The organism is Dyella sp. C11 (assembly GCF_003121485.1).
Lineage (GTDB): Bacteria > Pseudomonadota > Gammaproteobacteria > Xanthomonadales > Rhodanobacteraceae > Dyella.
Genome location: NZ_QAVX01000003.1, coordinates 57,672 through 108,298, shown reverse-complemented (window position 1 = coordinate 108,298; position 50,627 = coordinate 57,672). Strand labels below are relative to the sequence as shown.

Below are 50,627 nucleotides of genomic sequence, written 5' to 3'. Positions count from 1 at the left end.
CGCGCCGGCCTCTTTTTTGGGCTCGGCCCCCTGGGTGCGCTAGGCCCCAATCAACACCCCTGTCTCCCCCCGGTCGCGCACAGGGTGCGCTCCCACAAAAAGCGGGCCATTTCACGCAAAGAGAAAGGGCGGCATTCGCAGCCCATCCCGACACCTTGCGAGGCTTGCTGCGCGATAGACGGGACCCTTCAACCCGCACCTCGCGCTTTTTTTGTAGGAGCGCACTTGTGCGCGACAAGCCACCACCGCGGAGCGCCAACATGTGACGGTCGCCCACAAGTGGGTTCCTACAAAAGGACGGGTGTGCCTGATAGTCACGCAGTGCTCTTCTGTGGGAGCGCACCCTGTGCGCGACGGCCGAAGCGAACACCCGGCGATCCCGCCGTCGCGCACAGGGTGCGCTCCCACAAAAGCGGGCCATTTTTCGCAAAAGAAAGGGGGCATTCGCAGCCCACCCCCGACACCTTGCGAGGCTTGCCACGCGGTCGATATGTCCCTTCAACCCGCACCTGGCGTTTCTTTGTAGGAGCGCACTTGTGCGCGACAAGCCACCACCACGCAGCGCCGGCATGTGGCGGTCGCCCACCAGTGGGCTCCTACAGGGGGATTGTGCGCTTGATGGTTGCGCAAAAAGAAAGGGCGGCTTTCGCCGCCCTTCCCTGCATCTTGCGATGCTTACCGCGATCAGGCGGTGACCGTGTTGGCCACGTCCTGGTAGTCGGCGATCTGATCGAAGTTCAGGTACTTGTAGATCTTCTCGCCATTGGCGTCGATCACGCCGATGTCGGTCATGTACTCGGTCTTGGTCGGGATACGACCCAGGCGCGAGCAGATGGCGGCCAGTTCGGCCGAACCCAGGTACACGTTGGAGTTCTTGCCGAGGCGGTTGGGGAAGTTGCGGGTGGAGGTGGAGAACACCGTCGCGCCTTCGCGTACCTGCGCCTGGTTGCCCATGCACAGCGAGCAACCCGGCATTTCCATGCGGGCGCCAGCGGTGCCGAGCACGCCGTAGTGACCTTCCTCGGTCAGCTGCTGCTGGTCCATCTTGGTTGGCGGAGCCACCCACAGCTTGGTCGGGATGTCGCGCTTGCCTTCCAGCAGCTTCGACGCTGCCCGGAAATGACCAATATTCGTCATGCACGAACCGATGAACACTTCGTCGATGGTGGCACCGGCCACGTCGCTGAGGGTCTTCACGTCGTCCGGATCGTTCGGGCAGGCCACGATGGGCTCATGCACGTCGGCCAGGTCGATCTCGATGACGGCGGCGTATTCGGCGTCGGCATCACGCTCCAGCAGCTGCGGGTTGGCGAGCCATGCTTCCATCGCCTTGATGCGGCGCTGCAGGCTGCGCGGGTCCTTGTAGCCCTGCGCGATCATGTACTTCAGCAGCGTGATGTTGCTGTTGATGTATTCGATGATCGGCGCCTTGTCGAGGTGCACGGTGCAGCCAGCCGCCGAACGCTCGGCCGATGCGTCGGACAGCTCGAACGCCTGCTCCACCTTCAGGTTCGGCAGACCTTCGATTTCCAGGATGCGGCCGGAGAAGATGTTCTTCTTGCCCTGCTTGGCCACCGTGAGCAGGCCTTGCTTGATGGCGTAGAGCGGAATCGCGTTGACGAGGTCACGCAGGGTGACGCCCGGCTGCAGTTCGCCCTTGAAGCGCACGAGCACGGATTCGGGCATGTCCAGCGGCATCACGCCGGTGGCGGCAGCGAAGGCCACCAGGCCCGAGCCGGCCGGGAACGAAATGCCGATCGGGAAACGCGTGTGGCTGTCGCCACCGGTGCCGACGGTGTCGGGCAGCAGCATGCGGTTGAGCCAGCTGTGGATCACGCCGTCGCCCGGACGCAGCGAGATGCCGCCACGCGTGCTGATGAATTCCGGCAGCGTGTGGTGGGTCTTCACGTCCACCGGCTTCGGGTAAGCCGCGGTGTGGCAGAACGACTGCATGACCAGGTCAGCCGAGAAGCCCAGGCAGGCCAGGTCCTTCAGCTCGTCGCGGGTCATCGGGCCGGTGGTGTCCTGCGAACCCACCGAGGTCATCTTCGGCTCGCAGTACGTGCCCGGGCGCACACCCTGGCCTTCCGGCAGGCCGACGGCGCGGCCAACCATCTTCTGCGCCAGCGTGTAGCCCTTGCCGGTATCGGCCGGCTGCTGCGGCAGGCGGAACAGCGTGGAGACCGGCAGGCCCAGCGCTTCACGCGCCTTGGCGGTGAGGCCACGACCGACGATGAGCGGGATGCGGCCACCGGCGCGCACTTCGTCGAACAGCACGTCGGACTTCACCTGGAACTCGGCGATGACTTCGCCGTTCTTCAGTGCCTTGCCTTCGTACGGACGCAGCTCGACCACGTCGCCCATGTTCATGTTGGACACGTCGAGTTCGATCGGCAGCGCGCCGGCGTCTTCCATGGTGTTGTAGAAGATCGGGGCGATCTTGCTGCCCAGGCACACGCCGCCGAAGCGCTTGTTCGGGATGAAGGGGATGTCTTCGCCCGTGAACCACAGCACCGAGTTGGTGGCGGACTTGCGGCTGGAACCGGTGCCGACCACGTCACCCACGTAGGCAACCAGGTGGCCCTTTTCCTTCAGCGATTCGATGAAGGCGATGGGACCGCGCTTGCCGTCTTCTTCCGGCTGGAACGGGGCACCGTCGCGCTTGTTCTTCAGCATGGCCAGCGCGTGCAGCGGGATGTCCGGGCGCGTGGTGGCGTCCGGGGCCGGCGACAGGTCGTCGGTGTTGGTTTCGCCCGGTACCTTGAACACGGTGATGGTCAGGCTTTCCGGCACTTCCGGCTTGCTGGTGAACCACTCGGCGTCGGCCCAGCTCTGCAGCACGGCCTTGGCGTTGGCGTTGCCCTTGTCGGCCTTTTCCTTGACGTCGTGGAAGGCGTCGAACATCAGCAGCGTGTGCTTGAGCGCGTTAGCGGCGACGGTGCCGATCTGCGCGTCGTCGAGCAGCTCGATCAGCGGATGGATGTTGTAGCCGCCCAGCATGGTGCCGAGGAGTTCCGTGGCCTTCTCGCGCGAAATCAGCGCGCAGGTTTCGGTGCCGAATGCCACGGCCGCCAGGTACGAAGCCTTGACCTTGGCCGCATCGTCCACGCCAGCCGGCACGCGGTTGGTGATCAGGTCGACGAGGAACGCCTCTTCACCCGCCGGCGGGTTCTTGAGGAGTTCGATCAGGTCAGCGGTCTGCTGGGCCGACAGCGGCAGCGCGGGGATTCCCAGCGCGGCGCGCTCGGCGACATGTTGGCGGTAGGCGTTAAGCATGTGGTCTCGTCCGGTGAACTTGGATCAAAGAGGCAGCGGGCGATGGCTTGCGCCATCGCTGCGGAGAATCGCCCAGGGGGAGAGGTTCCGCGTGGCCGCTGCCGGCGTTCGACAAGGCGCAAGGCCTTGTCGCCATGCCGTTTTTGGCGGCATCACAGCACGCTATTTTGCCAGCCGGAGCCGTTGTGCCGCAACGCAAGACAACGCTTCCGGCAGCGTTCGAAATCTTGCAATGCAGATGTGCGGCAATCCCCATTCGGGTCTCTTGCGGACCCTGGCTTTTGGCCCAAACTGAATGGTGTGCATGGAAATGGAGAGGAAGCTTGCCCCGGTCTCCCAGCTCGTCATCCCGGCGCAGGCCGGGATCCAGTGACTTTGATTGGCGGCTTTCGCGACACCCCATCGCGGTCGCTGCTGGATGACCGGACCTTCGTCCGTTGAAAAGCGCCTCCGGCCTTCGCCGGAATGACGGGAATGAAAGCCGGGGCCAGTCAACGGACTTTGCAATTCCCCTCACGTTTCCTGCCCTAGGATCCCCGAGTTACGCGTTCGCGCGTTCGCAGACTCACGCAACAGGAGTTAGTCCCATGCTGGATTCATTCGCCACCCGCGACACCCTCACTGTCAACGGCAGCCAGTACAACATCGCCAGCCTGACCAAGCTTGGCCAGCGCTTCGACCTCAAGACCCTGCCCTACTCCCTGAAGATCCTCCTGGAGAACCTGTTGCGCCACGAGGATGGCGTCAACGTGACCTCGAAGGAAATCGAGGCCGTCGCCAACTGGACCGCCAAGGCCGAACCCGATACTGAAATCGCTTTCATGCCGGCCCGCGTGGTGCTGCAGGATTTCACCGGCGTGCCCTGCGTGGTGGACCTGGCCGCCATGCGCGACGCCGTAGTGAAGCTGGGCGGCGACGCCAAGCAGATCAACCCGCTGGCGCCGGCCGAGCTGGTGATCGACCACTCGGTGCAGGTGGATGTGTACGGTTCGGAATCCGCGCTGGAGAAAAACGTCGAAATCGAATTCCAGCGCAACCAGGAACGCTATGCCTTCCTGCGCTGGGGCCAGAAGGCGTTCGACAACTTCAAGGTGGTGCCGCCGCGCACCGGCATCGTGCATCAGGTGAACCTGGAGCATCTTGCCCGCGTGGTGTTCACCGCGAAGAAGGACGGCGCCGACTGGGCTTATCCGGACACCGTGTTCGGCACCGACTCGCACACCACCATGATCAATGGCATCGGCGTGCTCGGCTGGGGCGTGGGCGGCATCGAAGCCGAGGCCGCCATGCTGGGCCAGCCGTCGTCCATGCTGATTCCGCAGGTGGTCGGCTTCAAGCTGACGGGCAAGCTCTCCGAAGGCGTCACCGCCACCGACCTGGTGCTCACCGTGACGCAGATGCTGCGCAAGCTCGGCGTGGTGGGCAAGTTCGTTGAATTCTTCGGCAGCGGCCTGAAGCATCTTGCGCTGGCCGACCGCGCCACCATCGGCAACATGGCGCCGGAATACGGTGCAACCTGCGGCATCTTCCCGATCGACCAGGAAGCGCTGAACTACCTGCACCTGTCTGGCCGCAGCGACGAGCAGATCAAGCTGGTCGAAGCGTACGCGAAGGCACAGGGCCTGTGGCACGACGAAAACGCCATCGAGCCGCGCTTCACCACCACGCTGGAATTGAACCTTGCCGACGTGAAGCCCTCGCTCGCCGGCCCCAAGCGTCCGCAGGATCGCGTGCTGCTGGAAGGCGTAAAGAAGAGCTTCGAAGACGCCGTGGGTCCGCTCACTGCCAACCGCAAGCCGCGCAACGACGAGACCTCGGCGTTCATCGCAGAAGGTGGCTCGTCGGCTATCGGCAATCCGGCGAACGACCTGACCAACGGCGGCGTGCGCGTCACCAAGGATGGCGAATCGTTCAAGCTCGATGACGGTTCCGTGGTCATCGCCGCCATCACCTCGTGCACCAACACGTCCAACCCGAGCGTGATGCTGGGCGCGGGCCTGGTGGCGAAGAAGGCAGCAGCCAAGGGCCTGAAGGCACAGCCGTGGGTGAAGACATCCATCGGCCCGGGCTCCAAGGTCGTCACCGACTACCTTGAAAAGACCGGCTTGCTGAAGGAACTGGAAAAGGTCGGCTTCTACGTCGTCGGCTACGGCTGCACCACGTGCATCGGCAACTCCGGCCCGCTGCCGCAGGAAATCAGCCAGGGCATCGCCGAGGGTGATCTCGCGGTGGCATCGGTGTTGTCGGGCAACCGCAACTTCGAAGGCCGCGTGCATCCGGAAGTGAAGATGAACTACCTGGCCTCGCCGCCGCTGGTGGTCGCCTATGCGCTGGCCGGCACGCTCAACGTGGACCTGACCAAGGACCCGCTGGGCACGGGCAGCGATGGCAAGCCGGTGTACCTGAAGGACATCTGGCCGACCAACCAGGAGATCTCGGACATCGTGGGCAGCGCCCTCAACCCGGAGATGTTCGAGAAGAGCTATTCGGACGTGTTCAAGGGCGACACGCGCTGGAACCACATCGCCTCGCCGGATGGCGACGTGTACAAGTGGGACGCCTCCACCTACATCAAGAACCCGCCGTACTTCGAAGGCATGAGCAAGGAGCCGGGCACCATCGACGATGTGCACGGCGCTCGCGTGCTCGGCCTGTTCGGCGATTCCATCACCACCGACCACATCTCACCGGCCGGCTCGATCAAGAAGGACAGCCCGGCGGGCCGCTTCCTGATCAGCAAGGGCGTGGAACCGAAGGATTTCAACTCCTACGGCTCGCGTCGCGGCAACGACGACGTGATGGTGCGCGGCACCTTCGCCAACATCCGCATCAAGAACCTGATGCTCGATGGCGTGGAAGGTGGTTACACGCTTTATGTGCCGAAGAACGAACAGCTGGCCATCTACGACGCCGCCATGAAGTACAAAGCGGACAAGACGCCACTGGTGGTGCTGGCCGGCAAGGAATACGGCACCGGCTCGTCGCGCGACTGGGCAGCCAAGGGCACGCTGCTGTTGGGCGTGAAGGCCGTGATCGCCGAAAGCTTCGAGCGCATCCACCGTTCGAACCTGGTGGGCATGGGCGTGCTGCCGTTGCAGTTCGAAGACGGCCAGAACGCGCAGTCGCTGGGCCTGACCGGCAAGGAAACCTTCGACATCACCGGCCTCAACGGCGGCGAGTCGAAGACCGCCAAGGTCACCGCCCCCACCGACGATGGCAAGCAGAAGGAGTTCACCGTGAAGGTGTTGCTGCTCACGCCGAAGGAGCGCGAGTTCTTCCGTCACGGCGGCATTTTGCAGTACGTGCTGCGCCAGCTGGCGGGGAAGAAGGCGGCGTAAACCGTCAGCGGGTCGCCTGATGAAAACGCCGCCCTCGGGCGGCGTTTTTTTTGCGCACCCTGTGCGCGACAACCCAACGGAGCGGTGCCCTTTCGCGGGACGGTCGCGCACAGGGTGCGCTCCCACATTGCTCTGATCTACGACGACATTCCGCTCTCATGTAGGAGCGCACTTGTGCGCGACCACCGGACGACTCAGTGCCGGCCACGCAGCGGTCGCCCGCAAGCGGGCTCCTACAAAAAGATGGCGTACTGAAACCGTTAGCGGAACACCTGTTGAAAAACGCCGCCCCCGGGCGGCTTTTTTTTCGCCCCATCTTCCGGAAACCTCAACGGTGGGAGCGCACCCTGTGCGCGACAACCCAACGGAGCGATGCATGTCAGGGGGACAGTCGCGCACAGGGTGCGCTCCCACATTGCTTCGCTCTACGACGACATTCCGCTCTCATGTAGGAGCGCACTTGTGCGCGACCACCGGACGGCTCAGTGCCGGCCAGGCGCCGGTCGCCCGCAAGCGGGCTCCTACAAGAAGATGGCGTACTGAAACCGTTGGCAGAACGGAAAAAAAGCTGCCCTCAGGCGGCTTTTTTTCGCCCCACCTTCCGGAAAACTCAACTGTGGGAGCGCACCCTGTGCGCGACAACCCAACGGAGCGATGCATGTCAGCGGGAAAGTCGCGCACAGGGTCCGCTCCCACATTGCTCCGCTCTGCGCCGATGCTTTGCTCTCATGTAGGAGCGCACTTGTGCGCGACCACCGGACGGCTCAGCGCCAGCCAGGCGCCGGTCGCCCGCGAGCGGGCTCCTACAGGGAGATGGCGGTTATCAGGTGCCCTGCCCGTCGGCAGTCCAGGTCGCCGAATAACAGCGCCATTCGCTCCCCTCTTTACGCCACGCCGTCTCGACCTGATACACGCCGATATGCGCGGGCAGCATCTTGCCTCCGCTGGTCAGCGTGACGGTGAAACGCGCAACGTAGCGGTCGCCGTTCTGCTCCACGGCAATCGGGCCACTCAAGGCATGGATGGACTCGCCCCGCAGCGCCGCCACATGCAGCAGGTCGATCAGCTGGCTGCGCTCCATGGCGCCGTTGTTGCCGTTGAAGTCGTCGCTCAACACGCCGGACAGTGCCGACGCATCGGCATGCTCGGCGGCGCGCTCCGCCATTTCTACGCCTTGCCGCACCCGACTTTCGTCGGGCGTGCGATGGCAGGCGGTCATCCCCATCATCAGGAGCAGGCAAACCAGCAGATTTGCAAGCAATTTATGGCTTGGCGGCATCAAGAATCCTCGTTGCGGCGCGGCTTGCCGCTATACGCGGGCGTATGCTCCAATGCCGCGTCATCATCTTGCCCTACGTTAACGCCGGGCCGATACATACAGGAGCGTTGAATCCAACATGAGCATTGAGCGTCCGTGGCTGGCCCATTACCCGGAAGGCGTTCCCGCGCAGATCGATGTCAATCAGTACGCGTCGGTAGCCGCGGTCGTGGAAGAGGCCTTCGAGCGCTTCCGCCATCGCCCTGCATTCGCCAGCTTCGGCAAGACGCTTACCTATGGTCAGATCGATGAATTGAGCCGCCAGTTCGCGGGCTACCTCACCGGCACCCTCAAGCTCGTGAAGGGCGATCGCGTCGCGATCATGATGCCCAACGTCCTGCAGTACCCCATCGCCCTGTTCGGCGCGCTGCGCGCGGGACTGGTGGTGGTCAACACCAACCCGATGTACACCGCGCGCGAGCTCAAGCATCAGCTGGAAGACGCTGGCGCCAAGGCCATCGTGGTACTGGACAACTTTGCTGCCACGCTGCAGCAGGTGGTCGCTGAAACCCACGTGCAGCACATCGTGACCACGGGCGTGGGCGACATGCTCGGCGCCAAGGGCGCGGTGATGAACTTCGTGGTCAAGCACGTCAAGAAGATGGTGCCGGCTTTCGAAATCCCGCACGCCGTGCGTTTCAACGACGCGCTCTCGCAGGGCGCGGCCCACCCGCTGCCCAGCGTGCAGCTGGGCCACGACGACATCGCTTTCCTGCAATACACCGGTGGCACCACGGGTGTGGCCAAGGGCGCCATGCTCACGCACGGCAACATGGTGTCCAACATGCTGCAGGCTGGTGCGTGGATCGGCGCCAATGCCAAGCCAGGCGAGGAAGTGATCATCACGGCGCTGCCGCTGTATCACATCTTCTCGCTGACGGCGAACGGCCTGGTCTTCATGCGCCTGGGCGGCCTGAACTGGCTGATCACCAACCCGCGTGACATGCCCGGCTTCGTCAAGGAATTGAAGAAGTCCAACTTCACCGCGCTCACCGGCGTCAACACGCTGTTCAACGGCTTGCTCAACACGCCCGGTTTCGCCGAGCTGGATTTCTCCCGCCTGCACCTTTCGCTTGGCGGCGGCATGGCGGTGCAGCGCGCAGTCGCCGAGCGCTGGAAGAAAGTCACCGGCGTGACCTTGGTGGAAGCTTATGGCCTCACCGAGACCTCGCCCGCGGCGTGCATGAATCCGCTGGATCTCACGGACTACAACGGTTCCATCGGCTTGCCGATTCCTTCCACCGACGTGCAGATCTGGTCCGAAGAAAACCAGCCGCTGCCGATTGGCGAAGTGGGCGAACTGATGGTGCATGGCCCGCAGGTGATGAAGGGTTACTGGCAGCGCCCGGACGAAACCGCCAAGGTGCTCGGCCCCGACGGCTGGCTGCATACCGGCGACATCGCCCGCATGGATGCCAACGGCTACGTCTACATCGTGGATCGCAAGAAGGACATGATCCTGGTGTCCGGCTTCAACGTGTATCCGAATGAAGTGGAAGACGTGGTGATGCAGCACCCGGGTGTGGCCGAAGTGGCCGCGGTGGGTGTGCCCGACGAGCATTCCGGCGAAGTGGTGAAGCTGTTCGTGGTACGCAAGGACCCCAAGCTCACCGTGGAGGAACTCAAGAAGTTCTGCCACGACAATCTCACCGGCTACAAGCGCCCGAAGCTCATCGAGTTCCGCGACGCGCTGCCCAAGAGCAACGTGGGCAAGATTCTTCGCCGCGAGTTGCGGGATGAGAAGAAGTCGGCAGCCTGAGGGTAACTCGCGAGGAAAATCCAGCGCCTGATTTTTAGCTCGTCATTCCCGCGAAGGCGGGAATGACAGCTCTGAAGAGTTCTCGAAGTGACGGCCCTGAAGGGTTCTCGAATAGCAAAACGCCCGCGAAAGCGGGCGTTTTTGCATCCGGCAAGGCAGCCGACGATCAGTCGTGCCACATCTCCAGGATATCCGCGTAACCGCCCAGCAGGTTCCACAGCGGCACCTGCTTGTCTTCCGGGATGCGCGTGTAGGCAAAGCCGAGATGGCGCTCGGAAATGCGTGCCACCTGCGCTTCCAGGTGGATATGCAGGTCGTGCCCGAAAATCATGTCGAGAATCCAGCTCTCGCCCGGCTCGCCGTTCCAACCCAGCGGGCGGCGCAGCAACACGCCGGTCGCGGAAATGTCCACCAGCTCCGTGGGATGCGATTCGTCGCCCCGGCTCATGAGCACGGTGGTTTCGATCCGCATGCGCGCAGGACGCAGCTGCTCCGGATCGGAGCCGTTCCTGGCATTGTCTCCCGCTCTGCTCATCCTTCCCTTTCTCCCCGCGTCAGGCGCACCAGTGCGCCGACTGCCTCATCCTGAAGAACATCTCCTCCATCGACCGATGTGGAGCGCCTCCGTTCAACTTCAATCCTGCCGCTGCGTCTTCAGAACCCCTGCGCGAATCAGACTCCCCGAGCCGAATCGCGAATTGATCCTGTCCTGCACCTCGTCCGCCGCACGCCGTTCCTGCCCGACATCGAACAGATCCGCCTGCTTTTCGACGGCAAACCCCGAAAGGCTTACCCCCAGCAATCGCAGGCGAGGCCGGCGCTGCAGCCTCCACCAGCCATTAAGCAAGCCTCGTGCCAGCTCGTAGAGCTCACTTGCCGAGGCGCTGGGGGCTCTCAGCTGTGCCTGACGGGTATGCGTAATGAACGGTGGTTCCCGCAATTTCACCGTGATCGTGCGCCCTTCCAGCCCGCGTTGGCGCGCCCTGGCGGAAATTCGCTCGCAATGCCGCAGCAGCCAGCCCTCGGCCAACGCCAGATCGGCCACGTCGACATCAAAGGTGTGCTCCGCGCCGATGGATTGTTCAGCTTGCTCGGGTTCGACGCAACGGTCATCTTCACCGCGCGCCAGCGCCTGCAGCGCTTCCACCTGACGCCCTAGCGCACTCGCCAGACGCGCCGTGTCACTTGCTGCCAATTCGCCCACGGTGCGGATGCCCAGCCGATGCAAAGCCTGCTCGGTCACCTTGCCCACGGTCCACAATCGCCCGACCGGCAACGGCGCCAGTTCGGCGGCGGCGCCTTCCGCGGTAATGCGATGAAAACCATCGGGCTTGGACATTTCGCTGGCCAGCTTCGCCAGCAGCTTGTTGGGCCCCATGCCCACGGAAGCGTTGAGCTGCGTGCGCTCGCGGATCGCTTCCTTCACGCGGCGGCCAATGGCTTCCACCGAACCCAGCAGGCGCTGGCTGGCGGTGACATCCAGGAAGGCCTCATCCAGTGAAAGCCCCTCGACCAGCGGCGTCGCCTCGTGGAATACCGCGAATACCTGGTCGGACACCTCTTCATACCGTGCAATGTCCGGCCACAGGTATACCGCGTCGGGGCACAGTCGCCGCGCCTGCGCCGTGGGCATGGCTGAGCGGATGCCGAAGCGCCTCGCCTCGTAACTGCACGTGGACACCACGCCACGCGGCCCCAGCCCGGCCACCACCACCGGCAAGCCCCTGAGCTCGGGCCGGTCGCGCTGCTCCACGGACGCGTAGAACGCGTCCATGTCGACATGGATGATGGATCGTTGGCCGGATGTCATTAACCTGTATTTTGCCGTGACGCCTGCACGGGGTGTACTGGACTTGCCCGCCGCCAGCCGCTAATCTTGGAATCGCTAGGGTCGCAAGGGTGTGCGCACGATCGGCCAGATCGACCGCTACGACACCCCATCCCGATGCACTCGCCGACCGATTGAGAAGCCAGTGACGCTGTTGTCGTCACGTTATGGCTCGCGCCTTTTGCCGTGGTCCAAACACGCCAGAGACGCTCAAGGGTCGCTCACGGCCAGCCTGATCGAAACGCCAGATGCGCGCTTTCATCATGCATGCCCGCGACGGTGACGCCATGCGCACCGGCTAGGCATCGCGCAAGTCAGCTTCAACGAATCATGCCTTTTGGCCACGGTTCGAGCGGGGACATTCGCCAGACGAGCGAGTGCCGGGTGGGAAAAACGTTTCCTAACGTGTTGAACGCAGAGCAAGCCGTCATGGACGGCCCAACGACATGCATTGATGAGCACTGAGCCAGTCGAGCCTCAGGCGGTCGCCGCACCGCAGGACGCGTTTGCGTCGGTACCTCAACAGCAGGAAATGCCGCTGGCCATCGTGCGCGGCGAACCGTTGTTGCAGATGCCGCAGGACCTGTACATCCCGCCGGATGCGCTGGAGGTGATCCTCGAGTCGTTCGAGGGACCGCTCGACTTGCTGTTGTACCTGATCCGCCGCCAGAACCTGGACATTCTGGATATCCCTGTCGCCGAGATCACCCGGCAGTACATGGATTACATCGAGATGATGCGCGACGTGATGCGCCTGGAGCTGGCCGCCGAATACCTGCTGATGGCGGCCATTCTCGGCGAGATCAAATCGCGTTTGCTGCTGCCACGCCCGCCCGCCGAGGAAGGCGTGGAAGAAGATCCCCGCGCCGAACTGATTCGACGGCTGCAGGAATACGAGCGTTTCAAGCGCGCGGCGGAAGACATCGACGCCATGCCCCGCATGGAACGCGACTTTGCCCCGGCCCATGCGGACACGGGCGAACGCAACGTCATCAAGCTGCCCCCGCCGCTTGAACTGAAGGAACTGCTGCTGGCACTCAAGGATGTGATGCGCCGCGCGGAGCTGTTCGGCCATCACGCCATCAAGCGCGAGGCACTGAGCGTGCGTCAGCGCATGGGCGAACTGCTTGGGCGCCTCAGCGATCGCAGCTTCGCGCGTTTTGAGACGCTGTTCGACGTCACCGAAGGCCGCCTGGGCGTGGTGGTGACCTTCCTGGCCATGCTGGAGCTGGCCAAGGAAATGCTGGTGGAAATTGTGCAGGAAGAACCGCTGGCGGCAATTTATGTAAGGGCGAAGGCCGGACGCGACGACGAGTCGACCGTCGAATCCTTCGCCGACGACGAGCCGGCTGCCGCTGCCGAGTAAGGCGCGCAGTCCGATCCCTCACCGACGCATCCGATCCGAGACCATGCAGATCGAACAACTCAAACCCATCATCGAGGCGGCATTGCTGGCATCTACCCAGCCGATGACCGTGTCTCAGCTGCTGGAACTGTTCGGCGAAGAGGACGAAGTCGGCCGCGAGGAAGTCGCCCGAACGCTTGAAGCACTGGCGGAAGATTGCGCCAACCGCGGCGTGGAACTGCGCGAAGTGGGCTCCGGCTTCCGTTACCAGGTGAAGCAGCATGTGCATCCGTGGATTTCGCGGATGTGGACCGAAAGGCCCAGCCGCTACTCGCGCGCCCTGCTGGAAACGTTGGCACTGATCGCTTACCGCCAGCCCATTACCCGCCCCGAGATTGAACAGATTCGCGGCGTGGTGGTGTCCTCCAACATCATCAAGACGATGGAGGAGCGCGAGTGGATTCGCGTGGTGGGTTACCGCGACGTACCCGGCAAGCCTGCATTGTTCGGCACCACGCGCGCCTTCCTTGACTACTTCAACCTGAAGTCACTGGACGAGCTGCCGCCGTTGTCGGAAATCCGCGACATGGAAGATCCGCAGATGAGCATCGCGCCGGAACCGCTGCCGGTGCGCATCGCCCGCGACCTGCCCATCGACCCCGATGGCGAAGCGGACGCCGAAGACGAAACCCTGGTGGTGGCCAGCGAAGACAGCGAAGACACCATCACCGAACCTGCCGGCGACCACACGCCGGCCGCCGATGACGCGGAAGGCAAAGCCTCCCACGCCGTCGAAGAACCGCAACACGCACCTTCCGAGGCGATGGAAGTCGCCTCCACCCCATCCGGCGAAGCAGTTCATGCCGAGCCATCTCATGACACTGCCGACGAGGCAGCGACCCGCGCGGACGCCGACGAAGGCGACGCCACGCAAGACACCGAGGAGTACCGCGCATGACTGCGCCGCAGAAATCCGTTTTGACCCTGAAGCGCGCCCCGCGCGACGAAAGCACCCCCGCCATCGAGGAGCGCCTGCACAAGGTGCTCGCCAACGCCGGCCTCGGCTCGCGACGCATGCTGGAGCAGCGCATCCAGGGCGGTGAAGTCGAACTCAACGGCACGCCCGCCACCATTGGCGCCAGCGTGCACGCCGGCGACCGCGTCGTGCTCGACGGCAAGCAGTTCATCGTTGCCACCGACAACCGCGACGAAACCGAAGTGCTGGTCTACCACAAGCCCGAAGGCGTGGTGACCACGCGCGAAGATCCCGAAGGCCGTCCCACCGTGTTCGAGCAGCTGCCGCGCCTGAAGGGTGCGCGCTGGGTCGCCGTGGGTCGCCTGGACATCAACACCACCGGCCTGCTGTTGCTCACGACGGATGGCGAACTCGCCAACGCGCTGATGCACCCCAAGAGCGGCCTAGAGCGCGAATACCTGTGCCGCGTGCACGGCGAAGTGCCCGACGAAATCATCGAGAAGCTGAAGGCCGGCGTGGAACTGGAAGACGGTCCCGCGCGCTTCGACGAAATCGCCGTGATCAGCCGCGGCGGCAGCCACAGCTGGTTCCGCGTGGTGATCCGCGAAGGCCGCAACCGTGAAGTGCGTCGCCTGTGGGATTCGCAGGGCTTCCTGGTCAGCCGCCTCAAGCGCATCCGCTACGGCACCGTGGAACTGCCGCGCACGCTGCGTCGTGGCGACTGCGAATCGCTGGGCGAAGACCTGGTCAAGGAACTGCGCAAGGTCACCGGCCTGGGTGCGCCGCAGCCGGTGCTGACGCTGAGCCCGGTGCTGCACCAGCGCCGCGCACCGCGCAACGTCACCGAGTATCGCCCCGAGGGCGGTGCGTCCGGCTCGTACAGCGCGGGTTACCAGGATGAAGCACGCGAACTGCGCGCCTACGATCGCATCCGCGAAGAACCTACCCGCGGCAAGCAGCAGCGTCGCCGCCCGGGTGGCAAGGAAGTGAACGGCAATGTTGCCCGTCCGGAGCGTTCGGGCGGCGGTATGCAGCGCAAGAACAAGCGCGGCGTGGCGCCGGGCCAGGAGCTGCCGTCGGTGCGCACCTGGTTCGCTGGCGAGTCGCGTGAAGGCGGCGGTGCAGGCCGCGGCAATGCCGGCGGTGCCCGCCGTGGCGGCCCCGGCGGCAAGCCGTCGTTCGGCAACCGTGCCGGTGGCGCCGAAGGCGGTCGCGGCAGCTACGGCAACCGTGCCGGTGGTGCCGAGGGCAACCGCGGCAGCTACGGCAATCGCGCCGGCGGCGCAGAAGGTGGTCGCAGCAGCTACGGCAACCGCGCCGGCGGCGGCGAAAGCCGCGGCAACAGCCCCTACGGCGGCTTCGGCGGCGGCAACGCCGGCGGTGGCAATCGCAGTGGCGGCAGGCCGGGGCAGTCGGGTCGCCCGGGTGGCGGGGGCCAGGGTGGTCGTCCGCAGGGCCGTGGCGGCAACCGTCCGCAAGGCGGCGGCGGTGGCGGTCGTCCCCAGGGCGGTGGTCGCCCGCACGGTGGCGGCGGCCGCGGCGGTAATCGCGGCGGCAACCACTAAGGCCAACCATGAGCGTTCGCATCTACCACAACAGCCGCTGTTCCAAGTCGCGTGCCACGCTGGCGCTGCTGGAGGAACGCGGCGTGGTGTGCGATGTCGTCAACTATCTCGATACACCGCCCAGCACCACGGAGCTGTTCGAACTGCTCGACATGCTGGGCATGACGCCGCGCGAGTTGATGCGCAAGACCGAGGCCGAGTACAGCGAACTCGGCCTCGATGATCCCTCTCTTGACGACACCACGCTTGTCGCCGCGATGGCCAGCCATCCCCGCCTGATCGAGCGCCCCATCGTGGTGTCCAACGGCAAGGCGGCGATTGGACGTCCACCGGAAACCGTGTTGACCATCCTCTGATGATCGCTGGCGCGGCAGCGCTTGCTGCCGTGCCGTTTCACCAGGCCCCCCGAAGGACGCACACAAGACTCAAGCGTCGTTTCCGTGTTCTGCCCGCGACTGCAGGCGGCGATACAGCGTGCTGCGGTTTACACCCAGCTGTTTCGCGGCGCGACTTACATTGCCCGCACAATCGTGCAGCGCCTGCCGCATGGCACGATCCGTGATGTCGTGCAGCGCACCCGATGCGTGCAAAGCCTCGGGTTTTGTCGATGGCGCCGTCGACAAGGTCGACATGTAACTGGGCAACGCGGATGCCTCGACGACATCACCCTCGTCGTGCAATGCCACGAGCGTACGCAGGCACGCCACCAGCTGGCGCATGTTGCCCGGCCAGTCGTAGGCCGCCAACGCCGTCAGCGTGGAAAGCGACAGCTGCCTGCCCTGCCCCAGCCGTGACCACAACGCCTGCACCAGCATCACGCGGTCGGGATGGTCCCGCACCAGGGGCATGGGCACGACGTAATGCGCGATGCGGTAATAAAGATCACTGCGGAAGCGCCCTTCGTGCATCGCCACGCCAAGATCGCAATGCGTGGCGCACACCAGCACGAAATCCAGCTTCACCGGTTTGCCGCCACCCAGCGGTGACATTTCCCGCTCCTGCAGCACGCGCAACAACCGCGGTTGCAGCGACAACGGCATGTCGCCGATTTCATCCAGAAAGAGCACACCACCATCGGCTTGCCGCAACAGGCCGGTGCTTCCCGTGCGTCTCGCACCCGTGAAAGCACCTTCTTCGTAGCCGAACAGTTCGGCCTCGATCAAGCCTTCCGGCAACGCTGCGCAGTTGATGGCAACGAACGGCTTGTTCGTGCGAGCACTGCGCTTGTGCAGTTCACGCGCGAACATTTCCTTGCCGCTGCCCGTTTCTCCCTGCAGAAGCACGGGAAGGTTTGCATCAAGCACGCGTCGTGCCCGTTCCAGCTCCGCGTCGAGATGCGCATCGAACAGTGCCGTTTCCACCTGGCTCGCCATCGCAGGCGCGGCCGCTGCACGACGCGTGGCAGCGAGGCGGCGCGACGGATCGCCTGCGTGATCCACGCGGCCATGCAAGGCCTGCCCGTGACGATCCACCAATACGCCATCGCGGCGCAGGCGGTTGAGGGATTCGGCAAACAGGGCGTCGTAGGCCACGTGACCGATATCGCCGCGATCCAGTCCCAGCAAGCGAAGGCCTGCCTGATTGGCTGCGGCCAACCGCCCGCGGCGGAACGCCAGCAAGCCTTCGCCCGCCGTTCCCAGCAGCGCGGGATCGGCGTGCAGCCGCAACAGCTCGGCATCCTCGATGCCGGCATCGAAATAGCGGTGCTCGATGTGCGTCACCGCCATGCGCGCGAGCGCCAGCGCGTGCACATGCGGCACGTTGGCATCACCGGAGATATCCAATACGCCCGCCAACTTGCCGTAGGGATCGAAGATCGGCACGGACGAACAACTGAGAATGCCGTGCGGCACGAAGTAGTGTTCACCGCCCAACACCTCGACCGATGCGCCCTCCACGATGGCCGTGCCGATGGCATTGGTCCCGACGTGTGCTTCGCTCCAGCACGCGCCCGGCATCAGCGCCACGCGTCCTGCCTTGTCGAGAAAACGCGGATTGCCTTCGGCATCGAGGATCCAGCCCTGCTCGTCGGTCAGGATCACGATGCTGCCCGTCGACGCGGCGTCCGGTGCGAGCAGGTCCAGTTCGGCGCGCGCCATGCGCCAGAGCGTCTCGTGCCGTTCCCGCATCTGTCGCAATTCACCTTGCGGTACCGGTTCCACTTGCGGATGCGCGGCCTCTTCCAGGCCCAGGCCGCGACAGCGGCGCCATGAACGCAGGATGGTGTCGGAGAGCTGTCCGGACGGTACGCGCCCGCCTTCGAAGAACTCCCGTCTGGCTTCGCCGACCCGGCGCTGGGATCGCACGCTCTGCATATCGCCTCCGCTCTAACCGCATGTCGCAAATTGCGACAGTTGTCGTGACCCCTGCTCCGATAAACAACACAACACCGCAGCGGGCGCAATCTGAATCGGTGTTGCACTGCGAAACAAGCGCGCATTCGCATGCAACGTGTGGGCAACGGGGAGCGTGACGCACCGCGCCATCGATGATCTGGCATCGGGATTGCGTAGAGGGAAGTAGCCGCCAGCGCGCTGGCGATCCACCCGGACATTCAGGAGATGTCGATGAACGCAGTACCTGCCAAGCCGTACGCCAACGATCCCCAGTCGATCTTCAAGTCTCGCTATAGCAACTTCATCGGCGGCCAGTGGGTGGCGCCCAAGGAAGGCAAATATTTCACCAACATCACGCCGATCACGGGAGAGCCGTTGACCGAAGTGGCGCGCTCCACCGCGGCGGATATCGAGGCAGCGCTGGATGCCGCGCACGCGGCCAAGCAGGCTTGGGGCAAAACGTCCACGGCCGAACGCGCCAATGTGCTAAACCGCATCGCCGATCGCGTGCAGGAAAACCTTGAACTGCTCGCCTACGCGGAAACCTGGGACAACGGTAAGCCGATCCGCGAAACGCTCAACGCTGACATCCCATTGGTGGTCGATCACTTCCGTTATTTCGCGGGCGCCATTCGCGCGCAGGAAGGTGGCTTGAGCGAGATCGATCACGACACCGTGGCTTATCACTTCCATGAGCCGCTCGGCGTGGTGGGTCAAATCATCCCGTGGAATTTCCCGCTGCTGATGGCCGCATGGAAACTCGCGCCCGCGCTCGCCGCCGGCAACTGCGTGGTGCTGAAACCCGCCGAGCAGACACCCGCCAGCATCATGGTGCTGCTGGAAGTGATCGGCGACCTGCTGCCGCCCGGCGTACTCAACGTGGTGAACGGCTTTGGCCTGGAAGCAGGCAAGCCACTCGCATCGAGCCCACGCATCGCAAAAATCGCCTTCACCGGCGAAACCACCACCGGTCGGCTGATCATGCAGTACGCCAGCCAGAACCTGATTCCCGTGACGCTGGAGCTGGGTGGCAAGTCGCCGAATATCTTCTTCGACGATGTCATGGCGCAGGACGATGACTTTCTCGACAAGGCCATCGAGGGCTTCGTGCTGTTTGCCTTCAACCAGGGCGAAGTGTGCACGTGTCCGTCGCGCGCGCTTATCCAGGAATCCATCTACGACCGCTTCATGGAGCGCGCACTCAAGCGCGTGAAGGACATCAAGCTCGGCAACCCGCTCGATGCCAACACCATGGTGGGCGCGCAGGCATCGAGCGAACAGCTGGAGAAAATCCTTTCCTACATCGACATCGGCAAGCAGGAAGGTGCCGAGGTGTTGATCGGCGGCGAGCGCAACGTGCTGGGCGGCGATCTCGCGAACGGCTACTACGTGAAACCCACCGTGTTCCGTGGCCACAACCGCATGCGTGTCTTCCAGGAAGAAATCTTCGGGCCGGTGGTTTCCGTCACCACTTTCAAGGACGAAGAGGACGCGCTCACCCTCGCCAACGACACGCTCTATGGCCTGGGTGCCGGTGTCTGGAGCCGTGATGCCAGCCGCCTCTATCGCATGGGCCGCGGCATCCAGGCCGGGCGCGTATGGACCAACTGTTACCACGCTTATCCCGCGCACGCGGCGTTTGGTGGCTACAAGCAATCGGGCATCGGCCGTGAGAACCACAAGATGATGCTCGACCACTACCAGCAAACCAAGAACCTGCTGGTCAGTTACTCGCCCAAGGCATTGGGCTTCTTCTAAGCAAGGCAATGGCCTGTTGAAGCGGCGCCACGCGTGTCGCCGCCCGCAGGGAAGACAACGTCAACGAGGAAACACATGGACAAGACCATGAAAGCGGCCGTCGTACGTGAATTCGGCAAACCGCTGGTGATCGAGGAAGTGACCGTGCCGCGCCCGATGGCCGGCGACATCCTGGTAAAGATCGAAGCCTGCGGCGTTTGCCACACCGATCTGCACGCCGCCGAAGGCGACTGGCCGGTGAAGCCCAATCCGCCCTTCATTCCGGGTCACGAAGGCGTGGGCCACGTCGTGGCGGTGGGCGACGGCGTCAAGCATGTGAAGGAAGGCGACCGCGTCGGTATTCCGTGGCTGTATTCGGCCTGTGGCTATTGCGAGCACTGCCTGGGCGGCTGGGAAACCTTGTGCGAGCAGCAACAGAACACGGGCTACTCGATCAACGGCGGATTTGCGCAGTACGCGCTGGCCAATGCCAATTACGTGGGGCACCTGCCCAAGGACATCGGCTTCGTCGATGTCGCGCCCATCCTGTGTGCGGGCGTCACCGTGTACAAGGGACTGAAGGTCACCGACACCAAGCCCGGCGAATGGGTCGTGGTTTCCGGCGTTGGCGGCCTTGGCCACATGGCGGTGCAGTACGCCAAGGCAATGGGACGCAACGTCGCCGCGGTGGACGTGGACGATGACAAGCTGGCGCTGGCCAAGAGGCTGGGCGCCACAGTCACCGTCAACGCGCGCACCACCGACCCGGCCGCCTATCTCAAGAAGGAAATCGGCGGCGCGCATGGTGCACTGGTCACCGCCGTGTCGCCCAAGGCGTTCGAACAGGCGCTGGGCATGGTGCGTCGTGGTGGGACCGTGTCGCTCAACGGCCTGCCGCCGGGACAGTTCCCGCTCGACATCTTCGGCATGGTGCTCAATGGCGTGACGGTGCGCGGCTCCATCGTGGGCACGCGACTGGATCTCCAGGAATCGCTGGAGTTCGCCAGCGAAGGCAAGGTGGCCGCCACGGTAAGCACGGACAGACTGGAGAACGTCAACGACGTGTTTGCCCGCATGCATGCCGGCAAGATCGAGGGCCGCGTCGTGCTGGACATGGCACTGGCATGAACACACCCGCCACCGTGCCGCTGCAGGTGACCGCCACGCTGGCGGCGCTCAAGCTCATCGCCACCTTGCGCGAGCGGCACGGTGCGCTGTTGTTCCACCAGTCCGGCGGATGCTGCGATGGCTCGTCGCCCATGTGCTTTGCCGTGGGCGACTTCATCCTGTCCGACCAGGATCGCCAGTTGGGCGATGTCGGCGGCGTGCCGTTCTATATCAGCGGGCCGCAATTCGAGTACTGGAAACACACGCAATTGACGCTGGACGTGGTGCCCGGCCAGGGCGGCATGTTTTCGCTGGAGAACGGCATGGGCGTACGCGTCTTCATCCGCTCGCGCATTTTCAGCGATGAGGAGTTCGAGGCGTTACAGGCGGCGGGAAGGGTTTGATGCGCGTGAGGAGGCGAGCCACTTCACGTGCCTCAGCATCTCTACCCGTCATTCCCGCGAAGGCGGGAATCCAGTGACTTTTCGCACGTTGAAAGACGCTGGATGACCAGCCTTCGGCTGTTGAAAATCACCTCCCGCCTTCGCGGGAATGACGGGCTTTTAGAACTGACGCGAGTACAAACGTCGCGCCAAACCGCCCGATTCAATCCACCAACGTAAACGCGTCCGCATCCATCCACGCAGGAAAACGTTCGCGATGCGCCAGCAACGGTGCGGGATCGATCGTCACCGTCACCACCTGCTCCTGCGGGCCCAGCTCCACCAGCGGCTCGCCCATGGGATCGAGCACCGCGCTGTCGCCGGCATACGGCAAATCGTTGCCGTCCACGCCCACGCGATTGAGGCCAATCACGTAGCTGAGATTTTCGATGGCGCGCGCACGAAGCAGCGTGCGCCACGGCTGACGTCGCGGCGCCGGCCAGTTGGCCACGAAAAGGGCGAGGTCGTACTCCATGCCGCCCGTGGCATCTTCGCGGCGCCCATTGCGCAACCACACCGGGAAACGCAGGTCGTAGCAAACCTGCGGCAGGATGCGCCAGCCTTTCAACTCGACAATGAGACGCTCGTTGCCACCGCCATAGCGCGTGTGCTCGCCGGCCATGCGGAACAGATGACGCTTGTCGTATTGCGCAAAGCTGCCATCAGGACGCGCCCAGATCAGGCGGTTGTAAACGGTGTCGCCTTCGCGAATGGCAAGGCTGCCACACAACACGGCATCCACTTCCTGCGCCAGCGCGCGCATCCACGCCACGCCCTCGCCGTCCATGGTTTCCGCGCTGGCGCGCGTATCGTTGCTGAACCCGGACAGGAACGTTTCCGGCAACACGACAAGATCGGTTTGCCCTGCCACGCGCCGCACCAGTTCACCGTAATACGCACGGTTGGCCGGCGCGTCGTGCCAGCGCGTGGCGCCCTGGACCAGGCTGACCCTTAGAGTTTGCATAGGCGCTCCGCGGCGGCTTCCATGGTGGCGTCGCTCTTGGCAAAGCACAGGCGCAGCAGATGCGTGCCCGGTGCCTTCTCGTAGAACGGCGTGAGCGGAATGGCCGCTACGCCGCCTTCCTTCACCATCCATTCGCAGAACGCGACGTCGTCCTTGTTGCTGATGGCGGAGTAGTCGACCAGCTGGAAGTAACCGCCCGGCACATCGAGCAGCGTGACGCGGGACGGCTTGATCAACTCGCGGAAGCGGTCGCGCTTTTCCTGGTAGAACGCAGGCAGCTCAAGGTAGTGCTCCGGCGTACTGGCCATGAATTCAGCGAAGGCCACCTGCGCGGGATGGAACGTGCAGAACGTGAGGTACTGGTGCACCTTGCGGAATTCGGCCGACAACGCCTTGGGCGCCACCGCGTAACCCAGCTTCCAGCCCGTGCAGTGATAGGTCTTGCCGAACGAGGACACGACGAAGCTGCGCGCGGCCAGCTCCGCGTGGCGAAGCACGCTCTGATGCTGCTCGCCGTCATACACGATGTGCTCGTACACCTCGTCGGACAGCACCACGATCTCTGTATCGCGCACGATCGCCGCCAGCTCGTCCAGGTCGGCAGCGGAAAGCACCGCGCCCGTCGGATTGTGGGGGCTGTTGATCAGGATCATGCGCGTCTTCGGCGTCACGGCATCGCGCACGCGCTGCCAGTCCACGCCAAACGTGGGCGCCTGCAGCGGAATATGCACGGCGCGTGCGCCCTGCAGTTCGATGGCCGGTTCGTAGCTGTCATAAGCCGGATCGAACACGATCACTTCGTCACCCGCGCGCACCACGGCAGCGATGGCGGAGAACAGGGCTTCCGTGGCACCGGACGTCACCGTCACCTCGGTGTTCGGGTCCACCTTGTGGCCGTACATGCGCTCGGTCTTCAGTGCGATCTGCTCACGCAGCGGCTGAAGGCCGATGCCCGGCGCATATTGGTTGCGTCCTTCGGCCATGGCACGCGTGATGGCGTCGCGCAGCGGCTGCGGCGGCTCGAAATCGGGAAAGCCCTGCCCCAGGTTCACGGCCTTGTGATCCAGCGCCAGCTGACTCATCACACTGAAGATGGTGGTTCCAACCTTGGGGAGTTTGGTTTCGATCTGCATGATTCGGATGTCTGGAAGGCTAAACGATGATGGTAGCACGGTGAGTATGGCGTACCGGCGTCAGAGGTATTTGCCGCACTGGGCGTGTTTCTCGCGCACCGTATCCGGCAGCTTTTCCGCAAGAAAATCCACGAAGGCGCGAACGCCCGGCAACAGGCCACGACGACTGGGATAAACGAAATGCATGGTGCCTTGCGGAACACTCCAGTCCGGCAGCACAACCTCAAGCTCGCCCCGCTCGATGGCAGGACCGCAAACGAATTCGGGCAACAAGGTCACGCCAACACCCGCCTTGCAACTTTGCAGCAGCGCATTGAAATCGCCACAGATCAGCCGCGGCTGGATATCCACGATGACGCGTTCGCCGCTGGCGTCGAGCAATTCCCAGCTCTGCGCGCCCTCGTGCTCCTGGTTGGTCAGCGCGGGCAGCTGGGAGAGGTCTCCCAGTTCCTTGGGGTGACCATACCGCTTGAGCAGATCGGGACTGGCGACCAGGAGCACGCGTGACTGGCCGAACGTACGCACCACCAGGGTGGCATCGGTATCCAGCTTGCTGCGCACGCGAATGGCGATGTCGAAGCCTTCGCCAATCACGTCCACGCGACGGTCCGTGGCCTGCAGGCGCACCTGCATCTTGGGATGCAAGGCCAGGAACTCCGGCAGGATATGGCCAATGACGGTCTGCACCAGCGACACCGGGCAGCTGACGCGAACCACGCCACGCGGCTCGGAACGCACCTCTTCCACCGCTTCCTGCGCGGCCCGGGCCTCTTCCAGCACCGCTCGGCAATGCCCGTAGAACCGCTCGCCTACCTCGGTGACCACGAAACGGCGCGTGGTTCGCTGCAGCAGGCGCACGCCGAGGCGCTCTTCCAGCTGCGCGATCCGCTTGCTCAGGCGGGACTTGGGAATGCCCAGGGCGCGTCCGGCCGAGGAGAAACCACCGTGTTCAACCACGGCGGCAAAGAAGTACAGGTCGTTGAGATCCTGCAGGGCACCATCCAGCACCGTCATCGTCGTTTCCCATTTTGAACGATACGTTCGAGTTTACCCGGCTTATCACCAGATTGTCCGATGGCTACCTTAGTCACGTCGCCGGTTGGTCCGGCTCGTTAACTGAGGAAATACCATGAAACTGCTGCATCTCGACGCCAGCGCCCTGGGTAGCCACTCCGTTTCGCGCGGTCTGACCGCTGCCATCGTAGCCGAACTGACTGGCAACAACCCTGGTACGGAAGTCATCTACCACGATCTGGTAGCCAACCCGCTCGCCCACTGGACCCCGGTGGCCGACGCCAGCGACCCGGTCGCCGTGCAGGGCAGCCAGATGATCGAAGAATTCCTGGCCGCCGACGTGATCGTCATCGGTGCCCCGATGTACAACTTCTCGATCCCCAGCCAGCTGAAGGCTTGGATTGACCGCATCTCCGTGGCCGGCAAGACCTTCCGCTACACCGCGAATGGTCCCGAAGGCCTGGCCGGCGGCAAGCGCGTGATCGTGGCCTCTACCCGTGGCGGCATCTACAGCGAAGGCAGCGCCGCCCAGCCGATGGACTTCCAGGAAACCTACCTGCGTGCCCTGTTTGGCTTCCTGGGCGTCACGGACATCGAATTCGTCCGCGCCGAAGGCGTCAACTTCAGCGAAGAGCACAAGGTGGAAGCACTGAAGACGGCCCACGCCGCCATCGGCGTGGCCACCCGCAAGGCCGCCTAAGCAACACACCCTGCTCCACCGTCCCCAGCGAACGCCGCGCCTCAGGGTGCGGCGTTTGTCTTTTCGGCGCGATAAACCGGCTTGCCATCCACCCAGGTGCTCAGCGGCTTGAGGTCGGCGATCTGTCGCGGGGACACCGTCAACAGGTCACCACTGAGCACCACGAAGTCCGCACGCATGCCCGGCTTCAACGCACCCACCTCGCCCTCCATGAACGACGCGTACGCCGCGCCCAGGGTGAAGCCGGCCAGCGCCTGGATGCGGCTGACACGCTGATCGGGCAGCCAGCCTCCCGGCGGCTGACCGTTGAGATCCTGTCGCGTCACGGCGGCATACAGGCCCAGCATCGGGTTGACCTGTTCCACCGGGAAATCCGAACCAAAGGCGAGCGGCACTTTTTCCTGGATGAAGCGCTGCCAGGCGTAGGCACCCTTCAGGCGCTCGGCGCCAAGTCGCTGTTCGGCCCATGGCATGTCGGAGGTGGCATGCGTGGGCTGCATGGAGGCGATCAGGTGCAGGGAGGCGAAACGGGGAATGTCATCCAGCGCCACGATCTGCGCGTGCTCGACGCGCCAGCGATGATCGCTGTCCGCGTGATCGCCAAGCACCGCCTGGTAGGTGTCCAGCACGTTCCGGTTGCCACGATCGCCGATGGCATGCGTGGCGACCTGTACGTGACACCGGTACGCCTTTTCCACCGCCGTTCGATACGCCTCCGGCGACGTGACGAAGATGCCCTTGTTGCCGTGGTCGTCGCTGTAGTCCGCCAGGAGTGCCGCGCCGCGACTGCCGAGTGCGCCGTCCATGTACAACTTGACGGTGCGCATCTGCAGCCGGCCCTTCGGGTCTGCCCAGCGACCACCCTGGTTGCACAACCATTCCAGCGCCTCGTGATTGCCATCCGCCATTTCGTACAGGCGCAAGGGAATCTCGCCCGCAGCGGCCAGCTCCTGCAGCACCTTGAAGTCCTCAAGACTGACACCCGGATCGTGCACGCCGGTCAAACCCGCAGCCGCGGCATCGGCGAAGGCGGCTTTGTAAGCCTGCTTGGTCTGGTCGTGCGTCAGCGGCGGTATCGCCTTGGCGACCAGCGCCTGCGCGCCATCCACCAATACACCCGTGGCCTTCTTGCCTGCACGCTCGATGCGGCCGCCTTCGGGTTGCCAGTCGCCATCCAGCGACTTGGTCGCATGCTTCATCGCGGCCGTGTTGGCCCATGAAGCATGGCCGTCGATGCGCTCAAGGAAAACCGGGCGGTCAGGAAACGCCGCGTCGAGATCGGCAGCGGTGGGAAATTGCTTGTCGGCCCAGCGGTTCTGGTCCCAGCCGCGGCCAATCAGCCACGTGTCCTTCGGCCACTTCGACGCGGCGGCCTTGAGGCGTGCCACGACTTCGGCACGGGACGTACTGCCGACCAGATCCACTTCGATGTGCGTCATGCCCAGGCCAAGCATGTGGCCGTGCGCATCGATCAACCCGGGAATGACCGTGGCGCCCTTGGCATCTTCGACATTGGCGTCGGGATACTGTTTTTGGAGATCCGCCGTATCCCCCACGGCAAGCAGGCGTCCATCGTCTTTCCACGCCAGCGCCGTGGCCTCGGGACGAGAGGAGTCCATCGTGTGGATGCGTGCGTTGACCAGCAACGTAGTCGCGTGGAGCGGAAGCGCGGACAACGCTAGGAAGGCCACGGAAGAACAGCGAAGCGGCAGGCGCATGGACAAGCCCCGGATGGAAACGTGCCGACGACTTTGCCCAGCCCGGCCGCTACAGACAAGCGGCCATGCAACATCCGCCCGGAGCGCCCCCTACGCCCCGGACAGGAAGGACTTACGCAGCCTGTTCCAGCACTGCCGCCGTGCCTGCGTATTGCGCGAGACGAATGGATGCATCCGTGCCGGGCATCTCCACACATACCGAGCGACCGGAGCGCAGGTGTTCATCGCGCGCCACTTCCCTGGCGAGCTTGATGGCGGCACCAAGGCGCAGGTCGCTGAACAGGGAAAAGCCCAGCCGGCATACACACCACGAACCATCCAGAGACTGCTTGAGCGAATAGGTGACCATGTTCCAGCCTTGTGGGGAAAGGGAGTCCTACCACCAGCTAATCGCGTACGTATTGCACGCAGCGACTTGTCCGTTATGGACTAAAAAAGCATGCCTTTGTTACACCTGTCGTCCTATCAGCACGACACCTGACGTTGCGTAGGAATGCGACTACGACGATCGGACTAGATGGTCATCGCCGGTGTTTCACCCCTGCTACACATGCGCTTGCCATCCATGAACGCCACGCCACGCACAACCCTGTGGCTGGCGGAAATCGCATGGATATATCACCCGTCGTTAACCGGACCGACGTCAGTTTCGAAGACCCAAACATGGAGGCTGGCCAATGACGGATGGCATCCGAGAACATCATCTTCCGCTGCATCAGGCGTTCGACGAATTGATGCAGCTGTATCGCCTGCTTGAGCTCGAAAACGAACTGCTGCGCGGCCAGCTTCGCCGGCACCCGGTAGGCGAAATGCAGATACGCGAAACGGAGCGGAAGATGATGGAGCTTCGCGGCGACGCGCCGTTCGCCACGCACGAAAGAATCCAGGCACTGCTTTCCTCGCGGCCGGATTGAAGCCAAGGCTATGCACGCTCATCGTCAAGAACGCCTGATTGCCATGGCGTCCTCGTCCGGATTCGGAAAGGTGTTTCCGGCCTGCAAGGCCAACTACAAAAACCCGCAGCGCCTACACATCACCCGCGGAGTAATTCACGCCGGGAAATGCCGCCGCATCACTCATCAGGGCTTCGATACGCCCGAGTGATGGCGAAAGAAAGCGACCTCCGTCCAGCACGTGCCTCAACGCGTCAACCAGCTCATCGCCTGCGGAAGCCTTGAGTACGTACCCTTTCCCGATGGATAACGCAGCGCGCGCCAGCGTAGGGTCGTCATGCACGGTGATGAATACGACCGGAAGTTCGGGGATATCCACCAGAAACTCGCGGGCGGCCTGCATGCCGTCCATGCCAGGCATGCTGATGTCGGTGACCACCGCATCCGGACGCAACCGCCTTACGGCCTTCACCAGCGCCTCTCCATGCGCCACCACGGCAAGCACATCGAATTCGTCGCCAAGCAGCTCCCGTAACTGCTCCGCGATGGGCGGGTGGTCTTCGGCCAGCACGAGAGTCGCACGCCTCACGCCATTCTCCGGTGCCTGTTTTCGCATCAGATCGCAGGATCGTCCAACGCGAAAACTTCCGCCACCGAAAGAGAACCGAGTCGCCGCTAAGTAAAACTACCCATGACCATGGCAACCAAAGGCCATGAAAATGCGATCAGAACAGCAGGCCGAGATCTTCGGCGCGACGCACGAGCTCCAGTGTCGAATGCACGCCAAGCACCTGCATCATGGTGTATTTGTGTGCTTCCACCGTACGCACCGACAGCCCAAGCTGCAACGCGATCTGCTTGGAGCGCAAACCTTCACCGACAAGGCGCAGCACCTGCAATTGCTTGGAGGTAAGGTTGCGCATGTCCGTGAGTTGCCCGCTGATGTAGCGCGCACCGAGTGCCGGCGTCACGTAGGTACCACCCGCCATCACCTGTTGCGCGGCATTGCGCAGATCTTCACCCGCCGAATTCTTCAGGATGTAACCACGCGCACCGGCACGCAACGCAGCGACCGCCAGCGCAGGTTCCATGTGCATGGTGAGAAAAACGAAACGCGTGTCCATGCCGGCCTGGCGCAAGCGCTTGAGCGCATCCATGCCATTGCAGCGCGGCATGTTGATGTCGGCGACCACCAACTCGGGCTGGATGCGCATGACCGCATCGATAAGTGCCTCACCATCGGCGACGATTTCGGCGAGATCGAAATCCTCATCAAGGATGTGCTGCACACCTTCGGCGACCATGCGATGGTCATCGGCAATGATGAGCTTCGGTTTCAGGCCGGCCCGTGGAGTCCTAGCGGAATTCGTATGCATAGCTCAGTCCCTTTCCCCAGAGTTGATTGCAATCGGTAGCTGCCGCCAAGCAGCTTCGTACGCTCGTCGATGCTCAACAGGCCGAGCCCTCGACACCCCTCTCCTTCCGTGACAAATCCCTTGCCATCGTCCGTTATGGTGAGATCCACCTGGTGATGCGCAATCTGCAACGACACATCGATGCATTGCGCATCCGCATACCTCAAGGCATTGCTGAGACCTTCCTGCGTTACGCGGTAAAGACACAGCGCCACATCTTCGGAAAGATCCTTGGCATGCGGTGACACGCGCAGTTCGATGGCAGGACCATGGCGATGTCTCATGTTCTGGCACAACCCCGCCAGCGCAGCGGTAAGGCCGGTCTGGGTGAGCATGCTGGGATGCAGATCGTGGGACAGATGCCGCACATCTTCCGACAATGCGATCAGTTCGCTCTGCAGCTGGCTGACATCCTGCTTGTTGCTCTCATCCACTTTGCGGCGAAGCGCGCTGAGGCGAATCGAAGCGACAGCGAGACGTTGATTGATGTCGTCATGCAAATCTCTCGCGATGCGGGCACGTTCCTGCTCCTGCGCCACGATGAGCCGCCCCGCCAGCTCTCGAACTTCCGTGCTGCTCACCACCAGGGCGCGCTGCGTGGTACGGCGCTGCTCCACCAGCACTGCCAGGTATAGCGACGCGACGGCCACGCCCAGCATCCACAGTTGCACGCTCATCGTGGTCAATTCGGATTCCAACTGCACGAAAGGCCCTTCCTGGGCCAGGCTTAGCTGTATCGCGATGAGCCCCACCAGCAGATTCACTACGCACGTACCCACCACCTGCGCGCGCAAGGCGACGAAGATGGCCAGGGGAACGGGCGCAAGCAGCAGGAGTGGGCGAACCATGGAAAACCTTCCCAGTTCGCGCCAACCGAGCCAAAGCAGCACCAGCGCACAGGCAATGGCGAGAAGCACTGGCCACTCGGGAAACCGATCACGCCTGAGAACGGCGGTGGGATTGGCCACGCTCAGGATGGCGGGCGTGAGCAGCGCGTAACCCAGCGAATCGGCCAAGGCGATGTGCCACCACGGCCGGGACAGCCATGTGGGCAAGTCCATCATCGATGCCAGGAACGCGACTGACATGCCCGTCGCTGCCGGCAGGGCCGTGACGGCGACGGCAAGAAACACGAGCAGCTGGAAGAAGCTGTCCGTCGAAGGATTTCGCCGCAACCGGCTCAGGCCCCAGGCACAGGCATTGATCAACAGCATCACCAGCACACACACCGTGGCGATGCCATGCACCGGCAGTGCCACGATGACCGCGAGCACGAGCATGCCCACGAGCCAGCCCACGTTGTATGCGGGCCAATAGCGGTAAGGCGCGCACAACAGCAACGCAAGCAATAATGGCCCAGGCAGCCAAATAATCTGCGAATCCAGCGCGTGATCCCACAGCGCCAGCGAAATCCACTGCATCGCCAACGCGGCCAGGCCTACCCCTGCGCCACGTACCAGATGTCGGGGAACGACACCCACCGGCGCCCTCCCGCTCATGATCCCCTCTGCTCCGTGCATCCGTTCGCCCTGCTGCCAATCGGCAGCTTCCACCCTACGAATAGATATCGCTGGACAATCGAAGCCAGCCCGCATTTGCCCATGAAAGGCGTCATTGGCCCGTGATGATCTACGTATATCTACGACCAGGCCTTTTCATGTTTTTCGCCTGAAATACCCCGTTATCCCCAAGCCACAACGGAACATCGCAGCGCCACGCCAGTTTCGAAGCCATAAAGCCGGCTAAAAACGCGGGTTTTCACGTCGGTTTGAGTAAATTTACTGGCGTGGATTGAGTGGAAATTCGCTTACCAAGCGGGCATCGACAGGCCAAGCTGACGGGAAAGCGCAGCAACCTGCCGGGGTCAATCCATGTCATCCAAGAGCGTGCAACCGGACGCCGCGGCTTGCTGCCGCCAGCCCGGTGTCGATGCGGCGTGTGCGTGCAGCTGGCGGACCATCTTGCCTGGCAGCACATGAAAGCGACCGTGCGCTCTTCCCCCAAAAGCACGCGCCGGCTGCGCATTCTTCTGGCCGACGAACACCGCTGCGTGGCGGAAGGCCTGGCGGGCCTGCTCGCCAAACGCACGGCGTCGGTGCTGCTGGTGCATGACGGCGAAGCGTTGATGGAGGCGGTGCTGGCCGGACAGGTGGATCTCGTTATCACCGATATCGCCATGCCTCCCTTCAGTGCGCTGCAGGCACTGAAGCGCTTGCGACGGCAAGGCAGCACCATCCCCATTGTCGTGCTGTCCACTCATAGCGAACCGCTGATTGTCCGTGAAGCCATGCAGGCCGGCGCCAATGGATACGTACTGAAACAGTCGCCCAGCAGCGAACTGTTCACCGCCATGGTGGAAGTCATTGCAGGCAACCAATTCATCAGCCCGCAGTTGATGGCCACGCTGCTCGCCGCTCCCGAATCGCTGCACCGGCTCACGCGTCGCCAACGCGAAGTGATCGAGTCGATGGCCAGGGGCAAGCGCACCAGCGAGATCGCCGCCGACCTGGGCATCTCCGTTCGCACCGTGGAGAGCCATCGGCAGTCGCTGCTGGACCTGCTTGGCGTACACAGCGGCGTTGCGTTGATTCGCGAGGCAGAGCGCCTTGGGCTGATACCCATCGCACCGTACGACATCGAAGCGGCGGCAGAGGACGAGCAGCTGCTCTAGCGCTTGCTCACCGTCTTGGCGTTTCCTTGTTCTGCTCACCGGATTGCTGATCGCTCTGAACCATCACCACTGTCCCTCCATCGGGAGTACACCCATGAACACGAGTCGCCTGTTCGGCACTGGCATCGCTCTCGTTTTGCTCGCCTGTTCGGCCCATGCCCAGCAGCTCCCTTCGGCCTATCCCGCCAATGGACAGGACGCGAATCAGCAGCAGACCGACAAAAGCGCCTGCGCATCCTGGGCCCAAAGCAACGCACCCGCGCAGGCCGTGCCTCCCCCGCAAACCGGACCCGCCGTGGGCGGCGGCCAGCGCATGGGCGGCGCCGTGCGAGGTGCCGCGGCGGGTGCCGTTATCGGCGGCGTGGCCAATGACGATGCGGGTCACGGCGCAGGCGTCGGTGCAGCGGCAGGTGTGGTCGCCGGCGGCATGCGTGCGCGCCAGCAACGCCGCGAACAGAACGCGGCGTCGGCCGCGACCCAGAACCAGAACAATGCCAACCTGTCACAGGCATACAGCGCCTGCATGAAGGGCAAGGGCTATACGGTCGGTTGAGTGTCCACACGGCGGATGAAGCCGGGCGTCCCCCGCCCGGCATGGTTCACCGCCACGCGCTTCCCACCTGGATGTAGTAGGCGTGATCGCCTTCGCTCCAGGCCCAGTCGAGACCCGCATACAGGCCCAGTGCGCGCGCGATCAGATACCGAAACCCGACGCCTTCGGCCGTGTGTGTATCGGCGTCGCCGAAGTCGATCGTTCGCCCCCATGCCCTGCCCGCTCCACCGAAACCAAGCAGCGCCCAGCGCGGCGTGAAATTCCAGCGAAGCTCCGCTTCCAGCATGCCAACGTTCTGGTTCTGGTAACGCCCGTACGCGATGCCACGAAGATCGATCGACGGCTGCTGGTAGAACGGCGCATCGCCGCGCACGGACCGATAGTCCACGCGCGTGCCCAGCACCCATTGCGGACTCAGCTGGAAGTAGCCGTACGCGTGTGCGCGATAACTCTGGAAGGTGTTGTCGCTGCCGAAGGCCGGCGCGTACTCGGTGGCTTCCAGTCGCCATAACCAACCCTTGGACGGCGTCAGCGTGTTGTCACGGGAGTCCAGGCTCAAGCCCAGCCCCAGGCCGGAGGCTTTTTGGGCGAAATCCTTGGGCTGGAAATACTGGTTGTCACTCTGGATGTTCAAGCGACTGTCCAGATCCATGTAGATCCATCGCGCCGACACGAACAAATCGCTCTTGCCCAACCGCATGGATACCTGCTGGTACGAAAACACGCCATCGAGGTTGTAGCCGATCTTGCGCGGCTCCAGCAGCAAGCCTTGCGTGTAGTAATCCAGATTGACCGATGTCTTGCCCAACACTCCCGCGTACCGCCAGGTGTCGTCCTTGAAGTGAAACGAGCCGCCAGCGCCGTAGCCCCATGTACCGTTTTCCGTCTTGAACGCAGCGGCCCCGTAGATGTCGGGAGGAAGGCGATCACCGCTCTCCTTCGATGCCTCCGACTGCTTCGGCTGGTGAAAGAACACCGCAGCCAGTCCACCGCCATTGCCCACGGCCGGCTCGGTAATCACGATAGGAACAAGCAACGCGCCCTTGTGCTTGAGCAACCAACCCGACATGTCGATGTGGTTGTCTTTCGGGTCCTTGAAGTTGCTCCACCACGACGCCTTGGCATCGGTGTCCTTCGCGCTTTCTGCGGGAGCGGTGGGAGACAAGGGATTGGATGCTGTTGACCCAGACGATGCTTCTTGCGCATGCGACAAGGCACTTGCCAGCAGCATGCCAGACAGCAAGACGCCCAACCCGCCCGTGCGCCCCATCGCCGATGCCCCCGTGTCGCGGCGAACATCACCGCCCCTGGACGAACTGTGCCCAACGGTTCCACACGGCGACAGCGCAAATACTCGGCTTTGCGCTACGTAAATCCACCTAGACAGCAAGAGCGGGCATTCATCCTCCGCCCTGCATCAATTGGCCGGGGCGACGTCGACTTCCTTCCAGCTGCTGTCGGGGTCGAAGGTTTTCATCGACTGCGCGATGCTCGCGCCGTTCTTGCCGAGGTCCTTCTCGAAGACCTGGCCGTCATGGCTAACCATGAAACTCATGACGCCTGTCTCGCCATACTGCGCGGGCCACGCAACAAGGGCGAAGCCATTGGTCATGCGGCCCTTCACCTCATAGTTGTACGCACCGCCGGGAGCGGACGGTCCCTGTGCGGTGAGAATACGGTAGTGGTAACCGTAGTAACCCTCACCCGGTTTGACGTTGGCAAAGCTGTCGCCGAGCGGACTTTCCGGCTCGTTGCCACTGGTTTCCCAATACAGACCGTCGTGCTTGCCGGGCGTGCTGAGGAATTTCTGCGCGTATTGCAGCACCTTGTCGCCATCGCGATCTTCCGAGGCGTAGTCGCGTTGCGCGTCGTAATACGCCAGCATGGCCTGCTGCACCGCGAGCTCGTTTTCGCCGATATGCCGCGTGCGAATTTCCTGCTGCGCGCTGGCCAGGTCGAAGTGCCAACCTTCCTTGCCCTGCACCATGGGCAACGGCAGCACCCAATTCTCCGAACCGACTTCAAGGTGCGTCTTGCCATCGGCCGTGTCGATCTTGTGGCTTTCGTCGTAACGCTTCAGGAAAAGATCCACGTCTTCCTGATGGATGCCCTCGGTAGGAATGTAGTCCTTCCAGTTGTTGCCCAGAACCTTGGCCAGTGCGGCCTGGTCGTGGGCACGTACGGCCTGCACGAAAGCCGTGGCCGCCGCGTCCGCCGTGGGATAGCTCGCCTGTTGCGCAAGCGCAGCGCCGCAGACCAGCACACAGGCTCCGACCAGAACGGCAGCCGCCAGACGATGGATCTTGTGAGTGCGAGTCATGCCCTGGCTCCTCAACGACGGTGGAACCCGCCGCCCGCGCGGCTGGGAGCGGGACGGGACATCTGCCGGCCTGCGGCCGCTCCGCCACCATGGTAGTTCGACATCGAGCGCTGGCTCGCCTGCCCGCGATTGAACTGTCCGCTGGAGCCACCGGGTGAACGCTGGCCACTGACTGCGTTGTTCCTGGGCCCAGCGGATTCGCGATTGCCTCCGCTGAAGTTGCCACGCGTTTCGCCACCGATGTTGCCGCGGATCTGGCCACCGATCTTCCCACGCTCCTGGCCAGCATTCCCGCGTTGACCGATGTTGCCGCGATCCACGCCCTGGCCGCCTCGATTGCCACCTGCCGGTCGATTCAACGCGGCGCCCGTTTCACCCGCACCACGACGTGCGGCCATGGACGAGCCGTTGTTGGTCGAACGATCGAAGCTTTGCAGTGCACGTTGACGATTGGCGTCATTGCCACCGCGGAATTGCTGGCGTTGCGCTGCACCGCCCACACCCTGCCCGTAGCGCTGGCGACTGCCGTTGTCGCGATAAGGCGTGCCGCGCCGGAAATCGGGGTTGTGATTCCAGCCCACGTTGCCGTTGCCGCTGATGCGATGGTTCACGTTGATGTTGTTGTAGCGATTGACATTGATGTTGACGTCGTTGTGTCCCCAGTCGAAGCCACCCCACAACGAGTTGGAAATCGCGATGCCCGCGCCGAAGGCGAGACCTGCAGCGAGACCCGACGCCACCGGGTACGCATACCCCGGCGGTGGCGGCCAGTAAGGCGGCGGATAGCTGGGATACGCCCACGTGCCGTACACCACCGTGGGGTTGTACGTGGGCACGTAAACCACTTGAGGGTTGCTCGGCTCGATCTGGATCACCGTGGTGCCGGCGCTGGAACTGGGCGGCGCCTGTTCCACCACCACCTTCTGCTGATCGTTCGACTTGAGGTTGCCGGCCTTCTGCGCCTGCGCGCGCAAGCGCTGCACGGACGCCATGACGTCATCGGGTTGCGCAAGGAACGCATCGCCTACGTTCTGCACCCATTCGGGCTGCTGCTTCATCTGGGCCAACACCTGGGGAAACGCGACCAGCGACTGCACACTGGGGTCCCACGGCTGGCTGGACACCTGTTTCACCGCGTCATCGCCCTGCGTCTTGGGATGCGCGGCCGACCACGCCGCGGCATCGGCGACGTTGCTCGGATAAGTGCAAGCCATCAGTACCTGCGACAGCAGCGCATCCGGATACAGGGCCACCGGCGCAAGCATCTGGTCGAGCTGCTGGTTGTTGTAGATCTTCTGTTCCGCTTGCGTGCTTCCCTGCGCGCCAGCCGGGGCGTTCTGCGCAGCCAGCGGCATGACCATGCCCAGCGGCGCGCACAACAAGCACAGCAGGCAGGCTCGCCAGATTCCGTGTTGCCTTGTCGTCTTCATGGTGCTGCTCCCATGCAGCTCACTCGCTCATATCAGCTTGAGCCTTCATGCAACGGGTTGACCACTGCATTTATGCGGAAGCAATTCCAGTAAAACTACCTAGGCGGACAGTTACGCGTCAGCCTGAACACCGATGCCCGTAGATTTACCGACTCACGCTAGGTAGTAGTTCGCTGGGCCAAGGACGTAAGCGGCACGACCATATCCGGGACCACCCAAGAAAGGATGCAAGCCATGTCCCGCGTCGCGTTCACACGCACTGCCACCTCACGTGTCGCCATGTGCGCAGCCATCCTGGCCTGCCTTGCTGCAACCACGGCGAAAGCCGATACGCCCGATTATTGGGACGGTGACTGGCACGGCAGCATCCAGCCGTATGGATGGCTGCCCGGCATCAGCGCCCAGACCCGGTATCAGTTGCCCAACGGCGGCGGCACCGTGGATTCGAAGACGAACAAAAGCATTTTTGATTACCTCAGTGGCGCCTTCATGATCGACGGCACCGTTCGCAAGGGCGACTGGGGCTTTTACGGCGACTTCGATTGGGTGAAGTTCTCCAACGAAAAAGGCCGCTTCGCCAGCATTGGCGGCGAACGCATCGGTGCCAATGCAAACCTCGATACGAACTGGAACATGAAAGGCGGCATGGTGAACTTCGCCGGCCTTTACACCATGGCGCATGGCCAGCAGGGTTACATCGACCTGGTCTTCGGCGTGCGTTACCTGTGGCTCAAGGGCAACCTGAACTGGAATTTCAACGCCACAGGCAACGGCGGTCGCCTGGACATTGCCAACAGTGGCCACCTCAACAACCAGACGCATGTCACGGACGGCATCGTCGGCATCCGCGGGCGCTGGTCGCCATTCGCGGGCAGCAACTGGTTCTTCCCGTATTACGCCGACGTAGGTGCGGGTGGCTCTGACAACACGTATCAACTGATGGTTGGCGTGGCCTACGCGTTCCACTGGGGCGATATCGCGCTCAACTACCGCGACGTGGAATACAAGAAGAACAGCGGCGACGATTTTCTCAAGAGCGTGGAGCTGAGTGGGCCCGCACTTTCCCTGACCTGGCACTTCTGAACATCCACAGCTTCACCATCCGGGAGCGGCCACGGTGAGCGAAACCGAGCAGAGCATTTTCGAGGAACCCAAGCATGTTCGCGTGCTTCGCCGGCTTCGGCTGATCAAGCCCGAACACCGCGCCCAGGCACTTCGACGCGTGCTGCTCGCCGTCGGTATTGCCTGGATTCCTCTTGCCCTGCTGTGTGCCGCCCAGTCGTTGCTGAGCGGGCATGAGGAACTGGTGCTCGTCTTCCTGACCGATGTGGCAGTGCACGCGCGCTTTCTTCTCGCCGTGCCCATTCTCATCCTGTCCGAGTACATCATTCTTCCCCGACTGGATTTCACGGCGCACCACTTCGTGACGTCACGCATCATCGACGACTCGGATCGGCAACGCTTCGAAGATGCCATTCATTCCACGCGGCAACTGAGCGTGGGCATCTGGCCATCGGCGGGCATGACGATCGTGGTCTATGCCATCGCCATCGCCATTGCGGTTACCGTTAGTCCCAATCTGTTTCCTGCCTGGTACTACAGCGGTCCCGCATCGCGACTGTCGTTGGCGGGATGGTGGCACATGCTGGTCAGCCTGCCCCTGCTGCTGGGGCTGCTGCTCAGCTGGGTGTGGCGCGTAGGCGTCTGGATACGGTTCCTGCGCCAGGTGGCGCACATGAATCTTCACCTGATCGCGTCACACCCCGACAAGGCCGCGGGGCTGCAATTCGTGGCCTTCTCGCCGCGCATGTTTGCGTCATTGGCGCTGGCCATCGGCATCATCGCTGCAGGAACATTCGCCAACGAGGTGTTTCACTTCGGCCTGAATCCCACCGACCACCCGGCCACGCCCATCGTGACAGCCATCATCGTCGTGGTCATCTTCATCAGCCCGCCCCTGGTGTTTGGCCGCACGCTGCTGATGACGTGGCGGCGCGGCGTGTTCGAATACGGTGCACTGGCCAGCCGTCTCGGCATGCAGTTCGAGAACAAGTGGCTGGTTCCCGAGAGCACCGTCGATGGCGAGTCGCTGGAGAAGCCGGATTTTTCCTCCACGACGGATCTGTACAGCGTGGTGGCCAACGTCTATGCCATGCGCCCCGTGCTGTTCGACCCGCGTGCCGCCATTTCACTCGCCGTGGCGGCGCTTGTTCCTTTTGCACCCATCTGGCTGACGGTGATTCCGGCCAAAGTGATCCTGGGGCAACTGCTGAAGCTGGTGGTCTGACGGCTGGAATCCAGGCCACCGTGCGTTCTGAAAAGGAACGTGCGGACGAGCAAATGGCGTGGCTCGCAGCCACCGAAAATGCTCCCGAATCAACGCCTCGCGCACGCTACGGCTTTTGCTGATCGACGCAGGCTTCTCATCCGGGAGTAACCACCATGACCCCTGCCTGCGCTGATGGCGTGCTGTGCACCTGTTGCGGCCGACTGTACGAAGCCTCGAAGGGCTGTCCGTCCATCGGCATTCCTGCGGGCACGCCATGGGAAGACATTCCCATGAACTGGCGCTGCCCCGACTGCGGCGCCGGCAGGTCATCGTTCGAATCGGTGGAAGTGATCTACCAGAAGGCGTACTGCGTGCTCGCCGAGTTCTGAGCGGAAGCCCTTTGCGTCTTCGCACGCGAAGTACCGCGCGTTACGCATGCATGTCCGGTAGCGCGCGGGCAAATCCCTGACGACAATCACTGCCTATCGACGTCAAAGCCTGCAAGGCTGCATGGACGAACGGCCCACGCTGCGCCTGGCCGATGATCGCGCACGACGGCCTGCCGGCCGCGTGCGCTGTTTTTTGGTCTTTCGGACCCACAGTGCGTGGGGCTCAGCACCTATGCGATCTTCGAATGACCTCGCTGTGGCGGTGCCATCACTGAGCGCCGCCACAGCATGCAGCATGTCCCGCGCGCTTATTCCGCGACGGTCCAGCCGTCCTTGGGGTCGTAGGCCTGCATGGTCGCCAATTGCTTGCTGCCCGTGGTGCCGAGGTTCTTTTCGTAGAGCACGCCGTCGCGATCGATCAGGAAGCTCATGATGCCGGTATCGCCATACGCCACCGGCGTGGCGACCACGGCAAAGCCACCTGTCATCTTTCCGTTGGCCATGTAAGAGGTGGTGTTCTTGCCATCCTGTTTGGCGGCGATGACGCGGAACACATAACCATCGAAGACCTGGCTGCCTTCGGCGCACGTCGGGCACGCCTGCAGGTTGCGCAGGTTGCCCAGCGGACTTTCCATTTCGCCGTCCGCAGCAGCCCAGTAGAGACCATCGTGCGTGCCAGGCTTGCTGATAATGCGCGCGGTGTACTGATGCTCCCGCTCCCTGTAGCCCTCTTCGGCCTGCGCCATGGCGCTGACGGCGTCCATGGCCAGCAGTTCGTGGCTGCCGATGCGGCGGGCGATGATTTCATCCGTACCGGCGAGGCCGTCGAAGCGCCAACCGGCGTCGCCGTCCTTCTTCAGCGGGAAGGGATAGGCGTAGTTGTCGGCGCCGACGTAGAGCACTTCGCTGCCATCGTCCAGCATGGCCCAGCGATGCATGGCGTCGTATTTCCGCACAAAGGCCTTCTGCGCGCTCGCATCTTCGTTGGTGTCGCCGCTATGCAAGGCCGATACGCCATCCGGCCCGAGGATGGAGGCGATCATCGGATCGTCGTTGGTACGCACGGCATCCACCAACGCACGCCCGGCCTGTTCCGGCGTGGCGAAGTACTGCGGCATGGATTGGGCGAACGCGGTACCCGACTGGCATAGGCCCAGCGTGGCAGCGATAGCCATGGCGAGACCGCAAACGACACGCGGTGCAACCGTGGAGGCATGGGAGCGAAAGAGCATGGAATTCATGGTGTGCCTTCAAAGGTGAGGTTGGATGGCGTGGTGGCCGGGCTCAACGGCGTCGGCCACCGCCTTCGTGGAAGGAAGGCGCGCGCATGTGCGCCATGCTGGTGTGACCGCGGAAGCTCTCTGCGCGGCTCGAAGCGCCGTTGCCGCTCCAGCCGGAGCGCGCACGGTTGCCAGCGAAGGAATTGAAGTGGTCGGCATTGCCATCGCGCATGCCCTCGGCCTCCGGGTCGTGGCGATAGCCGTCGCCGTTGGCACCAAAACCTTCGCGCGCAGCGCCCATCGGGCCGTATCCGCCGTGCTTCCAGGTATCGCCGCCATCAGCCGGGTAACGGTTGGCCATGCGGTTGTCGTAGTGCTGCATGGCCGGACTACCCGGCGCCCACCGGCCGGAGCCGCGCGGGCCGTAGCCATCGTTGCGCCAGGTGTCGCCACCGTCAGCGGTGTACTTGTTGGCGAGATGGTTGTCGTAGCGCTGCATGGCTGCGCTGCCCGGCCGCGGCGGGCCATAACCGTAGGGGTGCGGGCCATAAGGCCACGGGCCGTGCGGGCCCGGGCCCCACGGACGGTAACCGTTGTACGAATAGCGGTTGCCGTTCCAGATGTTCACGCTCTTGTTGATGTACGTGGTGTGGTTGTAGATCACCGTGCCGCCACCACCGCCGCCCCAGTTGACGTTCCACGCGTTGAAGCCCCAGTGGAAACCACCGCCGCCACCGACGATGCCGATGCCCGCGCTGAAGCCTGCGCCCACGAACACGCCCGCGCCAAACGTCACCACGGGTGCAGCGGCGACATACGCGGGACGGTAGTAGTACGGCAGCACATAAGGCGCGCCGTACACCATGGTCGGGTTGTACTGCGGCACGTACACCACCTGCGGATTCGCCGGCTGGATCACGATGGTCTGCGGCGCCTGCTGGATCACCTGGATCTGCGGCGTCGATTTCAGCGTGCCGGCCGCCTGAGCCTTGGCACGCATCGCCTGCACCGCCACCATCACGTCGGTCGGCTGGTAGTGATACGCCTGGCCAAGGCTGGACGTCCACGACAGGTTCTGCGCCAGGTCGGACAACACGCTGGGGAATTGCGGGAGTGCCTTGACGCTGGGGTCCCAGGTTTGCGCGTTCACGGCGGATGTCAGGCTGGCGCCCGTCAGGTCGCCATGACCACTCAGCCAGTCGTTGGCCATCGACACCTGATCGGGAAACGTCGAGGCGTTGAGGCACTGGGCGACCAGGGCATCGGGGTACAACGCAATGGGCGCGACCAGTGAATCCAGCTGATCCGACGTCATCAACGCAGGTGCCGGGGCTGCAGCAGCCGCGGATGCCGTCACGGGCTGCGATGCCGTAGCCGTGACATCGTCGGCCGTCGCCTGCATGGCAGACGCGGCCAGCCCAACCGCGCATGCCATCGCGGTCAGTGCATGGGTTGTGTTCTTGCTGATCATGGGAATGTCCCGAGAAGGTGGATGGTTCCGCCGGCACGTCGTGGCGCTGCCAGTCCGGATGGCGCGCAGTGTTCCACCGGCCTCAGGGCATCACTTTCCGGATCGCACCCCCTTTTCCCGCTACGCAGGATTCATTTCGAAAACGCACGGCGCGTAGCTGTATCGCCTCCCTGGCTGCGCCTTTGGCTGGCGTGAATTTGCACCTATAGCAACGCCGGCCTGGGCCGCCCAGAACGTGAGTCATCGCCAAATACATACAATTGCCAAGGCTTCCCGCGCCATACGAGGCCGTATGCAAAACTCGTTAAAACGCTTGTTTACCCGTACAAATACGGGTTTTCCTTCCTTCGACGACAAAGAGGCATAGGCCAAATTTCTCGTTGACTTTGAAAAATTGTATGCATACGATGCGCACCGTCATGCAACATTGATCCAATCAATAGGCAATGACCGACAGGGGTCCTGATGACTTGTCCGCCTTGGGAGGAAAGGACAGATGCATCCGATCAACGCACCGAAGGCGCCGTCCATTGCCGGCCGGCACCGCATCCACCGCCACGCACAGACAACCGCGTCGCGTCACGCCCATGCCGTTCATCGCGAAAGCGACTGGCGCCGGCCGGACGTGGACGTCGAGCGCGCCGGTCATCCGGTCGTCGCTTCGCACTGGTCCGATCACCGCGCCACGCCGCGCGAACATGCCGCGCAGAGTCCGCACGGCTACTACGTGGCGAGCATCTTCATGCGCCCCACGCAGCTTGCGCTCACCACCGATGCGCAGGACGTGCACCACGGCGAACTGCGCTCGGGCAGCTTCCACATGAGCCCGCCGGGACAACAGTTGCGCGCGCGCTTTGAGTCGCCGTGTGAAATCCTGCACCTGCACCTGTCGGAAGCCTTCATGCGCCGCATGGCCGTCGCTGCCGATTCGTTGCACCTGCTGGCCAATCCGTCGCCGACGCACCTGTCGCAGGACACCGTGATCGAGCAATTGGGGCGCGCCCTGCTCGCCGCCGACGACAAGATGTGTGGCTGGCAGTACGCCGAGCGCGTGGCCGCACCCATTGTCACGCGTTATTTCCATTTACTGGCGCAAGCCCACCTGCACGGCGACCAGCCCCGTCGCATCGCCCTGCCCCGCTGGCGTTTGCAGCGCGTGCATGACTACGTGCAAGCGCACCTGGGCGAATCCGTCTCGCTGGCGAACATGGCCTCTGCCGCCGGACTGTCGTCCATGCATTTCGCCGCGCAGTTCCGCGTGGCCACCGGACAACGCCCGCACGACTACTTGCTCCAGTGCCGCATTGACCGCGCCAAGACGTTGCTGGCAACGACACAGCGTTCACTGATCGACATTGCCCTCGACGTGGGCTTCTGCACGCAGGCTCACTTCACCACCGTATTCAAGCGTTTCACGGGAACGACGCCGAACCTGTGGCGCAGGAACAATTTTCATCCGGTGGTGATGGAAGAACATGACTTGCCGGCGCCGGAGATGGCCGAGGTTCGCCCGCTGCGTGTGGTGGAAGCGCGTGTGGTTTCCAGCCAGACATCGGAAAGCCGGTATGGAAGTGAGCAATTTGCGCGGAGTGGGCTTTGAGGGTTGGGGTGTGCTCAAAGCGATAGAGACGTTGTCGCGAGCACCCGCCCCTCACCCCAACCCTCTCCCCGGAGGGGAGAGGGAGCAAAAACGCGAGGCGCTCAGCGTGTGAGGTAAAAGCTCAAGGCATTGCCAACAGAGCAGCCCGCGGCAAAGTTAAAGCAGCGCCAGCAGCGCAGCGCGCGGCAACTTGCCCGTCTCGTTGCGCGGCAGGCTATCGACCAGCTTCAGCGGTCGAGGCAGGAACACCGGGTCAACCGACTGGCGAAACGCCTCCAGGATGGCCTGCTCATCCAAACCAGGCGCAACAGCCAGCGCCGCAATGCGATGCACACCCAGCGCGTCGCCGCTCTCAAGCTGAAACACCACGCCATCCTGCACCCCAGGAATGGCCTGGAGACGGCGAGTGAGGTCACCCAGCGATGCGCGCTTGCCGGCAATGTCGAGCAAATCGGAATGACGACCGCACAGGCGGAAACGGCGACCGCCGTCGTGCAAGGTCACGATGTCGGCGAGCGTCATCGGCTCGTCCAGCTGTGGCGCGCGCACCTGCGTACCATCGGGCTGGGGATGCAGTTGCACGTCGTCGTACAGCGCCCACGGCTCGTCCAGGGCCGAGCGGCGGCTGGCGAACACGCAGGTTTCGGTGGAGCCGAATACTTCCAGCAGCGGTGCACCAAAGCGCGCTTCGGCAGCCTGCGCCAGGTCAACGGGCATCGGCGCCGTGGCAGACACCATCGCATCGATGGGTGGCAACGCTACGCCCGACTCCAGCAGTGCGCGCAAATGCACCGGCGTGGTCACCAGCACACGCGGCGCGGGCACGTCGGACAGGGCGGCAGCTACATCGGCGGGAAGCAGCGGACGACCTGCGTGGACGGCCACGTCGTCCAGCAAGGGGAGCAGCACGGACATCTCCATGCCGTACATGTGCTGCGGTGGCACGGTCGCCACCACATGGAAGTGGCGACCGACCGACGCGTGCAGCATGCGCAGGTTGCCGGTGTTGCTGGCGTTGAAGCTGCCCCACGTCTTGGGATTGCCCTTGGGCACGCCGGTGGAACCGGACGTATAGCCGATGGCCACGACCTGGTCGGCCGGCAACGAAGGAATCTCCGCCAGGCTTTCGGCCTGCGGCGGGTCCATCAGGCCGGGCAGGTGCCGGTAGTGGCTGGGCGGTGCATCCAGCGCCAGCTCGCCCAGGGCGTAGCTGCCCGGGTGCGCGGCCATCACTTCGGCCACCGCCTGCGGCGCGCGCGACGACGGAAGCAGGTTGGCCTGTCCCCGCAACGCCACCGCGCAGAACGCCACCAGAAAGGCGTAGCGGTCTTCGCACAGGTTTACCGCGGCAGGGGCCGCGGGCAGTTGCTCGGCGACCGCCTGCACGTGTGCCAGGAAGCGCGCGGCATTCACGGGCTCGCCGCGACGCCACACCACCGCACGGTCGGGCTGTCCCGCCGCCAGCAAAGGCAGGGCGAGGGCGGACCGTTCGAGCGGAAGGTTTTCAAAAACGCTGGCCAAGGTGTTCTCCGACGACTGCAGTCAGCCCCTCACGGTCCGGCTTGAGCCGTCCCGACGTGCGGACATGAAAGTAAAACCCGCGTGGTCCCCATCCTCGCGGTAGCCACTGAATCACTCCCTACTGAGAGCGTGCGGCGTGCGGAATTCGTTCATGATCGCTCGTAAACAGCGACCCGCGTCCATTCCCTTCAGGACCGGATGATAGCGCCCGAGAGTGCGTCACGAATGGTCGTGGGTCGCAGCTGTTCGCCCACGGGCGCATCCAGCAGGCCGTCCAGTGCGGCACCGAAGTAGCCTGCCGCCACATCCGCACTGCGGGCCGGCGGCTCACCATGCGGGTTGGCGCTGGTGGAAACGAGGGCGGCGCCATACGCGCGGCACAGCGCAGCGGCGGGCTCGTGGGCCGTGACGCGCAGCGCGATGCCGGCATGTGCGCCCGCCACCCAATCGGGCACGGCCGCCGAGCGCGGGAAAATCCAGGTGTGGGGACCGGGCCAGCTTTCGCGTACCTGGGCCAGCACCTCGGGCGGCACGGCATCCAGGTCGATATAGCGCTCGACCTGGGCAAACTCTGACGCGATCAGCAGCACACCCTGCGTGGGCGGCCGCTGCTTCAGCGCGAACAGCCGCTCGAATGCGTCCCGGTTATGCGGATCGCACCCGAGGCCGTAAACGGCCTCGGTGGGATAAGCCAGCACGCCGCCCTCGCGCAGCAGCGCGGCGGCGGCGTCAAGGTCGGCCAGCGTGAAGCGCGCCGTCACTTATGCGTCCGCCGGCTTCTTCGTGGTTGCCTTCTTGGTGGCCGACTTGGTGGCCGTTTTCTTGGCCGTCGCCTTCTTTGCCGCGGTCTTCTTGGTCGCAGCCTTCTTGGCGGTCGTCTTCTTGGCGGCCGTCTTGGTCGTGCTCTTGGCGGCAGCCTTCTTCGCCGCCGGCTTCTTCTCGGCAGCGGCCTTCTTGGCCGCCGTCTTCTTGAAGGCGCCGCGCCCCTTCTTCACCGGCGCAGCCGCAAGCAACTCCACGCACTGCGCTTCGGTCAGTGCCTTCGGCTCCTGATCCTTCGGAATGCGCGCGTTCTTTTCGCCGTCGGTGATGTACGGGCCAAAGCGGCCGTTGAGCACCTGAATGCCGTTGCCGAAATCCAGGATGATGCGGTTGGCGAGCATCTCCAGCTTTTCCTGCACGATCTGCAGGGCGCGCGGCAACTCGATGGTGTACGGGGCGTCTTCGGCCTTGAGCGAGGCATACGTGCTGCCTTGCTTCACGAACGGACCGAAGCGGCCCACGCCCACGCTCACCTCATCGCCGTTCTCGGCCTGGCCGAGCTTGCGCGGCAGCTTGAACAGCTCCAGCGACTCTTCCAGCGTGATGGTGTGCATGCTCTGGCCGGGACGCAGGCTGGCGAACTGCAGCTTCTCGTCCGTGTCCTTGTCACCGATCTGCGCGTACGGCCCATAGCGACCCAGGCGCACCGATACCGGCTTGCCGGATTTCGGATCGGTACCGAGTTCACGCGCGCCGGTGGCTTCGCTGCGATCGACCGATTCGGTTTTCTCGTCCACCTGCTGCTTGAACGGCTGCCAGAAGCGCTCCATCAGCGGCACCCACGCCTCTTCGCCACGGCTCACCGCGTCCAGCTCGTCCTCGAGCTTGGCGGTGAAGTCGTAATCGACGTACTGCGTGAAATGCGCGGTGAGGAACTTGCTTACCGCGCGGCCCACGTCAGTCGGCTTGAAGCGGCGGCTGTCGAGGAACACGTATTCGCGATTGAGCAGCACTTGGATGATGCTGGCGTAGGTCGACGGACGCCCGATGCCGTGTTCTTCCAGCGTCTTCACCAGGCTCGCTTCGGAATAGCGCGGCGGCGGCTCGGTGAAGTGCTGGTCGGCGGCGATGTCCTGCAGCGCCACGCGTTCACCCACGTCGAGCTTGGGCAGGCGGCGGCCTTCGTCGTCATCGTCGGCCGTCTTCTGGTCGCGACCTTCCTCGTACACGGCGAGGAAACCCGGGTCGACCACGGTGGTGCCGGTGGAACGGAAGGAGGCGGCGCCACCCTTCACGTGCGGCACGGCAAATTCCACCGACACGGTGTTGAGCGTGGCGTGGATCATCTGGCAGGCGACGGTGCGCTTCCAGATGAGTTCGTAAAGCTTGCGCTGCTCGTCGTTGAGGTACGAAGCGACTTCGCGCGGCGTGCGCATGGCCGAGGTCGGGCGAATGGCTTCGTGCGCTTCCTGCGCGTTCTTGGACTTGGACTTGTAGGTCTGCGCGTGATCCGGCAGCGCCTTCTTGCCGAAGTCGCGCGTGATCAGCTCGCGCAATTCGCCCAGCGCATCTTCGGACAGCGCCACCGAGTCGGTACGCATGTAGGTGATGAGGCCGACGTTGCCTTCGCTGCCGAGCGACACGCCTTCGTACAGGCCCTGCGCCACTTTCATCGTGCGGCTGGTGGAGAAGCCCAGCTTGCGCGCGGCTTCCTGCTGCAGCGTGGAGGTGGTGAACGGCGGCGCCGGACGACGCTTGCGCTCCTTGCTGCTGACGTCGCTGACGGTGAGGTGGCCGCGCGCGGCTTCCTTCAGCGCGTGACGTGCCGCCAGCGCGTCGTGCTCGTTGGTGAGATCGAACTGCTCGAACTTCTTGCCGTTGAGCTGCGTGAGGCGCGCGCTGAAATCACCCTCGGGATGATGCAGCGACGCTTCGATGGTCCAGTACTCGCGGGCGATGAAGGCTTCGATCTCTTCCTCGCGCTCCACGATCATGCGCAACGCCGGCGACTGCACGCGGCCCGCGGACAGGCCGCGCTGCACCTTGCGCCACAGCACCGGCGACAGGTTGAAGCCCACCAGGTAATCCAGTGCGCGACGCGCCTGCTGCGCATCCACCATGTCCAGCGACAGCTGGCGCGGCGCCGCCACGGCGGCCTTGATCGCCTTGGGCGTGATCTCGGAGAACACCACGCGGTGGAGCTGCTTGCCCTTGGTCAGGCCGCGCTCCTTCAGGATCTCGCTGATGTGCCAGGAGATGGCTTCACCTTCGCGATCCAAGTCGGTCGCGAGATAGATGTCGTCGGCCACCTTGGCTGCCTTGGCAATGGCGTCGACGTGTTTCTCGTTGCGGTCGATGACCTCATAGGCCATGGCAAAGCCGTTCTCGGGGTCCACGGCCCCTTCCTTCGGCTTGAGGTCACGCACGTGACCGTAGGAGGCCAGGACCTGGAAGTCCTTGCCGAGGTATTTGTTGATCGTCTTCGCCTTGGCCGGCGACTCGACGATGAGCAGGTTCTTTGCCATGAAACTCGCTATCCGCCATCGGTGGCCGGCCTATCCGGGCCGGCTTCTTATATTTAGTTAAAGGCATGGCGGCCTGACGACGTCAAGCTGAACCATGTGAAAGCGCGCTGCACGTCGACTTTCGCCAGCCCGGCAACCGTTGATACCGATTGCCTGCAAGCGCTTCGACCCTGCCCGCCAGCTCCAGCATCAGCAGCGATGCCGCAAGCTCAGCGACAGGTTGATTCATGGAAGCGGCCAGTGCCTCGAGTGCGATCGGCTCGTGCCCGAGCGCTTCGAGCAGAGCCTGCAACGCCGGATCGGCCTCCGCGACGACCTCATCAGTGGGTTCGCAGCCGGCTTTTTCCAACCGCGCCGCCAGCTCATGCCCCAGTGCGACAGCCGCTGGCGCAAGCACTTCCACGATATCGCTCGCCGTTTCGACCAGCCGCGCACCGTCCCGAATCAGCCGGTGGCAGCCTTGAGCGAGCGGATTATGAATGGAACCGGGCAAGGCGAACACCTCACGTCCCTGTTCGACAGCAAGACGGGCCGTGATGAGGGAACCTGACTTCACCCCTGCCTCCACCACCAGCGTGCCCAGCGACAGGCCGGCGATGAGCCGGTTGCGGCGTGGAAAATGATCGATGCGCGCCGGTGTACCGGGCGGAAACTCGCTGACCAGCACCGCCTCCTCCGCCAGGCGCCGCGCCAGCGCGTGATGCTTGGGCGGATAGACGCGATCCAGGCCGGTGCCCACCACGGCCACCGTGGGCAGCCCCTCATCAAGGGCAGCGACGTGCGCTGCGCCGTCGATGCCGTCGGCCATGCCACTGGTGATGACAAAACCCGCGCGGCCCAGTTCCTGCGCGAAGGCGCGGGCATGCGTGCGTCCGCTTACCGTCGCGCTGCGCGCACCGACGATGGCCAGTTGAGGGTGCAGCAAAAGGCCGGCCTGGCCCCGCACGAACAGGGCCACCGGCGGCTGCGGAATGGTTTCCAGCAGCGGCGGGAAGTCTTCGTCCGAGCACAGCAGAAGGCGGCACCCCGGCTGTTCCAGCCACGCGAGGTCGGCATCGAGCCGTCGACGATCGGGGCTCAACAGCCAGCGTCGCGTGTCATCCGGGAAGTCCTGCGCTTTTGCGCGCAGCGCATCCAGCACCGCATCGGGTTGTCCGCCATGCAGATTCAATTGTTCGCGCAGGCCGCCGGGACCCAGACGCGGCGTGCGCAGCAACGTGAGCCACGCGAGAAGGGAGGAAGGTGTCGTCATGACCACCCAGCCTAGGCGTGGCGCAAAAAGAAACGGCGCGGTGGTGACCGCGCCGTTCTGTCGTCCGATGCCGCTGGATGCTTATTCCGGCAACTCGAGCCGGTCGCCCTTATGCACCGGCCGCAGCCCGTCCATGATCAGGCCGTAGCTGACGCGGTCAAACGTGCGGAACACCATCACGTGACCCACGAACTCCTGCGGCAGCGTCACCGACTTGCCGGTGCCACGGTTCCAGCTGTTGCTGGCCACGTCGTCCGGAATGGATTCGCCGGGCTGGTAGATCGAGTAGGTCTGGCCATTGTCCACGCCATCCTGCGCACCGATGTTCAGCGCCACCACCTGGTGCGGACCCACGGCGTCGTAGGCGTCAGTGAAGGCGATGACGCGCGGATTGGCCGGCAGCGACTTCGGGGCATGCGGGTAGTAATAGGCGTCGTACGCCTTGTCATCCACCGGGATCAGGCGGTCGCCCTTGTTGATCTCCATGGTGGAGTCCAACAGGAGCAGGGTGCTCGGATCGCCCGTGCGCAGCACTTCGGCCGTGCCGATCACGGTCACTTCGGTGCCCAGATCCTCGCCCTTGCCGTAGTGGCCGTCATTGCGGGTGTCTTCGTACCAGGGCGTGCGGACCAGCGACACGTTGCTGTCCAGCGGATGCGCCACCAGGTCACCACCACCGTTCTTGCCGCCATTGAAGTTGCGGAAGGTCTGGGTGGGACGCACGATCGCATAGTGCTGGCCCGGCTGGGCCTGCAGGTTGCGGGCGTATACGTTGCGGCCCACGGTGCCGCGCAGGTCGGCTTCCTCGAAGCCCACCACGTACGGCAGTGACTTGACGTCGTTGGTGCCCAGGACACGCAGGTCCTTCAGGAACGTCTGCAGCTGCCCCAGCGGAATGGCCGGAATCGCATCGCCCTCGGCACGCACGCGCGGCTGCAGGCCAAGGCGCGGGCCATTGGCAAAGGCAAGATTCAACACATCGCCGGGGTAGATGAGGTGCGGGTTCTGCACCTGCGGATTGGCCTGCCAGATCTCAGGCCACAACCACGGCTTGGAAAGGAAACGTGCGGAGATCGCCCAGAGCGTGTCGCCCTTTTTCACCGTATAGGTATCGGGATGATCGGCACGCAATTGCGCGCCCGCAGCGTAAACAGCGACCGTGACCAGCATGCCGGCCAGCAGCCCAATGGACTTTCTGATCATAAACGGGATTCCCCCATCCCCCGACGCTCGGGCGAGTGTAACCGAACAACTTGTTCACGCAACCATGACCAGTTGGCAAAACGGCATGCCAGACACGGGCTTGGCGGCGTACAATAAGGATCATTCTAGATGCGCACCGGGCTTGGTTTTCACCGATTCGCCCGCATTTTTGGCGCCGAGGTAAAAGCCATGTCCGTTCTGACCATTCTCGAATTTCCCGACCCCCGCCTGCGCACCAAGGCCGAACCCGTGCGCGAGTTCGACGCCGAACTGAAGCAGTTCGTGGCCGATATGTTCGAGACCATGTATGACGCCAATGGTGTCGGCCTGGCGGCAACCCAGGTCAACGTGCACAAACAGGTGCTGGTGGCCGACATGAGCGACGAGCGCAACGAGCCAATCGTGCTGATCAACGCGCAGATCCTGGAAAAGGATGGCGCGCAGGTCTACCAGGAAGGCTGCCTGTCGTTCCCCGGCATCTATGCCGACGTGCCCCGCGCCCTCAAGGTGAAGGTGAAGGCCAACGACGTGGACGGCAACGAAGTCGTGCGCGAATTCGAAGGCCCGCTGGCCGTG

General features: G+C 63.7%; 41 protein-coding genes (1 of these 41 only partly in view). 18 read left to right on the top strand and 23 right to left on the bottom strand.

Going from position 1 to position 50,627, the window contains the following annotated elements:
• Nucleotides 1-684: 684 nt before the first annotated feature.
• A complete protein-coding gene (gene acnB / locus DK366_RS04675; RefSeq protein ID WP_109124377.1) occupies nt 685-3,276 on the bottom strand; it encodes a bifunctional aconitate hydratase 2/2-methylisocitrate dehydratase in 2,592 nt (863 codons plus the stop codon).
• A gap of 587 nt (nt 3,277-3,863) precedes the next feature.
• On the opposite strand from acnB, the gene acnA reads away from it, so the two are divergent.
• Nucleotides 3,864-6,614 (top strand): aconitate hydratase AcnA, encoded by a 2,751-nt coding sequence (acnA, locus tag DK366_RS04670; RefSeq protein WP_109124376.1) that lies wholly within the window; start codon nt 3,864-3,866, stop codon nt 6,612-6,614.
• A gap of 823 nt (nt 6,615-7,437) precedes the next feature.
• Here the strand turns inward: acnA and DK366_RS04665 are convergent.
• Complete coding sequence (locus DK366_RS04665; protein ID WP_109124375.1) at nt 7,438-7,893, bottom strand: nuclear transport factor 2 family protein; 456 nt, start codon at nt 7,891-7,893, stop codon at nt 7,438-7,440.
• Between the two features lie 118 nt (nt 7,894-8,011).
• Between DK366_RS04665 and DK366_RS04660 the strand changes: the two genes are divergently transcribed.
• Nucleotides 8,012-9,691, top strand: a complete 1,680-nt coding sequence (locus tag DK366_RS04660; protein WP_109124374.1) for a long-chain-fatty-acid--CoA ligase — start codon at nt 8,012-8,014, stop codon at nt 9,689-9,691.
• Between the two features lie 166 nt (nt 9,692-9,857).
• Here DK366_RS04660 and DK366_RS04655 read toward each other — a convergent pair whose 3' ends face one another.
• Together DK366_RS04655 and DK366_RS04650 are read right to left on the bottom strand one after the other, a co-directional pair.
• Complete coding sequence (locus tag DK366_RS04655) at nt 9,858-10,226, bottom strand: PilZ domain-containing protein (protein WP_109124373.1); 369 nt, start codon at nt 10,224-10,226, stop codon at nt 9,858-9,860.
• Nucleotides 10,227-10,325: 99 nt separating this feature from the next.
• A complete protein-coding gene (locus DK366_RS04650; protein WP_109124372.1) occupies nt 10,326-11,501 on the bottom strand; it encodes a DNA polymerase IV in 1,176 nt (391 codons plus the stop codon).
• A gap of 472 nt (nt 11,502-11,973) precedes the next feature.
• Here DK366_RS04650 and DK366_RS04645 point away from each other — a divergent pair, with 472 nt between their 5' ends.
• Genes DK366_RS04645 through arsC form a run of 4 tightly spaced genes read left to right on the top strand, consistent with a single transcriptional unit; the run spans nt 11,974 to nt 15,761 of the window.
• A complete protein-coding gene (locus DK366_RS04645; protein ID WP_109124371.1) occupies nt 11,974-12,885 on the top strand; it encodes a ScpA family protein in 912 nt (303 codons plus the stop codon).
• 43 nt (nt 12,886-12,928) lie between these two features.
• Complete coding sequence (scpB, locus tag DK366_RS04640; RefSeq protein WP_109124370.1) at nt 12,929-13,822, top strand: SMC-Scp complex subunit ScpB; 894 nt, start codon at nt 12,929-12,931, stop codon at nt 13,820-13,822.
• Nucleotides 13,819-15,405 carry a pseudouridine synthase gene (locus tag DK366_RS04635; protein ID WP_109124369.1) on the top strand — a complete coding sequence of 529 codons (1,587 nt, stop codon included), beginning with the start codon at nt 13,819-13,821 and terminating at the stop codon, nt 15,403-15,405. The genes scpB and DK366_RS04635 overlap by 4 nt, the downstream gene beginning before the upstream one ends.
• Before the next feature lie 8 nt (nt 15,406-15,413).
• A complete protein-coding gene (gene arsC, locus DK366_RS04630; RefSeq protein ID WP_109124368.1) occupies nt 15,414-15,761 on the top strand; it encodes an arsenate reductase (glutaredoxin) in 348 nt (115 codons plus the stop codon).
• 69 nt (nt 15,762-15,830) lie between these two features.
• Here the strand turns inward: arsC and DK366_RS04625 are convergent, their stop codons facing one another.
• Nucleotides 15,831-17,720, bottom strand: a complete 1,890-nt coding sequence (locus DK366_RS04625) for a sigma-54-dependent Fis family transcriptional regulator (RefSeq protein ID WP_109124367.1) — start codon at nt 17,718-17,720, stop codon at nt 15,831-15,833.
• A gap of 252 nt (nt 17,721-17,972) precedes the next feature.
• Here DK366_RS04625 and adh point away from each other — a divergent pair, with 252 nt between their 5' ends.
• The 3 genes from adh (at nt 17,973) to DK366_RS04610 (ending at nt 20,989) form a co-directional block, all read left to right on the top strand.
• A complete protein-coding gene (adh, locus tag DK366_RS04620) occupies nt 17,973-19,499 on the top strand; it encodes an aldehyde dehydrogenase (protein WP_109124366.1) in 1,527 nt (508 codons plus the stop codon).
• Nucleotides 19,500-19,574: 75 nt separating this feature from the next.
• Nucleotides 19,575-20,606, top strand: a complete 1,032-nt coding sequence (gene adhP / locus DK366_RS04615) for an alcohol dehydrogenase AdhP (protein WP_109124365.1) — start codon at nt 19,575-19,577, stop codon at nt 20,604-20,606.
• Nucleotides 20,603-20,989, top strand: coding sequence for a DUF779 domain-containing protein (locus DK366_RS04610; protein ID WP_109124364.1), 387 nt, complete (start codon nt 20,603-20,605; stop codon nt 20,987-20,989). Before adhP ends, DK366_RS04610 begins: the two co-directional genes overlap by 4 nt.
• A 202-nt stretch (nt 20,990-21,191) precedes the next feature.
• On the opposite strand, the gene DK366_RS04605 is transcribed toward DK366_RS04610, so the two are convergent.
• The 3 genes from DK366_RS04605 to DK366_RS04595 are packed head-to-tail and all read right to left on the bottom strand — an operon-like array spanning nt 21,192 to nt 24,139.
• Entirely contained in the window at nt 21,192-21,992 is an 801-nt protein-coding gene (locus DK366_RS04605) for an amidohydrolase (RefSeq protein WP_109124363.1), read from the bottom strand.
• Nucleotides 21,980-23,125, bottom strand: coding sequence for a pyridoxal phosphate-dependent aminotransferase (locus tag DK366_RS04600; protein WP_109124362.1), 1,146 nt, complete (start codon nt 23,123-23,125; stop codon nt 21,980-21,982). Before DK366_RS04600 ends, DK366_RS04605 begins: the two co-directional genes overlap by 13 nt.
• 60 nt (nt 23,126-23,185) lie before the next feature.
• Nucleotides 23,186-24,139, bottom strand: coding sequence for a LysR substrate-binding domain-containing protein (locus DK366_RS04595; RefSeq protein WP_109124361.1), 954 nt, complete (start codon nt 24,137-24,139; stop codon nt 23,186-23,188).
• Nucleotides 24,140-24,254: 115 nt separating this feature from the next.
• Between DK366_RS04595 and DK366_RS04590 the strand changes: the two genes are divergently transcribed.
• Nucleotides 24,255-24,839: an FMN-dependent NADH-azoreductase gene (locus DK366_RS04590; RefSeq protein ID WP_109124360.1), complete on the top strand. Its 585-nt coding sequence runs from the start codon at nt 24,255-24,257 to the stop codon at nt 24,837-24,839.
• A 41-nt stretch (nt 24,840-24,880) separates the two neighbouring features.
• On the opposite strand, the gene DK366_RS04585 is transcribed toward DK366_RS04590, so the two are convergent.
• Nucleotides 24,881-26,557, bottom strand: coding sequence for an amidohydrolase (locus tag DK366_RS04585; RefSeq protein WP_109124359.1), 1,677 nt, complete (start codon nt 26,555-26,557; stop codon nt 24,881-24,883).
• A gap of 112 nt (nt 26,558-26,669) precedes the next feature.
• The gene (locus tag DK366_RS04580; protein WP_109124358.1) at nt 26,670-26,906 is read right to left on the bottom strand and encodes a hypothetical protein; all 237 of its coding nucleotides are present in this window, start codon (nt 26,904-26,906) and stop codon (nt 26,670-26,672) included.
• A gap of 328 nt (nt 26,907-27,234) precedes the next feature.
• Here DK366_RS04580 and DK366_RS04575 point away from each other — a divergent pair, with 328 nt between their 5' ends.
• Nucleotides 27,235-27,471, top strand: a complete 237-nt coding sequence (locus tag DK366_RS04575; RefSeq protein WP_109124357.1) for a hypothetical protein — start codon at nt 27,235-27,237, stop codon at nt 27,469-27,471.
• A gap of 112 nt (nt 27,472-27,583) precedes the next feature.
• Here DK366_RS04575 and DK366_RS04570 read toward each other — a convergent pair whose 3' ends face one another.
• From DK366_RS04570 to DK366_RS04560, 3 genes are all read right to left on the bottom strand, one after another.
• Nucleotides 27,584-28,039, bottom strand: a complete 456-nt coding sequence (locus DK366_RS04570; RefSeq protein ID WP_157956446.1) for a response regulator transcription factor — start codon at nt 28,037-28,039, stop codon at nt 27,584-27,586.
• Between the two features lie 136 nt (nt 28,040-28,175).
• Nucleotides 28,176-28,826 (bottom strand): response regulator transcription factor, encoded by a 651-nt coding sequence (locus DK366_RS04565; RefSeq protein ID WP_109124355.1) that lies wholly within the window; start codon nt 28,824-28,826, stop codon nt 28,176-28,178.
• Entirely contained in the window at nt 28,787-30,364 is a 1,578-nt protein-coding gene (locus DK366_RS04560) for a sensor histidine kinase (RefSeq protein ID WP_232820908.1), read from the bottom strand. Before DK366_RS04560 ends, DK366_RS04565 begins: the two co-directional genes overlap by 40 nt.
• Nucleotides 30,365-30,852: 488 nt before the next feature.
• Here DK366_RS04560 and DK366_RS04555 point away from each other — a divergent pair, with 488 nt between their 5' ends.
• Together DK366_RS04555 and DK366_RS04550 are read left to right on the top strand one after the other, a co-directional pair.
• Nucleotides 30,853-31,536 (top strand): response regulator transcription factor, encoded by a 684-nt coding sequence (locus tag DK366_RS04555; RefSeq protein ID WP_198651421.1) that lies wholly within the window; start codon nt 30,853-30,855, stop codon nt 31,534-31,536.
• A gap of 94 nt (nt 31,537-31,630) precedes the next feature.
• Nucleotides 31,631-32,089 (top strand): glycine zipper domain-containing protein, encoded by a 459-nt coding sequence (locus tag DK366_RS04550; protein WP_109124352.1) that lies wholly within the window; start codon nt 31,631-31,633, stop codon nt 32,087-32,089.
• Between the two features lie 46 nt (nt 32,090-32,135).
• Here DK366_RS04550 and DK366_RS04545 read toward each other — a convergent pair whose 3' ends face one another.
• From DK366_RS04545 to DK366_RS04535, 3 genes are all read right to left on the bottom strand, one after another.
• Nucleotides 32,136-33,254 (bottom strand): BamA/TamA family outer membrane protein, encoded by a 1,119-nt coding sequence (locus tag DK366_RS04545; protein ID WP_232820907.1) that lies wholly within the window; start codon nt 33,252-33,254, stop codon nt 32,136-32,138.
• A gap of 252 nt (nt 33,255-33,506) precedes the next feature.
• Nucleotides 33,507-34,409: a DUF2950 domain-containing protein gene (locus tag DK366_RS04540; protein ID WP_109124351.1), complete on the bottom strand. Its 903-nt coding sequence runs from the start codon at nt 34,407-34,409 to the stop codon at nt 33,507-33,509.
• A gap of 11 nt (nt 34,410-34,420) precedes the next feature.
• Nucleotides 34,421-35,839, bottom strand: a complete 1,419-nt coding sequence (locus tag DK366_RS04535) for a DUF3300 domain-containing protein (protein WP_109124350.1) — start codon at nt 35,837-35,839, stop codon at nt 34,421-34,423.
• 234 nt (nt 35,840-36,073) lie between these two features.
• On the opposite strand from DK366_RS04535, the gene DK366_RS04530 reads away from it, so the two are divergent.
• The 3 genes from DK366_RS04530 to DK366_RS04520 all read left to right on the top strand — a co-directional run bounded on the left by DK366_RS04530 (nt 36,074) and on the right by DK366_RS04520 (nt 38,497).
• Complete coding sequence (locus DK366_RS04530; RefSeq protein WP_109124349.1) at nt 36,074-36,922, top strand: hypothetical protein; 849 nt, start codon at nt 36,074-36,076, stop codon at nt 36,920-36,922.
• Between the two features lie 34 nt (nt 36,923-36,956).
• Entirely contained in the window at nt 36,957-38,126 is a 1,170-nt protein-coding gene (locus DK366_RS04525) for a hypothetical protein (protein WP_109124348.1), read from the top strand.
• A 155-nt stretch (nt 38,127-38,281) separates the two neighbouring features.
• Nucleotides 38,282-38,497 carry a rubredoxin gene (locus DK366_RS04520; protein WP_109124347.1) on the top strand — a complete coding sequence of 72 codons (216 nt, stop codon included), beginning with the start codon at nt 38,282-38,284 and terminating at the stop codon, nt 38,495-38,497.
• Nucleotides 38,498-38,805: 308 nt separating this feature from the next.
• Here DK366_RS04520 and DK366_RS04515 read toward each other — a convergent pair whose 3' ends face one another.
• The gene (locus DK366_RS04515) at nt 38,806-39,738 is read right to left on the bottom strand and encodes a DUF2950 family protein (RefSeq protein WP_109124346.1); all 933 of its coding nucleotides are present in this window, start codon (nt 39,736-39,738) and stop codon (nt 38,806-38,808) included.
• A gap of 43 nt (nt 39,739-39,781) precedes the next feature.
• Entirely contained in the window at nt 39,782-41,188 is a 1,407-nt protein-coding gene (locus DK366_RS04510) for a DUF3300 domain-containing protein (protein ID WP_109124345.1), read from the bottom strand.
• Nucleotides 41,189-41,684: 496 nt separating this feature from the next.
• Between DK366_RS04510 and DK366_RS21370 the strand changes: the two genes are divergently transcribed.
• Nucleotides 41,685-42,788 (top strand): AraC family transcriptional regulator, encoded by a 1,104-nt coding sequence (locus DK366_RS21370; RefSeq protein WP_198651420.1) that lies wholly within the window; start codon nt 41,685-41,687, stop codon nt 42,786-42,788.
• A 156-nt stretch (nt 42,789-42,944) separates the two neighbouring features.
• Here the strand turns inward: DK366_RS21370 and DK366_RS04500 are convergent, their stop codons facing one another.
• The 5 genes from DK366_RS04500 to DK366_RS04480 all read right to left on the bottom strand — a co-directional run bounded on the left by DK366_RS04500 (nt 42,945) and on the right by DK366_RS04480 (nt 50,051).
• A complete protein-coding gene (locus DK366_RS04500; RefSeq protein WP_109124528.1) occupies nt 42,945-44,252 on the bottom strand; it encodes an AMP-binding protein in 1,308 nt (435 codons plus the stop codon).
• Nucleotides 44,253-44,497: 245 nt separating this feature from the next.
• Entirely contained in the window at nt 44,498-45,070 is a 573-nt protein-coding gene (locus DK366_RS04495) for a Sua5/YciO/YrdC/YwlC family protein (protein ID WP_109124344.1), read from the bottom strand.
• The gene (locus DK366_RS04490; RefSeq protein ID WP_109124343.1) at nt 45,071-47,596 is read right to left on the bottom strand and encodes a DNA topoisomerase I; all 2,526 of its coding nucleotides are present in this window, start codon (nt 47,594-47,596) and stop codon (nt 45,071-45,073) included.
• Between the two features lie 82 nt (nt 47,597-47,678).
• A complete protein-coding gene (gene dprA / locus DK366_RS04485) occupies nt 47,679-48,848 on the bottom strand; it encodes a DNA-processing protein DprA (protein WP_109124342.1) in 1,170 nt (389 codons plus the stop codon).
• Between the two features lie 81 nt (nt 48,849-48,929).
• Nucleotides 48,930-50,051 carry a LysM domain-containing protein gene (locus DK366_RS04480; RefSeq protein WP_109124341.1) on the bottom strand — a complete coding sequence of 374 codons (1,122 nt, stop codon included), beginning with the start codon at nt 50,049-50,051 and terminating at the stop codon, nt 48,930-48,932.
• Between the two features lie 189 nt (nt 50,052-50,240).
• Between DK366_RS04480 and def the strand changes: the two genes are divergently transcribed.
• Nucleotides 50,241-50,627 carry the 5' portion of a peptide deformylase gene (gene def / locus DK366_RS04475; RefSeq protein WP_109124527.1) on the top strand. The gene runs 123 nt beyond the window's last position, so only the first 387 of its 510 coding nucleotides appear in the window; the start codon lies at nt 50,241-50,243; the stop codon falls past the right edge of the window.

What these genes read in the sequence shown, in the direction of transcription:
- DK366_RS04635 (WP_109124369.1), top strand. Translation starts at nt 13,819, where the DNA reads ATGACTGCGCCGCAGAAATCCGTTTTGACCCTGAAGCGCGCCCCGCGC.
- arsC (WP_109124368.1), top strand. Translation starts at nt 15,414, where the DNA reads ATGAGCGTTCGCATCTACCACAACAGCCGCTGTTCCAAGTCGCGTGCC.
- DK366_RS04530 (WP_109124349.1), top strand. Translation starts at nt 36,074, where the DNA reads ATGTCCCGCGTCGCGTTCACACGCACTGCCACCTCACGTGTCGCCATG.
- adh (WP_109124366.1), top strand. Translation starts at nt 17,973, where the DNA reads ATGAACGCAGTACCTGCCAAGCCGTACGCCAACGATCCCCAGTCGATC.
- DK366_RS04660 (WP_109124374.1), top strand. Translation starts at nt 8,012, where the DNA reads ATGAGCATTGAGCGTCCGTGGCTGGCCCATTACCCGGAAGGCGTTCCC.
- DK366_RS04600 (WP_109124362.1), bottom strand. Translation starts at nt 23,125, where the DNA reads ATGCAGATCGAAACCAAACTCCCCAAGGTTGGAACCACCATCTTCAGT.
- DK366_RS04650 (WP_109124372.1), bottom strand. Translation starts at nt 11,501, where the DNA reads ATGACATCCGGCCAACGATCCATCATCCATGTCGACATGGACGCGTTC.
- DK366_RS04520 (WP_109124347.1), top strand. Translation starts at nt 38,282, where the DNA reads ATGACCCCTGCCTGCGCTGATGGCGTGCTGTGCACCTGTTGCGGCCGA.
- DK366_RS04625 (WP_109124367.1), bottom strand. Translation starts at nt 17,720, where the DNA reads ATGCAGAGCGTGCGATCCCAGCGCCGGGTCGGCGAAGCCAGACGGGAG.
- dprA (WP_109124342.1), bottom strand. Translation starts at nt 48,848, where the DNA reads ATGACGACACCTTCCTCCCTTCTCGCGTGGCTCACGTTGCTGCGCACG.
- DK366_RS04515 (WP_109124346.1), bottom strand. Translation starts at nt 39,738, where the DNA reads ATGAATTCCATGCTCTTTCGCTCCCATGCCTCCACGGTTGCACCGCGT.
- DK366_RS04585 (WP_109124359.1), bottom strand. Translation starts at nt 26,557, where the DNA reads ATGCGCCTGCCGCTTCGCTGTTCTTCCGTGGCCTTCCTAGCGTTGTCC.
- adhP (WP_109124365.1), top strand. Translation starts at nt 19,575, where the DNA reads ATGGACAAGACCATGAAAGCGGCCGTCGTACGTGAATTCGGCAAACCG.
- DK366_RS04590 (WP_109124360.1), top strand. Translation starts at nt 24,255, where the DNA reads ATGAAACTGCTGCATCTCGACGCCAGCGCCCTGGGTAGCCACTCCGTT.
- DK366_RS04565 (WP_109124355.1), bottom strand. Translation starts at nt 28,826, where the DNA reads ATGCATACGAATTCCGCTAGGACTCCACGGGCCGGCCTGAAACCGAAG.
- DK366_RS04605 (WP_109124363.1), bottom strand. Translation starts at nt 21,992, where the DNA reads ATGCAAACTCTAAGGGTCAGCCTGGTCCAGGGCGCCACGCGCTGGCAC.
- DK366_RS04480 (WP_109124341.1), bottom strand. Translation starts at nt 50,051, where the DNA reads ATGATCAGAAAGTCCATTGGGCTGCTGGCCGGCATGCTGGTCACGGTC.
- scpB (WP_109124370.1), top strand. Translation starts at nt 12,929, where the DNA reads ATGCAGATCGAACAACTCAAACCCATCATCGAGGCGGCATTGCTGGCA.
- DK366_RS04610 (WP_109124364.1), top strand. Translation starts at nt 20,603, where the DNA reads ATGAACACACCCGCCACCGTGCCGCTGCAGGTGACCGCCACGCTGGCG.
- DK366_RS04575 (WP_109124357.1), top strand. Translation starts at nt 27,235, where the DNA reads ATGACGGATGGCATCCGAGAACATCATCTTCCGCTGCATCAGGCGTTC.
- DK366_RS04595 (WP_109124361.1), bottom strand. Translation starts at nt 24,139, where the DNA reads ATGACGGTGCTGGATGGTGCCCTGCAGGATCTCAACGACCTGTACTTC.
- DK366_RS04655 (WP_109124373.1), bottom strand. Translation starts at nt 10,226, where the DNA reads ATGAGCAGAGCGGGAGACAATGCCAGGAACGGCTCCGATCCGGAGCAG.
- DK366_RS21370 (WP_198651420.1), top strand. Translation starts at nt 41,685, where the DNA reads ATGCATCCGATCAACGCACCGAAGGCGCCGTCCATTGCCGGCCGGCAC.
- DK366_RS04550 (WP_109124352.1), top strand. Translation starts at nt 31,631, where the DNA reads ATGAACACGAGTCGCCTGTTCGGCACTGGCATCGCTCTCGTTTTGCTC.
- acnA (WP_109124376.1), top strand. Translation starts at nt 3,864, where the DNA reads ATGCTGGATTCATTCGCCACCCGCGACACCCTCACTGTCAACGGCAGC.
- DK366_RS04535 (WP_109124350.1), bottom strand. Translation starts at nt 35,839, where the DNA reads ATGAAGACGACAAGGCAACACGGAATCTGGCGAGCCTGCCTGCTGTGC.
- acnB (WP_109124377.1), bottom strand. Translation starts at nt 3,276, where the DNA reads ATGCTTAACGCCTACCGCCAACATGTCGCCGAGCGCGCCGCGCTGGGA.
- DK366_RS04645 (WP_109124371.1), top strand. Translation starts at nt 11,974, where the DNA reads ATGAGCACTGAGCCAGTCGAGCCTCAGGCGGTCGCCGCACCGCAGGAC.
- DK366_RS04540 (WP_109124351.1), bottom strand. Translation starts at nt 34,409, where the DNA reads ATGACTCGCACTCACAAGATCCATCGTCTGGCGGCTGCCGTTCTGGTC.
- DK366_RS04560 (WP_232820908.1), bottom strand. Translation starts at nt 30,364, where the DNA reads ATGAGCGGGAGGGCGCCGGTGGGTGTCGTTCCCCGACATCTGGTACGT.
- DK366_RS04510 (WP_109124345.1), bottom strand. Translation starts at nt 41,188, where the DNA reads ATGATCAGCAAGAACACAACCCATGCACTGACCGCGATGGCATGCGCG.
- DK366_RS04665 (WP_109124375.1), bottom strand. Translation starts at nt 7,893, where the DNA reads ATGCCGCCAAGCCATAAATTGCTTGCAAATCTGCTGGTTTGCCTGCTC.
- DK366_RS04580 (WP_109124358.1), bottom strand. Translation starts at nt 26,906, where the DNA reads ATGGTCACCTATTCGCTCAAGCAGTCTCTGGATGGTTCGTGGTGTGTA.
- DK366_RS04490 (WP_109124343.1), bottom strand. Translation starts at nt 47,596, where the DNA reads ATGGCAAAGAACCTGCTCATCGTCGAGTCGCCGGCCAAGGCGAAGACG.